Source organism: Ancylobacter radicis (assembly GCF_018449475.1).
Classification (GTDB): Bacteria; Pseudomonadota; Alphaproteobacteria; order Rhizobiales; family Xanthobacteraceae; genus Ancylobacter; species Ancylobacter radicis.
Genome location: NZ_JAHCQH010000012.1, coordinates 1 through 57328, shown reverse-complemented (window position 1 = coordinate 57328; position 57328 = coordinate 1). Strand labels below are relative to the sequence as shown.

Below are 57328 nucleotides of genomic sequence, written 5' to 3'. Positions count from 1 at the left end.
CTGACCGGCCCGCTGGACCGCGCGGCCTTCGCCGCCGCGCTGGCGCAGCTGGTCGAGGAGGCTGACGCGCTCTCCCTGCGTATGATCGACGACCCCGCAGGGCCGCGCCAGTGTCTCGATCCGGCGCACCGCCCGGCGCTGGAGCTGATCGACCTTGCCGATGCGCCCGATCCGCTGGCGGCGGCGCTGGCGGATATTGCCCGCGACATGGCGACCCCGCTCGACCCGACCCGCGACCCGCTCGCCGCGCAGCGGCTGTTCGTCCTTGGCCCCAGCAGGCACATCTGGCAGCAGCGCGTCCACCATCTCGCCATTGATGGTTATGGAATCATCCTGCTCACCCAGCGCGTGGCCGAACTGTACAACGCCGCCCGTACCGGGAACGCGCCCGGCAACCCTCTGCCCTCGGTGCGGGTCGCGCTCAATGAGGACGCCGCCTACCGCGCCTCGGAAAAGCGGGCGGCCGATGGCGCCTATTGGCAGGCCCTGTTCGCCGACCGGCCGGAAGTGGCGAGCCTCGCGGCGGGTAATCCGGCGAGCGCCTTCACCTTCCATCGCCGCGCGGTGGAGATCGATCGCGCCGCCTTCGCCCGGCTGCGCGCGCTGGGCGACCGCGTGAACGTGCCATGGCCGGATGTCGTCACCGCGCTCGCCGCCGCCTATGTCCAGCGCCATACGGCGACGCCCGAGGTGGTGGTCGGGGTGCCCTTCATGGCCCGCATGGGCAGCGCGGCGGCGCGCGTGCCGGCCATGCTGATGAATGTGCTGCCGCTGCGCGTCGCGGTGCCGGCCGGCGCGCCGCTGGCGGATTATCTGACGGGGGTCGCCAGGAGCCTCACCCGCGCCCGCCGCCATGGGCGCTACCGCAGCGAGCAGCTGCGCCGCGACCTCAAGCTGATCGGCGGCCAGCGGCGGCTGCACGGCCCGCTCATCAACCTGCTGCCCTTCGACGAGAAACCCCGCTTTGCCGGGCTGGAGAGCCGGCTGGAGGTGCTGAGCACCGGGCCGGTGGAGGACATCACCTTCACCTTCCGCCTGCACGGCACGGACGGGCTGCGGCTTGAGGTCGACGCCAACCCGGACCTCTATGATGCGGGGAGCGTCGAGGCCCATGCGGCGCGCCTCGCGCAGTTCATCGCTGCTGCGAGCGACGCGGATACGCTCGACACGGTGCCGACCGCGACGCCCGAGGAAGCCCATTGGGCGCTGGTGACGCTCAACGCCACCGATCACCCGGTGCCCGACACCACGCTCGCCGCCCTGATCGAGGCGCGGATGCGGGAGACGCCCGACGCTCCCGCCCTGCGCTTCGAGGGCCAGACGCTGGACTATGCGACGCTCGATGCCCGCTCGCGCGCGCTGGCCGAGGCGCTGGCCGAACGGGGCATCGGCCGTGAGGACATCGTCGTGGTGGCGCTGCCGCGCTCGCTGGAACTGGTGATCGCGCTTCTCGCCATCATCCGCGCGGGCGCCGCCTATCTGCCGGTCGATCTCGCCCAGCCGGATGCGCGGCTCGCCCGCATCCTCGCCTCCGCCTCCCCGAAGCTGGTTTTGGCGCGGGAGGGCGATGCGCCGCGCTTTGCCGGCGTTCCCGTGCTCTCGCCCGCCGCCTGGCCGCGCGATCCCACCGGCACCCCTCTGGCGGGCCCCAAGCCCGGTGACGCGGCCTATGTGATCTACACCTCCGGCTCGACCGGCGAGCCGAAGGGCGTCGTCATCGAGCACCGCGCCATCGTCAACCGGCTGGAATGGATGCGGGAGCATTACGCTTTCACGCCCGCCGACATCATCCTGCAGAAGACCCCGGCGACCTTCGACGTGTCGGTGTGGGAATTCTTCCTGCCCTTCCTCACCGGCTGCACGCTGGTCGTCGCCCCGCCGGAGGCGCATCGCGATCCCGTGGCGCTCGCCCGCCTCATCCGCGCCGAGGCCATCACGACAGCGCATTTCGTGCCCTCCATGCTCGCCGCCTTCCTCGCCGAGCCGAGTGCGCAGGGGCTGAGCCTTGCCCGCGTGTTCTGCTCCGGCGAGGAGCTGCCGGCGGATCTGCGCGACCGCTTCCACCGCACGCTCAAGGCCGAGCTGCACAATCTCTACGGGCCGACCGAGGCGGCGGTGGATGTGAGCTACTGGCCCGCCGCGCGCGACGACCGCTCGCTCTCCGTGCCGATCGGCTTTCCGGTGTGGAACACGCGGCTCTATGTGCTGGACGAGCAGGGCCGCCCGCAGCCGCCGAATGTGGCGGGTCATCTCTATCTCGGCGGGGTGCAGCTCGCGCGCTTCTATCTCGGCCGCCCGGACCTCACGGCCGAGCGTTTTGTCGCCGACCCGCACCAGCCGGGCGAACGCATCTACGCGACGGGCGATCTCGCGCTCATCCGCCCGGATGGCGCGGTGGTCTATCTCGGCCGCTCGGATCACCAGATCAAGATTCGCGGCCTGCGCATCGAGCTCGGCGAGATCGAGGCGGCGGTGATGGCCTCCGGCCTTGTGCGGCAGGCCGGCATTGTCGCGCGCGAGGATCGCGGCACCAAGCGCATCGTCGCCTATGTCGTGCCCGAGCCCGGCGCGGACCTCGCCATCCTCAAGGCGCGCGTGGCCGCCAAGGTGCCGGACTATATGGTGCCCGCCGCCTTCGTGGCCCTCGACGCGCTGCCGGTGAACGCCAATGGCAAGCTGGATCGTGGTGCGCTGCCCGCCCCAGATTTCGCGGGAACCGGCCAGCGCGTGCCGGAAACGCCGACCGAGCAGCGCCTCGCCGCTTTGTTCGCCGACCAGCTTCAGCTCGCCACGCCCATCGCGGCGGAAGATGATTTCTTCACGCTGGGCGGGGATTCGCTCGCTGCCGTCGCGCTGCTGCTCAGGGTGCGCGAGGCGTTCGGCCGCGATCCCGGCCTTGGCGCGCTGTTCGCCCAGCCGAGCGTCGAAGGCTTCGCCCGGCTGATCGATGCGGAAGGGCAGGGCGAGGATTCAGGTCTCGACCCGCTGATCACGCTGGTGGCGGGCGATCCCGCTCTGCCGCCGCTGTTCGCCATCCACCCGGCCGGCGGCATTTCCTGGTGCTATGGCCGGCTCGCCCGCGCCTTGGCGCCGCGCCGCACGGTCTACGGCCTTCAGGCGCCCGCTCTGGCGCCGGACGGGGCGGTGCCTTCGAGCCTTGAGGCGCTGGCCGCCGATTATGTCGCGCGCATCCGGGCCATCAGCCCGGAAGGCCCCTATCATCTGCTCGGCTGGTCGGTCGGCGGCATCATCGCGCAGGCCATGGCGGTGCGGCTGCGCGATCTCGGCTGTGAGGTCGGGCTCGTGGTGATGCTCGATTCCTACCCCTGCGACGTCTGGCGCGGCGAACCGGACCCCGGCGAGGACGGCGCGCTCAAGGCGCTGATCGCCATTGCCGGCCACGATCCCGACCGGCTGCCGGCGCTGGCGCTCACCCGCGCCTCCGTGCTCGCCTTCCTGCGCGCCTCTGACAGCCCGCTCGGGCGCCTGCCCGATGCCGCGCTCGACGGCGTGGTGCGGGTGGTCGCCGGCAATAACCGTCTGGTGCGCAGCCATCATCACCGCCGCTATGACGGCACGATCACCCATATCCGCGCCGGGCTCGACCATCAGGGCCGCCACCTCTCCCCCGACCAGTGGCGGGCCTATGCCCGTGAGGTCGCGGTGATCGAGGTGCCGGCGCTGCACGCCCATCTCACCGGGCCGGAGGCGACCGCGCACATCGCCCCCACGCTCGCCCGCCTGCTGGCGGCGGAAGATTTCAAGGAGCCGACATGCGCGACAGCGGTCTGAACGGCAAGCTCGCCCTCGTCACCGGCGCGGCCGGCGGCATCGGCGCGGCGGTGGTGCGCCTTCTCGTGGAGGAGGGCGCCCGCGTCGTCGCCACCGATAGTGACGAGGCGGGGGTGAAGGCGCTCGCCAGCGAGTTCGGCGACGCGGTGACGCCGTTCCGGCTGGATGTGGCCTCGTCAGTGGATGTCACTGCACTGATCGGCCTGATCGTCCACCACATCGGCCCCATCGACCTGCTCGCCAACGTTGCCGGCGTGCTCTCCAACACGGTGGTGACGGAGCTCACCGATGCCGAGTGGGAGCGGGTGCTAAGTATCAATGCAGGCGGGGTTTTTCGCGTCAGCCGGGAGGTCGCGAAGGTCATGCAGGCGAGGAAGCGCGGGGCCATCGTGACGGTATCATCGAACGCCGCCGGCATCCCCCGCCACGCCATGTCGGCCTACGCGGCCTCAAAAGCCGCCGCCACCATGTTCACCCGCTGCCTCGGGCTGGAGCTCGCAAGTCACGGAATTCGCTGCAATATTGTCGCTCCGGGCTCGACCCTGACGCCCATGCAGACCGGCATGTGGGGGGATGAGAACGGCGCCGCGCGGGTCATCGCCGGCACGCCGGAGACCTTCAAGGCCGGCATTCCGCTCGGCAAGCTGGCGACGCCCGAGGAGGTAGCGGAGTCGGTGGTGTTCCTGCTGTCCGACCGCGCCAGCCACATCACCATGACCGATCTCTATGTCGATGGCGGCGCCACGCTGCGCGGCTAAGTGTTTGATCCGACGACTAAAGCGCGCGGTCGACGATGACCTGGAGGAAGCCGCGCGAGCAGGCCTCGACCCGCGCCTCGACCTTGTAGACGCGCGCCAGCGTGGCCGGCGTGATCGCCTGTGCCGGACTACCGTCTGCGGCGATAGCGCCTTGTTCCAGAACGATAATCCGCTGCGCATAGCGCGCCGCCTGGGCGATGTCGTGGAGTACGATGATGACGATGATGCCGCGTTCGCGTGCGAGTTCTTCCACCAGCTGCATCACCCGCAACTGGTGGTGAATGTCGAGCGCACTCGTCGGCTCGTCCAGCAGCAGCACCGAAGGTTCGCGCACGATGGATTGGGCGAGGCTGGCCAACTGGCGCTGGCCGCCGGACAGTTCGTCGAGGCCGCGCATGGCGAGGTCGGAAATGTCAAGCCTTTCCAATGCGTTGAGAGCGCGCAGCCGTGCTTGCGCAGGCGATTTGCTGCCCTCCTCCCCGGACATGAGCGCACTCAGCGTGGCCTCAAGCACGGTCAGCGCCACGCGCTGCGGCAGGGCCTGCGGCATATAGGTGACGTGGCGGGCGTGACCGGCGACGGACAGTGAGGCCAACTCCACATCATCCAGACGGATCGATCCCTTGGCCGGCACCAGTCCGGCGAGGGCCCGCAGCAGCGTGGTCTTGCCGGCGGCGTTGGGGCCGATCAGGGCCGTCACGGAGCCGCCGGAAATCTCTTTTATATCAAGACCTTCGATAATAGGGCGGCGACCGTAGCCGACCGACAGGCCCGTCACATGCAGCGCCATCACAGCCGCTCCCGGCGCGTGAAGATGAGCGCCATGAAGAACGGCACGCCGATCAGCGCGGTGACGATGCCGACCGGGAGGAGGGCGCCGGGGACCAGGGTCTTGGACGCCACGGAGGCCAGCGACATGATGGACGCTCCCGCTAACATACTGGCAGGCAAGAAGAATCGGTGATCTTCGCCGACCAGGATGCGGGCGATGTGGGGGGCGACCAGGCCGATGAAGCCGATGGTCCCGACAAAGGCCACGCAGGTGCCGGCGAGCAGGCTCACCCGGAGCAGCGAGAAGAAGCGCAACCTCTTGACGGATATACCGAAAGACCGCGCGCGATCCTCCCCCAGCCGCAGCGCGGTCATGCGCCAGGAGGCGGCCAGCGAGTACGGTGAGGTGACCAGTGCGACCAGTGCGAGCACGCCGAGCTTGCCCCAGCTGGCGCGCGACAGGCTCCCCATGCTCCAGAACACCAGCTGCTGCAGCGCCTCCTGGCTGGCGACGAACTGGATCAGCGCCACCAGCGCGTTGAAGGTGAACACCAGCGCGATGCCGAACAGCACCAGCGTCTCCACCCCCGTGCCGCGCATCCCGGCGAGCACCTGCAGCAGCAGCACCGAGCCGAAGGCAAAGATGAAGGCGAACAGCGGCAGGTTCCACTCGGCCGGCAGGAGCGGCAGGCTCGCCCCCATCACCAGCGCCAGTGCCGCGCCGAAGGAGGCGGCCGAGGAGACGCCCAGCGTGAACGGGCTGGCCAGCGGGTTGTTGAGAATGGTCTGCATCTCCGCCCCGGCGAGCGCCAGCGCGGCGCCGACCAGTACCGCCATCAGCGCATAGGGCAGGCGGACCTGCCAGATGATGACGCGGGCGGGCCCGTCGAGCGAGGCGGGGTCGAGAATGCCGGCGATGACATCGCCGAGCGGCAGGCGGGAAGGACCGGTGGCGATGTCGAACAGCAGGGCGACGAGCATCAACGCGCCGAGCCCGACGACGATGAGGACGCGCCGGCGCACCAGCCGCGCATAGGCGGCAAGTTCGGTGGCGTGGGGCGAGATGTCGGTCATGCGGTCTCCGGCGCCCCCGCGCACATTCCGCGTCGGACATGAACGGTTCTGCATGAGCCTCCCCAAGGGGTCAAGCTCATGGCAGAGAAAGCAAATTCCTTGGAATCGTTTCAGTCTGGACGCCGCCGGCGGCGCCGCTGCGTCACGTCGGCGGCCGTTCTCCCGGCAGGCCCGCGCACCCCCTTGCGCGCGGCGCCGCATCGGCTAGAGCAGGGGTGCCCGCCGCTTATCCGGGCAGGGAGCCGCCATGCCCGCTTTGACCGTTCCCGATGCCGAGTGGTTCGATCTCGCTCCCGCGCGCGGGGGGGCGGCCTACCGCATTTTCCTCGCCCGCCCGCGCGGCGCGCCGCCGCCCGGCGGCTTTCCGCTGATGCTGATGCTCGACGCCAATGCCGCTTTCGCCACCTTTGTCGAGGTGATGCGGCGCGGCGCCGGCCGGCCGCAGGCGACTGGCATCGAGGACATCGTACTGGTCGGCATCGGCTATCCCGAGGATGAGGACAGGAGCGCGCGCCGCACCGTCGACTATACGGCCGGGCCGAGCGCCGAGATGCGCGCCGACCCTCCCGCCTCGCGCCGCACGACGGGCGGGCGCGATGCCTTTCTCGCCGTCATCAAGGAGGAGGTGCTGCCACGCATCGCCACGATGATTCCGGTCGATACGGCCCGGCGGACGCTGTTCGGCCATTCGCTTGGTGGCTGGTTCACGCTCGATGTGGCGCTGCGCGATCCCACCGCCTTCGCCGCCTATGTGGCGGTCAGCCCGTCCATCTGGTGGGATGAGCCACGGCTCATCGAGGGGCTGGCGCGGGCGCAGGGGCAGCCGCTGCGGCTGTCGCTGATGGTCGGCGAGTGGGAGGAGGCGATGGCGCCCTGGCAGCTTGGTGGGCCGTCGAGCGCGGACATGGCCGCCCGCCGCGCCGCGCGCGGCATGGTGAGCCGTGCGGAAGCCTTCGCGGCGCGCGCCGCCGCGCAACTCGGCCCCTTGGCGCAGGTGGAGTTCACCCTGCTCGCCGGGGAGGACCACGCTTCGGTGCTCCCCCCCGCCATGGCCCGCGCCCTGCGCTTCGCGCAGCGGTGAAGTCAGGGGCGTCAGGGGCGCGTGGCGCACCCTTCTTCTTCCCGGCAAGCCGTGGATGCGCCGCGCCAAAGACGTGGATCCCCGGGTCAAGCCCGGGGATGACGGTGTTCTTGGTGGCGCTCGCCGGACCCGATGTGCGCCCGACGCATTTTCGCCAATCGACGTCGTGGCCGGGCTTGACCCGGCCATCCACGCCTTGCCGCAGGAGCGCCGCGCCCAATCGTGACTTGCAACGGCAGGCGGGGTGGCTAGTTGTACCGCCATCGAACCACGGGATGCCCGCCAATGACTGCCGCCACTTCCGCTCCCGCCTCCTCCGCGTCGCGCTCCGTGCAGATCGCCGCCGGGCTCATCGTCGCGGTGGCGGCGGCCGGCACGCTGGCCGGCGCCTGGTATTTCCAGCTTGTCGTCGGGCTGGCCCCGTGCCCGCTCTGCCTGGAGCAGCGCATTCCCTATTATGTCGGCGTGCCGCTCGCCCTTGTGGCGGTGGCCCTCGCCGCCGCCGGCAAATCGTCCCATGCGCGCATGGCGCTGTCGCTGACCGGCATGCTGATGGCGCTGGCGGCGTGCCTGGCGATCTACCATGCCGGCGTCGAATGGGGGTTCTGGGCGGGGCCGGATGCGTGCTCGGGCAGCGGCCCGGCGCTGTCCACCGGCAACATGCTGGACAGCCTGCAGAGCGCACGGGTGGTGCGCTGCGACGAGGCGCCGTGGCGGCTGTTCGGGCTCTCGCTGGCCGGCTACAACGCCTTCATCGCCGTGGCGCTGACCCTGGTGGCGCTGCGCGGGGCCGTGACGCGCTGACGGCGCGCGTTCCGCCCGAGGATCGCCTCGGTATCTGCGGCCGGGGCTACGGATCGAGTTCGGTGTCCCAGTAGAGATAGTCCATCCAGCTATCGTGCAGATAGTTCGGCGGGAAGTGCCGGCCGTTCTGGTGCAGATCGAACACCGAGGGCTGGAAGGGGCGCTGGCGGGGAATCATGCTGGCTTCCGCCGGCATCCGGCTGCCCTTGCGCAGATTGCAGGGCGAGCAGGCCGCGACCACATTCTCCCAGGTCGTCTGACCGCCGCGCGAGCGGGGGATGACGTGATCGAAGGTCAGGTCGTCGCGCGCATTGCAGTACTGGCAGGTGAAGCGGTCGCGCAGGAAGACGTTGAACCGGGTGAAGGCCGGCTGGCGCACCGGGTGGATGAACGCCTTGAGCGAGACCACGCTCGGCAGGCGCATCTGGAAGGTCGCGCTGGAGACCTGGCGTTCGTAATATTCGACGATGTTGACCCGATCGAGGAACACCGCCTTGATCGCGTCCTGCCAGGACCAGACCGAGAGGGGGTAATAGCTCAGAGGCCGATAATCGGCGTTGAGCACGAGGGCAGGCCAGGCACCCGGAGACAATGTCGCCGTCAACACTCGCTCCCTGTAAAAGGGCGCCGGCTCGGCGACTCGAGCGCCGTCCGACGCACGGCGATAGTCTATATTTAGCGTGTCAATCTTGTGAAGCGGCGAATGCGGGTGCGCGACATCACGTCGTCGATCAGGGCCCGCAACAGCCGGCGCGGTGCTTCAGCCCCGGAGCACCTCGGCGAGGAAGTCGCCGGCAAGACGCAGGCCCACCGGATCAATGCCGTGGCCGAGGCCGGGCGAGAGATGCGAGCGCAGGCGGATGCCGCGCGCCGACAGGCTCTCCACCGCGCGCGGCAGATAGGACGGGGCGATGGTCTCGTCGCGGTCGCCATGGACCAGCAGCACCGGCGGGCGGCCGGTGATCTCCGTGTCGAAGGCGTCGAGCCCGCGCTCGGTCGGCAGCACATGGATGCCGGAGAAGCCGACAAGCCCGGCAGGGGCTTCCCGGCGGCGCAGGCCGGTATGCAGCGCCATCATGGCGCCCTGGCTGAAGCCGACCAGGGCGAGCCGGTTGCCGGGCAGGCCGAGCCGGGTCAGTTCCGTGTCGAGAAAGGCATCGAGCGTGCGGTGGGCGCTCTGCACCCCGGTCCAGCGTTCGGCATCGTTGCGCTCGACATAGCCGAACCATTGCCGGCCGATGGGAGCGATGGCGAGCGGCTCGGGCGCGTGCGGCGAGACGAAGGCGGCGTCGGGCAGGAGCTGTGACCAGATCTGGCCGAGGTCGATCAGGTCGCGCCCATCCGCGCCATAGCCATGCAGCAAGACGACGAGCGAGGTCGCCGGGCGGCCGGAGCGGGGGGCGAGATGGGGGCCGTCGAGAGGCGTTTCGGGCATGGCTCAGTTCGCATCGTCGAGCGTGCGGCCGGCGCCGGAGGCGACCTTGGGCAAGGCATTGTGGTTGAGCAGCGCGTCGAGGCGCTCGCGCTCATCCTCGAAATTGGCCAGCATCCGGCCGTCCAGCGCCCGCCCGCGCGGCAGGCGAATGCGCATCGGGTCGACGAAGCGCCCGTTCACCAGCACCTCATAATGCAGATGCGCGCCGGTGGAGAGGCCGGAGGAGCCGATATAGCCGATGAGCTGGCCCTGCCGCACGCGCAGCCCCTCGCGGATACCCTTGGCGAAGCCGGACTGGTGCGAATAGGTCGTCACATAGCCGTTGGAGTGCTGGATCTCGATGCGCCTTCCATAGCCGGAGGTCCAGGCGGCTTTCTTGATGACGCCGTTGCCGGCGGCGTAGATCGGCGTGCCGACCCGGTCGGACCAGTCGACGCCGGAATGAAGGCGGCTATAGCCGAGGATCGGGTGGCGGCGCATCCCGAAGCCCGAGCGCAAGATGCCGCCGGAAAGCGGCTTGCGGACGAGGAACTTCTTCGCGCTCTTGCCGGCATCGTCATAGAAGTCGATCAGCCCGTCATCGGGGGTCTGGTAGCGGTAATAGCGCCGCTCCTCGCCGCCGACGGTGAGGCCGGCATACATCACACCGCCGGCGCCGCCCGCCTCGTCCGGCTCGTAGAGCACCTCGAAGGCGTCGCCCGCGCGCACCCGGCGCTGGAAATCGACGTCGAAGGAATAGACCCGGATCATGCTCTCGATCACCGGGCGCGGCACCTCGTGGCGCAGCGCGGTCTCCCAGATGCTCTCATAGAGCGTGATGCCGCCGCGCCCGCCGCCATCGGCGTCGTCCGCGTCCTCCGGGCCGATATCGGCCACCTGCGTGTCGGTGGGGTCCTGCACGGCGAGGAAGCGGCCGGTGTCGGAATAGGCGATGGTGCCCTGGTGGCCATTGTCGTTGAACACCGCGACGCGCAGCGGCACGACCGTGTTATTGGCGCCGGCCTCCAGCAGGACCTTGAGGCGCATGCCTTCGGCGAGCGGGCCCTGCAGCTCGCGCGCGGTGAAGGCGGCGGCGGCGGCGCGGGCCGAGACCTCGGGCACGCCGAGGCCGACCAGGATGGAGACGACGGTGTCGCCCTTCTTGGCGACCACCGCGCGCTCGGTCCAGTCATTGCCGCCGGTGGCGTCGTCGCCGGATTTGTCGATGGAGGAGTAGTTGTCCATCTGGGCGAGGGCGTTCACGGGGTCCGCGGCGCCCGCCGGAGCAAAGCCGAGCGCGCCGCCGAAACTCGCCAGCGCCGGGGCGCGGCTGTCGGTCGGCAGGCTGAACTCGGCGCTCTCGCGCACCTTCATCAGCACGTCTTCCATCGGCAGCTCGGCCGCGAATTTGGTGCTGGGGGGCATGGAGGCGAGGTCGCGCACGACCAGGGTGACGTCGCCGGTCTGCTCGGTCTGCGGCGCTTCCCGGTCGTCGTCGGCGGTGGAATCGGCGATCAGCTTGGCCGGGTTGAAGCGCGGCACGTCGACCGAGGCGGAGGTGACCGACTGGGCGAGGTTCGACTCCACCTTGATGACCGGGCGGACCTTGATGACCTCGCGGTCGCCATCCTTGGTGGTGGTCGACAGGCGCAGCGTCTGCTTGGCGCTGAAGGTCTCGGACAGGATCGACATGCGGTCGCCCTTGCGGGCGACATTGGACGGGCGCTCGCCGGCCGCCAGCGCCCCGCGCAGGGCGGAACGCACGGTCTCGGGTTGCTGCGCGAAACGGTACTCGCCATCGAGCGCGGCATAGACCGCCCCGCCCATCAGCCCGGCGCCACAGATGCCGGTGAGCAGGGTGGCCATGAGCCAGCGTATGGAAATGCGACGGCGGTTGATCGGCTCCTCGGCGTCGCCATCGACACCGAGCGGCGGCTCATCACCCAGATCGAACGCCGCGCCACGCAGGTGGCGCATGCCGTTTGGTCCGCGACGAGTCTCCAACAGGCCAATCCCCCACTTCTGTCCGGCGCCTTGGTCATCACCACGGGGGCGATGTCCGGTGCCTTGTTCGCTCTGGATCATCCGGCGTCCGCCGGGGCGGGCGCATCGATTCGGCGGCTGGCCGGTACCCCGGTCGAGGGCGGCCGGGACGATGCCGTCCGCAGCCCGTGCCGTCAACCCGAGGCGGGAGCGGAACGCCGATTCGATGGCCTGTCCGCCAGGATGGCGATGTAAAGCCCGTGCTCACGGCAAAAGCATGGCGAGCCAAAGCCGGCTCGCTATTGCAGGCTGACCGAACGGGTGTTGGCGGGGCGCTGGCGCAGGGGCGAGGGCGGGGGAAGCGGGACCACGGCGAGCGTGACGGGTGCCGCCATCGTGCCGGCCGGGGCGATGCCCTGCCAAGCGGTGGCGAGCGAATCCGGGTTGTGCAGGATCGGGCGCGCGCCCGCCGTCATGCCGGATGCTGTTGCCGTGGCGGCGGGGGCGGGAGACACAAGCTGGGCGGGGGCGGGCGTGGTCGGGGCGAGCGCCAGTGCCCCGGTGGGAGCGGCCGACGTGACACGCGGGGCGGCGAGCGGGGCGGTGCGGGTCGCGTCCGCGCTGCCGGCGATCAGCAGGGGCTCGGCCGGCGGGCTTGCCGGAGGCAGCGTGAAACGCTGGAAGAAACTCCAGATTTCCTGCGGCGCGTCGAGCCCGCTGCGGCGGGGCCCGAGCAGAACCGCGGCCAGCGCGTCGGCGGCATCGGTCGATTGCGAGGGGGGCTGATGCCCGCCATCGATCTCGTAGAAGGCGACCGCCGCGCCCGGCGCGCAATTCTCCCAGCGCCGGATGCGGGCATGGGGGGCGCTGGTTTCCTGCGGCGCGCCGCAGCTATCGATCCGGGCGAACAGGGCGGCGCTCTCATCCGCGGACATCAGCCGGGCGCCGGGCGTGGGCCGCCCGTACATCGGCACGATGGGATCATAGGTGCCATTCATCAGGAGGATCGGCACCGGGCGCGAGGGGCGGCAGCTCTCATTATAGCCGACCGGCACCGTCATCATCATCGTGGCGAAGGCGGCGAAACGCTCGGCATGGCGGCAGGCCACGAAGGCGGTGAGGAAGCCGCCATTGGAGAAGCCCATGAGATAGGCGCGGCTGGGATCGACCAGGCCTTCCGCCTCAAGCGTGTCCAGCACGTCGACCACGAAACGCCCGTCATCGCGCGGATAGAGGATCGGCATGATGCCGGCGACGGTGGCGCGACCGTCATTCCACAACAGGTTCAGCCCTTTCGGGTAGGCGACGACAAAGCCTTCGCGGTCGGCGACCTTGTCGAGGTCGAGATAGCGCTGCATCACGCTGGCCGGCTGCCAGGCGCCATGCAGGGCGATGACCAGCGGCTTCGGCCCCGGCGGGGCATTCTTCGGCACGTACAGGATGAATTCGCGGGTGAGGCCGCCCGAGACGATGCGCCGCTCGCCGCTGACCGGGGACTGCTGTGCCGAGACCGGTGCCGGCACAAGCACGGACAGCGCCATCAACAATGCGCCAATCAGGAGGCAGGGTTTCGTGAAATGCATAGAAGGCGCGACCTCGACAGGGCGGTCTCTGCGTAGAAGGGATACAGACCGCGCATTTCCGTCAATTAGAAGGCAAAGATGGTTAACAGCCCGTCAGCACCGCGTTCCTGCCATTCTGGAACTGAAACTCCGCCGCCGGCGCGAAAGGGGATGTATGTCATTCCGGGCTTGCGCTAGGCTTCCCATGCTGCAACGCAGCGTGTGTGGCGGGATATTTCAACGATAGACGTCGCCTTTGGAATGATTGCGAATTGCAATCGTTTCAGCTACGCACACCTCACAGCGATCCTTTGGCACCCAAGGATATCGACATGCCAGGAGCGGCCGAGCGGCCCCTTTCTCCGCATCTCCAGATTTACCGCCCGATGCTCACGATGATGATGTCGATCGTGCATCGCGTCACGGGCGTTGCCCTCTATTTCGGTACGGCGCTGCTCGCCCTCTGGCTGGTGGCCGGGGCCACCTCGCCCGAGGCCTTCGATCTCGTGAACGGGATTTATGGCAGCTGGATCGGGTTGATCGTGATGATCGGCTATAGCTGGGCGCTGCTTCACCACGCGATTGGCGGCATCCGCCATTTCGTGTGGGACACGGGCGCCGGATTCGGGCCGGAATGGCGCGAACTGCTTGCGCGCCTCACCATTGGCGGCTCGATCTCCCTGACGGTCCTGCTCTGGATCGTCATCTGGCTGGTGAAAGGCTGAGCGATGAGTTCCTCATCCGGTTCTTCCATGCGCACGCCGCGCCGGCGCGTTGCCGGGCTCGGCTCCGCCCGCTCCGGCACCGGCCATTTCTGGCTGCAGCGCGTTACCGGCATTTCCAACCTGCTGCTGATCCTCATCTGCGTGCCGCTCGTAATCAGCGTGGCAGGTGAAGGTCATGGCGCGCTGGTCGAGCTGCTGCGCAATCCCTTCGCCGCCGTGGCGCTGTCGCTGGCGCTGTTTTCCATCGCCATGCACATGCGGATCGGGATGCAGGTGGTGATCGAGGATTACGTGCATTCCGAGGGGATGAAGGTGCTGGCGCTGATCGCCAACAGCTTCTTCACCATCGCGGTTGGCGGCGTCGGTGTCTTCGCCGTTCTGAAGATCAGTTTCGGAGGCTGAACCCATGGCCGGGACGAACTCCGCCAATGGCGCGGCGAATGGCGCCGCCCACAAGGTGCTCGGGGACTCCTATCCCATCACCGATCACACCTATGACGTGGTCGTGGTCGGCGCCGGCGGCGCGGGTCTGCGCGCGGTCGTCGGCTGCTCGCAGGCGGGGCTGCGCACGGCCTGCGTGACCAAGGTGTTCCCCACCCGCTCGCACACCGTGGCGGCGCAGGGCGGCATCGCCGCCTCGCTCGGCAATATGGGCACGGATGACTGGCGCTACCACATGTACGACACCGTCAAGGGGTCGGACTGGCTGGGCGATCAGGACGCCATCGAATATCTCGTGCGCCACGCGCCGGCCGCCGTCTATGAGCTTGAGCACTGGGGCGTGCCGTTCTCGCGCACGGAAGCGGGCCAGATCTACCAGCGCCCCTTCGGCGGCATGACCATCGACTATGGCAAGAGCCCGGCGCAGCGCACCTGCGCGGCGGCCGACCGGACCGGCCACGCCATCCTGCACACGCTCTACGGCGCGGCGCTGAAGCATTCCGCGGAATTCTTCATCGAGTATTTCGCGCTCGACCTGATCATGGACGATGACGGACGCTGCCGCGGCATGATCGCGCTGAAGATGGACGACGGCACGCTGCACCGCTTCCGCGCGCAGACCGTGATCCTCGCCACCGGCGGCTATGGCCGGGCCTATTTCTCCGCAACTAGCGCCCATACCTGCACCGGCGACGGCAACGCCATGGTGCTGCGCGCCGGCCTGCCTTTGCAGGACATGGAGTTCGTGCAGTTCCACCCGACCGGCATTTACGGCTCGGGCTGCCTGATCACCGAGGGCGCGCGCGGCGAGGGCGGCTATCTCACCAATTCCGAGGGCGAACGCTTCATGGAGCGTTACGCCCCCTCGGCCAAGGACCTGGCTTCGCGCGACGTCGTCTCCCGCTCCATGACCATGGAGATCCGCGAGGGACGCGGCGTCGGCAAGAACAAGGACCACATCTACCTGCACCTCGACCATCTCGACCCGGCGATCCTGCATGAGCGCCTGCCGGGCATTTCCGAGAGCGCGAAGATCTTCGCCGGCGTCGACGTGACCAAGGAGCCGATCCCGGTGCTGCCGACCGTGCATTACAACATGGGCGGCATCCCCACGAACTTCCACGGCGAGGTCGTCACCAAGAAGGACGGCAACCCCGACCATGTGGTGCCCGGCCTGATGGCGGTGGGCGAATGCGCCTGCGTGTCGATCCATGGCGCCAACCGCCTCGGCTCGAACTCGCTGACCGATCTCGTGGTGTTCGGCCGCGCGGCGGCGCTGCGCTGCGCCGATATCCTCACCGCCGGCGACAAGCAGCCCGAGCTGCCGTCGAATTCCGCCGAGCTGGCGCTCTCCCGCCTCGACCATTTCCGCAACGCGTCCGGCGGCACGCCGACCGCCGAGCTGCGGCTGTCGATGCAGAAGGTGATGCAGAACAATTGCGCCGTCTATCGCACCGGCGAGGTGCTGGAAGAGGGTCGCAAGCTGATCGCCGACGTGTTCGCCGGCACGGACGACATCGCCGTCACCGACCGTTCGCTGATCTGGAATTCCGATCTCATCGAGACGCTGGAATATGACAACCTGATCGCGCAGGCCTCGGTGACGATGGAAAGCGCGGCCGCCCGCACGGAGAGCCGCGGCGCCCATGCGCGCGAGGATTATCCCGAGCGCGACGACGCCACATGGATGAAGCACACGCTGGCCTTCGTCGATTTCGAGAAACGCTCCGTGCGCCTCGACGACCGGCCGGTCCACACCTACACGCTGTCGAACGACATCCAGTACATCGAGCCGCGCAAGCGCGTGTACTGAGCCGGGGACGATTTCGCGCCATGGTCCAGCTCACTCTACCGAAGAACTCTCAGCTTACCGAAGGCACGGTGTGGCCCAAGCCTACCGGGGCCAACCGGCTGGCCGAGTACAAGATCTATCGCTGGAACCCGGAAGACGGGAAAAATCCGCATGTCGACACCTATTATGTCGACCGCGACGATTGCGGGCCGATGGTGCTCGACGGGCTGATCTGGATCAAGACCAAGATCGACCCGACGCTGACCTTCCGCCGCTCCTGCCGCGAGGGCATCTGCGGCTCCTGCGCCATGAACATCGACGGCACCAACACGCTGGCCTGCCTCAAGAGCATGGACGACGTGACGGCGTCGGCGGTGAAGGTCTACCCGCTGCCGCACATGCCGGTGGTGAAGGATCTGGTGCCGGACCTCACCCAGTTCTACGCCCAGCACGCCTCGGTCGAGCCCTGGCTGCACACCGAGACGCCCGCGCCCGAGAAGGAATGGAAGCAGGCCCGCGGCGACCGCGAGAAGCTCGACGGGCTGTATGAGTGCATCCTGTGCGCCTGCTGCTCCACCTCCTGCCCGAGCTACTGGTGGAATGGCGACCGCTATCTCGGCCCGGCGGCGCTGCTGCAGGCCTATCGCTGGCTGATCGATTCGCGCGATGAGGCGACCGGCGACCGGCTCGATCACCTCGAGGACCCGTTCCGCCTGTATCGCTGCCACACCATCATGAACTGCGCCAAGGCCTGCCCGAAGGGGCTGAACCCGGCCAAGGCGATCGCCGAGATCAAGAAGATGATGGTGGCGCGCCAGTTCTGACGCGCTACACAGGCGGGCGATGAGCGATGCCCGCCCCGCCTTCCGCTTCGCCCCGAGCCCGAATGGCCTGCTCCATCTCGGCCATGCCCGCTCCGCTTTGCTGAACGACGCGCTGGCGCGCGCCAGCGGCGGGCGCTTCCTGCTGCGTATCGAGGATATCGACCCGACGCGCTGCCGCCCGGACTATGAGGCGGCGATCTATGAGGATCTCGCCTGGCTTGGCCTCGACTGGGAGCGGCCGGTGCGCCGCCAATCCCAGCATATGGAGGCCTACCGCGCCGCGCTGGCGCGGCTCGACGCGCTGGGTCTGGTCTATCCGAGCTTCGAGAGTCGGGCGGATATTCGCCGCGCGGTGGAGGCGCGTCCCGGCTGGCCGGTCGATCCCGATGGCGCGCCGCTGTTTCCCTTCCTCCGCGATGTCATGAGCGACGACGAACGGGAGCATCGCCTCGCCGCCGGCGAGCCCTATGCGCTGCGGCTCGACATGGCGCGGGCGGCCGCGCTGGCCGGCCCGCTGGCGTGGCGGGAGATCGAGGAAACGGCCGGGACGGCGGTGGATAGTCCCGCCGATCCGTGTGCCTGGGGCGATGTGGTGATCGCCCGCAAGGAGGTGCCGACCTCCTATCACCTCGCCGTGGTGGTGGATGACGCGTTGCAGGGCATCACCCATGTGGTGCGCGGGGCGGACCTGAAGGCCGCGACCTCGGTGCACCGCCTGCTTCAGCACCTGCTGGGGCTTCCGGCTCCCCTCTACACCCATCATGCGTTGCTGCTCGACGCGCAGGGGCGCAAGCTCTCCAAATCCATCGGCTCGCAGAGCCTGCGCGACTTGCGGGCCAGCGGCGTGACGCCCGCGCAGGTCCGTGATCTGGCCGGCTGTGCCTGACCGGTCGGCCCTGTCGTCAAACCCTTGTCACCGCCACGCCCTAACGAAAGGCAGCCTTTGGATGACTGGGAGCGACCCCGTGACCACCGCCACCGCCCTCCGCCGTTTCGCCGCCGCCTTGTGCGCCACTGCCTTGTTTGCCGTCGGCCTGACGTCTGTACCGGCCGCCGCCCAGAACCCCATCACCGATATCGAGATCGGCCCGCGTCCCTTCTATCTCGTCGGTGAGATGAAGGACGGCGCGCTCAAGGATCAGCTTGCCCAGTGCAAGGGACCGTTCACGGCGAAGAACTTCTCCATCGCCCATCGCGGCGCGCCGCTGCAATTTCCCGAGCATACCCGCGAGGGCTATATCGCCGCCGCCCGCATGGGTGCCGGCGTGATCGAATGCGACGTTGCCTTCACCAAGGACCGCGAACTGGTGTGCCGCCACGCCCAGTGCGACCTGCACACCACCACCGACATTCTCGCCCGCCCGGAGTTGGCCGCGAAATGCTCGCAGGGCTTCACCCCGGCCGATCCGGCGAGCGGGCGCAAGGCCAGCGCCAAATGCTGCACCAGCGACCTGACGCTGGCGGAGTTCCGCTCGCTGCGGCCGAAAATGGACGGCTCCAATCCGCGCGCCGCGACCGCCGAGGAATATATGGACGGAACGCCGAGCTGGCGCACCGACCTCTATGTCAACCGCGCCACGCTGGTCTCGCACAAGGACTACATCGCGCTGGTGAAGTCGCTCGGGTTGAAGTTCACTCCCGAGCTGAAGACGCCGGAAGTGGCGATGCCGTTTGAAGGCTCCTACACGCAGGAGCATTACGCCCAGCAGATGATCGACGAGTACAAGGCGGCGGGCGTCGATCCGCGCGACGTCTACGCGCAGTCCTTCCGGCTGGAGGATGTCCTCTACTGGCTCAAGGCCGAGCCGGCCTTCGGCGCGCAGGCTGTTTATCTCGACGGCCGGGACGAGAGCGGCGAAGGCTTCGACAATATGAAGCCCGAGACGTGGAAGCCCTCCATGCAGGAACTGGCCGACAAGGGCGTGAAGATCCTCGCCCCGCCGCTGTGGATGCTGGTCACCCATAAGGACGGCAAGATCGTGCCGTCGATCTATGCCGAAGAGGCGAAGAAGGCCAAGCTCGGCCTGATCAGCTGGTCGCTGGAACGCTCGGGCCCGCTCAATACCGGCGGCGGCTATTACTACCAGTCGGTCAAGCCGGTGATCGACCGCGATGGCGACATGCTGAGCCTGCTCGATGTGCTCGCCCGCGACATCGGCGTGATCGGCGTGTTCTCCGACTGGCCGGCGACGACCACTTTCTACGCCAATTGCATGAAGCTGAACTGAGTGGGGCCGATCCTTAGCCGACGCCGAGGATCAGGAACCAGATTGTCACCGTAAACAGGCTGAGCGCGGTCGAGAGCGAGACCGCGCTCGCCGAGGCGGTGACGCCGGCCTTGTAACGCTGGGCCAGCAGATAGGCGTTCACCCCGCTCGGCATGGCCGCGAACACCACCGCCACATCCGCCCAGACCGGCGGCATGGGCAGAAGGCGCGTCAGGCTGTAGACGATGGCCGGGTGCACCACGAGCTTGAGCGTGGTGATGACGATGGCCGGGCCGAGATCGCCCCGGATCGGGTAGCGGTGCAAGGCGAGGCCGAGCGAGACCAGCGCGCAGGGCACGGCGGAGGCGGCCAGCATGTCCAGCGTCTGCTTGAGCAGGCCGGCCGGTGCATAGCCGACGATCTTGGCGATGGCGCCGGCATAGATGCCGAGCAGGATCGGGTTGAAGGCCAGCATCCGCCCGAGCTTGGCCAGGCCCTTGAGCGAGAAGCCAACGCTCGCGCCCTCCGTCAGCACGGTCGCCACCACCATCATGATCGGCAGATGGATGGCGATCAGCAGAAAGAGCGGCACCGCCCCCTCCGGCCCGAAGGCCTGGAGAATGAGCGGCACGCCGACGAAGACGGTGTTGGCCTGGCCTGACGTGAAGCCGTGGATCACCGATTCGGTGTGGTCGCGCCCGAAGAGGCGCTTCGCCGCCAGCATGCCCAGCGCGAAGACGATGAACGCGCCGGTGAAATAGGCGACCCAATAGCCCCAGGGCTGGCCTTCCGCCGGCAGTTGCGCTTCCGCCAGCGTCTTGAAGATGAGCACGGGGACGGCGAGGCCGAAGACATATTCGGACAGCCCCTCGGCCGCCCGCTCGCGCAGATGGCCGGAGAGAGAGGCGACATAGCCGAGCCCGATCAGCCCGAAAACCGGCGCCACGATATAGGCGATGGCACCGAGTTGCACGAGCATGGGGGATCAGGCCGCCGCGACGATGGCGGCGCTCGACACCAGATGCGAGCTGCGCACCGGCACCATCACGTCGATGCGGGCCCAGAGGCGCTCCGCCACCTCGACCGGTGCGACAAAGGCGATTTCCGCGCGCATGTCGCCGAGATTGGCCGGATCGATCTGGCCGCTTTCCGGCGCGTCGAGCCGGATGCGGGTGGGCTGCACGTCGTGGATCGCGAAGGGCTCCAGCAGGCGGAGCATGAGATTGGGATGCGCATCCGCCTCGACGACGAGGCGATGGCGAAGAAGACCGGCGGTCATGGCAGATTCCGTGACGAAGAGGGTAGGGACAGGCGCGTCAGAACTCCCGGCCGATTTAATCGGCCGGGCGACGAATTCGCCGATCCGCGCGCTGGGGCGCCCTCTGGGTTGTCACCGTGAACATCGGGCGAAGCTATTCCGGTCTGGCCGCTCTCGTCAATGGGGCTGCTCAGTTGCCGCATGGCTGAGCCAGGCCGCCAAAGGCGCGATCTTTTCGAGCAGCCGGTAATTGGCCGGATCTTCCGGGCAGCCGCCCGTACCGCATTCCATCACCGTGGACAGTCCATTGACCAGAGTGAGGATGGAGATGACGAAAAGCGCGGTGAAGCCGAACGGGGAAAGACGGCGCCGGCCCCGCCGGACCTGCGGTCCCTGGCGGTCGAACAGCAGGAGGAAGGTGCAGCCGGCAATGATGATGCAGAAGAGGGTCAGCGCCCATGTGTAGAAGTGCATGTCCAGCGCCGGCTCGCCATAGACGCGGGTGGCGGGGGCGAGGTGCAGCAGGGCCTGACGGGCGGAAACGAATCCGCCGATCATCGCTGACAGGAGGGCAATGGCGTAATGGCTCGGGCGTGGGCCGAAGCGCAGATTGAGGCACAATCCCGTCGCCACGCCGATGAAGCCGACGCGCTGCATGATGCACAGCGTACAGGGAAAGTCGCCATGGCTGATCTGATCCACGAAGGCGAGAATGAGCACGAGGCTGACCGACATCACGCCCAGCGCGTTCAGCCCGCGCGACAGCGCAGGTGACAAGCCGAAATGTGCCGCGCGCGGCGGCAATTCGGATTCATCCATAGGCATCATGGGATTAGAGCAGCATCCGCAGGGTGTCGGCGACATGATCGCGGAGCAGCACCAGCAGCAATGCGAAGGAGAGGACCCAGAAGAAGATAGCGGAGCGGCGCCGGCCGCTGCCGATGAGGGCGAGCGAGGTGAACAGTCCAAAGAAGGGCAGACTCATCATTCCACGCGACCTGCTCACCACCTGTGTCCCGAGTGCCGGCACCAAAGCAGCCTTGCCGCACGGTGTCATGACACTTCTGAAGTTTTGGTTAGTCGGCTGAAACATTCCGCCGTGGCCGACCGTTTTCGTGAATTACGCAACGTCATCATGGGGATGTCGGGCGCACGCGGGAACCGGTGTCGCTAGAGAAAGCTCTGCGGGTCGATGTCGATCTCTACCCGAAGGCTCCCGGTGGCGCGCGGGGCGCCGGCCATCCAGGCGCGCACATAGGAGGACAGGTCGAAACCCCGCTCGGCGCGGGCCAGCAGGCGGAAGCGGTGGCGCCCGCGCACCAGCGCCAGCGGGGCCTCCGCCGGGCCGAGCACCCGCACCTCGTCGGTGAAGGGCGAGCAGGCGGCGAGGGCGCGGGCATGGGCATGCGCCGCCGGGGCCTCCGTGCCGGAGACGATCAGGGCGCAGAAGCGGGCGAAGGGCGGCAGATGCGCCTCCTCGCGAATGGCGATCTCGCGGTCATAAAAGGCGTCGCGGTCGCCGGCGACGAGCGCCTGCATCACCGGATGCTCGGGCATGTAGGTTTGCAGGAAGGCGCGGCCCTCCACATTGTGCCGGCCGGCGCGGCCGGCCACCTGGTGCAGGAGCTGGAAGGTGCGCTCCGCCGCGCGCGGGTCGCCATGGCCGAGGCCGACATCGGCGTCGATCACCCCGACCATGGCGAGGCCGGGAAAGTTGTGCCCCTTGGCCACCAGCTGCGTGCCGACGATGACGTCGACCTCGCCATCCTCGATCGCCTTCAGCTCGGCGCGCAGCCGCTCCACCCCGCCGGCGAGATCGGAGGAGAGCACCTGCGTGCGCGCCTGCGGCAGCAGCGCGGCGACTTCCTCATGCAGCCGCTCGACGCCGGGGCCGCAGGGAATGAGCGCGTTCGGCTCATGGCAGTTCGGGCAATCGCTCGGCACCGGCGTCGCATAGCCGCATTGGTGGCATTCGAGCCGGCGGCGGAAGCGGTGCTCGACCAGCCAGGACGAGCAGGAGGGGCAGCGGATGCGGTGGCCGCAGGCGCGGCAGAGCGTCAACGGGGCATAGCCGCGGCGGTTGAGGAACAGCAGCGCCTGCCCGCCCGCCTCGATGGTGCGCTCCATCTCCTGCGCGAGACGCGGCGCGATCCAGCGCCCGCGCGGCGGGCCTTCCTTGCGCAGGTCGATGGGTTCGAGGCGGGGCACCCGCGTGCCGGCGAAGCGTTCCGGCAGATGCAGCCGCGCATAGCGCCCGCGCCGGGCATTGACCTCGGTTTCCAGCGAGGGCGTGGCGGAGACGAGGATGATGGGCGCCGCCTCCAGCCGCGCCCGGACCACCGCCATGTCGCGGGCATGGTAATGGACGCCGTCTTCCTGCTTGTAGGCGCCGTCATGCTCCTCATCGACGATGATGAGGCCGAGATCGGTGAAGGGCAGGAACAGCGCCGAGCGCGCGCCAACCACCACGCTCACCTCGCCCGAGGCGACGCCCTTGAAGATGCGCCCGCGCCGCCTCGAACTCACTGCCGAGTGCCATTCCGCCGGACGCACGCCGAAGCGGCGGGCGAAGCGGTCGAGAAAGGCCTGGGTCAGCGCGATTTCCGGCATCAGGATCAGCGTCTGCCGCCCCTGCCGGATGGTCTCGGCCACCGCCTCGAAATAGGTCTCGGTCTTGCCCGAGCCGGTGACACCGTCGATCAGGTGAGGGGCGAAGGCGCGGGTCTTTACCGCTGCGACCAGCCGGTCCGCCGCTTCGCGCTGGGCGGGAAGCAGTTCCGGCGTGTCGTGATCGGGATCGGGCGTCTCGGCGGCCGGCTCGGGCGGCAGCACGACGGTTTCCAGCACGCCGTCGTCAATCAGCCCGTCGATCACCGAGGGGGAGACCGCCGCCTCGCGCGCCGCTTCCGCCTTGGCGCGGACAAAGCCGTCCGCCAGCGCTTCCAGCACCCGCCCGCGCGCCACGGTGGCGCGCTCCGGCCGCTTGTCGGTGAGGCGCACGCCCGTGCGCTCGCGGCCAAAGCCGGCGCTCTCGTCATGGCGCAGCGCGAGACGCAGCACCATGCCGGGCGGCGTCACCGTGTAGTCGGCGATCCAGCGGAGGAAGGCGATCATCTCCGGCCGGAGTGGGGGCACGTCGTAGCGCCGATGGATCAGCTTGAGCCTGGCGGGGTCGACGGCCGGGGCGTCTTCCCCGCGCGGCCAGACGCAGCCGAGAAGCCGCCGCGTGCCGAGCGGCACGACGACGATGTCGCCGGGCGCGACGTCCATGCCCTGCGGCACGGCATAGGAATAGGCCGAGCCGACCGCCACCGGCAGCAGCACGTCGACCACGCGCTCCTGCGCGGGGAAGAGGGAAGGGGAATCGGGGGCGGCCATGGTCGCCCTTCATAGCGCATCGGGGCGTGGGGAGGGAAAGCGTGCTGCGGGGCAGGCGCGTGTCCCGCCATGATGCTCCGTCATCGTCCGGCCCGGCCTTTCACGATCTGGCGCCACAAGAAGACGTGGATCCCCGGGCCAAGCCCGGGGATGACATTGTGTGGGGGGCATCGGCGGCGATAGCGGAAGCGGATGCCTTCCGTCGCCGCGTCGCCCGAACCGGAGCCGCGCTTGTCCAAGACACCGTCATGGCCGGGCTTGGCCCGGCCATCCACGACTTCCCTGCTGCCCGCGCGCCCGGTCGAGTCGTGGATCCCCGGGTCAAGCCCAGGGATGACGTTGTGTGGGCGCGTGGCCTAGGGGCTTTTGGGAGGGCTCTCGGTCCCTCACGTCGAATTTTAACCGCAGGGGCGCATCATCCTGTGAACGGACAAGCCGGGAATCGGACCATGGCAGCAAGCGACGCGCAGAAGGCCGAACGGGCGGAAAGGGCGCTGCTGGCCGGCGCCGGGCCGGATGTGGCGGCGGCGCTGTCCGGCTGGCTCGGCCGGCTGGCCCATGAACGCCGGCTCTCGCCGAAGACCCGCGAGGCCTATGCCCGTGATGTTGCGACCTTTCTCGGCCTGCTGGCGCAGCATCTTGGCCGCCGGCTGGACCTGCCCGCGCTCGCCGCGCTCGCCCCGCGCGATGTGCGCGCGGTGATCGCCGCCCGCCGCGCGGAGGGCATAGAGCCGCGCACGCAGATGCGCTTTCTGGCGGCTGCCCGCTCCTTCGGCCGGCACATGGAGCGCGAGGGGCTCGGCAAGGTCGGGGCGCTCACCGCCGTGCGCGCGCCGCGCATTCCCCGCACCCTGCCGCGCCCGCTCTCCACCGCCGACGCGCGGGCGGTGGCGGATCCGGCGACCCGTGCCGGCGAGGACCGCGAACCCTGGGTGCTGGAGCGTGACGCGGCGGTGCTGGCGCTGCTCTATGGCTCTGGCCTGCGCATTTCCGAGGCGCTCGGCCTGATGCGGCGCGACATGCCCGAGCCTGGACGGGGCGACCAGATCATCGTTCATGGCAAGGGCAACAAGACCCGCATGGTGCCGGTGCTGCGCCCGGTGCTGGAGATGGTCGACGCCTATGCCCGCGCCTGCCCCTATGAGCTGGAGCCGCAGAAGCATCTGTTTCGCGGCGCCAAGGGCGGACCGCTCTCGCCGCGCATCGTGCAACTGGCCATGGAGCGGATGCGCGGCGGGCTCGGCCTGCCGGACAGCGCGACGCCACACGCCCTGCGCCATTCCTTCGCCACGCATCTGCTGGGGCGCGGGGGCGATCTGCGTTCCATCCAGGAACTGCTCGGCCACGCCTCGCTCTCCACCACGCAGATCTATGCGGCGGTGGATTCGGCGGCGCTGATGGCAGCGTGGAAGGCGGCGCATCCCCGCGCGCGGTAGCGGGGGGCGTCAAAGCTGGATCGGTCAGCTACACGGCTGCGTGACATGACCGAAAATGACGCGGTTTGAGGCACCCGGTTGCCGGTGCCGCTCTTTTCAGCGGGACGCGCTTCGGCGACACTTTCCCCCATCGTGAACCACGACAGGAGAGTGTCTGATGAAGCGTTTCGCCACTGCCCTCTGCGCGCTGGCCTTCACCGCCGCCATTTCCGGCGCGGCGCTGGCCGACTGCCCGGCCCACGCCTCGACCACGACGCAGACCTCCACCCCGGTGAAGGGGTCCTGACCGCCTGAAGCCTTCCAGAAAGAAAAGGCCCGGAGGGAGACCTCCGGGCCTTTTTGTTGGGTCGCGCGATGGCGTCCGAAGAGCTCACATGTGGATGGAACGCTTCTCCACCGCCATCGCCGCTTCCTTCACCGCTTCCGAGCGGGTCGGGTGGGCGTGGCAGGTGCGGGCGAGATCTTCGGAGGAGCCGCCGAATTCCATCAGCACGGCCGCTTCATGGATGAGTTCGCCGGCCTCGGAGCCGATGATGTGGACGCCGAGCACGCGGTCGGTGGTCTCGTCCGCCAGCACCTTCACGAAGCCGTCGGTTTCGTCATTGGCCTTGGCGCGGCCATTGGCGAGGAAGGGGAACTTGCCGACCTTGTAGGCGATGCCGGCATCCTTCAGCTCCTCCTCGGTCTTGCCGACCGAGGCGACTTCCGGGAAGGTGTAGACCACGCCGGGAATGACGTCATAGTTCACATGGCCCGCTTGACCGGCCAGCAACTCGGCGATCGCGACGCCCTCATCCTCGGCCTTGTGCGCCAGCATCGGGCCGGTGATCACGTCGCCAATGGCGAACAGGCCGGGCACGTTGGTGCGGTAATAGTGATCGGTGACGATGCGGCCTCGCTTGTCGGTCTCGACGCCCAGCGCCTCAAGGCCGAGGCCCTGCGTGTAGGGTACGCGGCCGATGGCGACGAGCACCACGTCGGCCTCCAGCGTCTCGGCGGCGCCCCCAGTGGCGGGCTCGACCGACACCTTCAGCGTCGCGCCGGACGTATCGACGCCCGTCACCTTCGAGGAGAGCTTGAAGCCGAAGCCCTGCTTCTGGAGGATGCGCTGGAAGGACTTGGCGACATCCAGGTCCATGCCGGGCAGGATACGGTCGAGATACTCGACCACGGTCACCTCGGCGCCGAGACGGCGCCACACGCTGCCCAGCTCAAGGCCGATGACGCCGGCGCCGACCACGACCAGCTTGCCCGGCACCTTGTCGAGAGCGATGGCGCCGGTCGAGGAGACCACGCGCGTCTCGTCGATCTCGATGCCCGGGAGCCGGGCGACGTCCGAGCCGGTGGCGATGACGATGGCCTTGGTCTCCAGCGACTGCGCCGAACCGTCAGCCATCGCGATGTCCACCTTGCCGGCCGCCGGAATGCTGGCCGTGCCGTGATAGGTGTCGATCTTGTTCTTCTTCATCAGGAAGGCGACACCCTTGGTGTTGCCCTCGACCGCCTGATCCTTGAAGCCGAGCAGGGCGGCGTGATCAAGCTCCGGCGTGCCGACCTTGATGCCCATCTTGGCGAAGCTGTGCGCGGCTTCCTCGAAGCGGTGCGAGGCATGCAGCAGCGCCTTGGAGGGGATGCAGCCAATGTTGAGGCAGGTGCCGCCGAAGGTGGCGCGCTTCTCGACCACCGCGACCTTCAGCCCAAGCTGGGCGGCGCGGATGGCGCACACATAGCCGCCGGGGCCGGTGCCGATGACGACGAGATCGTAGGACATGGACGCAGCTTCCCTGAATTCGAAGGTGGTCAGCCTGCCTTCTGGACGGCGAGGCGAAGGCCGAGCAGCACGAAGGTCGCGCCGGTCACCCGGTTGAACCAGCGGCCGCCGGCCGCGAAGCGTGCCCGCACGGCGGGATTGGTGAAGAACAAGGTGACGCCGGCAAACCAGGCGATGAGCGCGCTCGCCATGCCGATGCCATAGAGGAAGATCACCGGCACCGGTGTCTGCGGGCTCACCATCGCCGAGAACAGCGACAGGAAGAACAGCACCGGCTTGGGGTTGAGCGCATTGGTGAGGAAGCCCATGCCGAAGCAGGCGGGCAGCGAGACGCGCCCCGCCGTGCCCGCATCGGCCGCGAGCGCGCGCTCGTCGAAATTCATCGGCTTCTCGAAGAAGGAGCGGATGCCGAGATAGACGAGATAGGCGACCCCCAGCCACTTGATCAGCGCGAACAGCGCCAGCGACTGGGAGACGATAAGCCCGATGCCAAGGATGGTGTAGGAGATGTGGAACAGCAGCGAGGCGCCGATGCCGAAGCTGGTGACCAGCGCGACCTTGCGGCCATGCACGACGCTCTGGCGCACGACGAGGGCGAAATCCGCCCCCGGCGCGACGATCACCACCGCGAACACGGCCATCAGGGTCGCGAATTCGCTGAAGTAGCTCATTCTCCCCTCCGCCGGAGCCCGGTCCGGATCACAGATCCAGCACGAGGCGGGTCGGATCCTCCAGCGCTTCCTTGACGCGCACGAGGAAGGTGACGGCGCCCTTGCCGTCGACGATGCGGTGATCGTAGCTCAGCGCCAGATACATCATCGGGCGGGCGACGATCTGGCCCTTCACCACGACCGGACGCTCCTCGATGCGGTGCATGCCGAGAATGCCCGACTGCGGCGCGTTGAGGATCGGGGTCGACATCAGCGAGCCATAGATGCCGCCATTGGTGATGGTGAAGGTGCCGCCCTGCATGTCCTCGATGCCGAGCTTGCCATCACGCGCCTTGCGGCCGAGACCGGCAATGGCCTTCTCGATGCCGGCGATGGACAGTTCGTCGGCATTGCGCACCACCGGCACGACGAGGCCCTTATCGGTGCCGACGGCGATGCCGACATGGTAATAGTTCTTGTAGACCAGATCGGTGCCGTCGATCTCGGCATTGACCTCGGGCACGTCCTTGAGGGCCTGGATCACCGCCTTGGTGAAGAAGCCCATGAAGCCCAGCTTCACGCCGTGCTTCTTCTCGAACACGTCCTTGTACTGGGCGCGCAGGCTCATCACCGCCGACATGTCGACATCGTTGAAGGTGGTGAGCATCGCCGCCGTGCTCTGCGCATCCTTCAGCCGCTTGGCGATGGTCTGGCGCAGCTTGGTCATCTTCACGCGCTCTTCGCGCGAGGCGTCGTCCGGCGCGGAGGGCGCACGCACGCTCACCGGCGCGGCCGCGGGGGCCGGCGCTGTGGCGATGGCGCTGATCATGTCGCCCTTGGTCACGCGGCCATCCTTGCCGGAACCGGCGAGCATGGCGGGGTTGAGGCCGCTCTCGGCCGCCAGCTTGGCGACGGCCGGGCCGTTCGAGCCCGCGGGCACGGCGACGGGCGCCGGAGCCGGAGCAACCGCCTTGGGCGCCTCGGCCTTGGGCGCTTCAGCCTTGGCCGGGGCGGGGGCCGAAGCGGGCGCGGCCTTGGCGGTGGCGCCGCCCTCGCCGATGGAGCCGAGCAGGGCGCCGACACCGACGGTCTCGCCATCCTTGGCGACGATCTCGGACAGCACGCCGGCCGCCGGGGCGGGAACCTCGATGGTGACCTTGTCGGTCTCCAACTCGACGATCGGCTCGTCAGCCGCGACCGCCTCTCCCGCCTTCTTGAACCACTTGCCAATGGTCGCCTCGGTGACCGATTCGCCCAGCGTCGGAACGCGGATTTCGGTGGCCATACTCGTTCTTCCTCACCCTTTGCCAGCCTCTGGACCGGCACTCCCTCAGTTCAGTCGGAAAGTCAGCCCAGCGCGTCCGCAAGGAACGCCTTGAGCTGCGCGAGATGCTTGGACATCAGGCCGGTCGCCGTTGCCGCGGACGCCGGACGACCGGTGTAACGCGGACGCGACGAGACCGAGCCAGCCTGCTCCAGCACCCACTCCAGATAAGGCTGCACGAAGGCCCAGGCACCCTGGTTCTTCGGCTCTTCCTGGCACCAGACGATCTCCGCCTGCTTGAAGCGGGAAATCTCCTGCGCCAGCGTCTTCAGCGGAAACGGGAACAGCTGCTCGACGCGCATCAGATAGACGTCGTCAATGCCGCGCCGTTCGCGCTCCTCATAGAGATCGTAATAGACCTTGCCGGTGCACAGCACGACGCGGCGGATCTCGCCATCGGCCTTCAGCTTGACGGCTTCGGCCGGCAGGCCGGTGTGCGAGCGGTCGGCATCGTCCCACAGAACGCGGTGGAAGCTGGTGCCGGCGCCGAACTCGGCGAGCGTGGAGACGGCGCGCTTGTGGCGCAGCAGGCTCTTGGGGGTCATCAGGATCAGCGGCTTGCGGAAGTCGCGCTTCAGCTGACGGCGCAGGATGTGGAAATAGTTGGCCGGCGTCGTGCAGTTGGCGACCTGCATGTTGTCTTCGGCGCACATCTGCAGAAAACGCTCCAGACGCGCGGAGGAGTGCTCCGGTCCCTGACCCTCATAGCCATGCGGCAGCAGGCAGACGAGGCCGGACATGCGCAGCCACTTGCGCTCGCCGGAGGAGAGGAACTGGTCGAAGATGACCTGCGCGCCATTGGCGAAGTCGCCGAACTGGGCTTCCCACATGGTCAGCGCATTGGGCTCGGAGAGCGAGTAGCCATATTCGAAGCCGAGCACGGCCTCTTCCGAGAGCATCGAGTTGATGACCTCGTAGCGCGCCTGATCCTCGCGCAGATGGTTGAACGGCGTGTGGCGCTCCTCGGTCTCCTGGTCGATCAGCACCGAGTGGCGCTGCGAGAAGGTGCCGCGCTCGCAATCCTGGCCGGAGAGGCGCACCGGGTGGCCATCGAGCTGGAGCGAGGTGAAGGCCAGCGCCTCGGCGGTGGACCAGTCGATGCCCGCGCCGTCCTCGAGGATCGCCTTGCGGCGGGCGTCGAGGAAACGCTGGATGGTGCGGTGGAGGTGGAAGCCCTCCGGCACGGTGGTGATCTTATCGCCGATTTCCTTGAGGACATCGAGCGCCACGCCGGTGTTGCCACGGCGCGGATCGTCCTCGGCGGCGGCGGCCTTGAGGCCGGCCCAGCGGCCGTCCAGCCAGTCCGCCTTGTTCGGCTTGTAGGCCTGGCCCGCCTCGTATTCGGTGTCGAGACGCGAGCGCCACTCGGCCTTCATCTTGTCGAACTCGCCGGCCTCGATCACGCCCTCGGCCTCAAGCTTGCGGGCATAGAGCTCAAGCGTGCTCGGGTGCTGCTTGATCGCCTTGTACATCAGCGGCTGGGTGAAGGCGGGCTCGTCGCCTTCATTGTGGCCGAAGCGGCGGTAGCAGAACATGTCGACCACGACCGGCTTGCGGAACCGCTGGCGGAACTCGGTGGCGATCTTGGCCGCGAAGGTGACGGCTTCCGGGTCGTCGCCATTCACATGGAAGATCGGCGCCTCGATCGTCTTCGCCACATCCGACGGATAGGGCGAGGAGCGCGAGAAGCGCGGATAGGTGGTGAAGCCGATCTGGTTGTTGATGATGAAGTGGATCGAACCGCCGGTGCGGTGTCCCTTCAGGCCCGACAGGCCGAGGCATTCGGCGACCACGCCCTGGCCGGCGAAGGCGGCATCGCCATGCAGCAGCAGCGGCATCACCTGGGTGCGTTCGGCGTCGCCCAGCAGGTCCTGCTTGGCGCGGCACTTGCCGAGCACCACCGGGTCGACGATTTCGAGATGCGACGGGTTGGCGGTCAGCGACAGATGCACCTGATTGCCGTCGAACTCACGGTCCGACGAGGCGCCCAGATGGTACTTCACGTCGCCGGAGCCCTCGACCTCGTCGGGAGCCCAGGAGCCGCCCTTGAATTCGTGGAACAGCGCGCGGTGCGGCTTGCCCATCACCTGGGTCAGCACGTTGAGGCGGCCGCGATGGGCCATGCCCAGCACGATTTCCTTCACGCCCAGATTGCCGCCGCGCTTGATGATCTGCTCCAGCGCGGGGATCAGGCTTTCGCTGCCGTCGAGGCCGAAACGCTTGGTGCCGGTGTAGCGGACATCCAGGAACTTCTCGAAGCCCTCGGCCTCGACCAGCTTGTTGAGGATGGCGCGCTTGCCCTCGCGGGTGAAGGTGATCTCCTTGTCGGGACCCTCGATGCGCTCCTGGATCCACGCCTTCTCCTCGGGCGAGGAGATGTGCATGAACTCGACGCCGAGCGTCTCGCAATAGGTGCGCTGGAGGATGGCCACCATCTGGCGGACGGTGGCGAATTCCATGCCGAGAACGTGGTCGATGAAGATCGGCCGGTCGAGATCGGCTTCCTGGAAGCCGTAGGAGGCCGGGTCGAGCTCGGGAGCGGAACGCTCCGGCTCAAGACCCAGCGGGTCCAGCTTGGCGTGGAGATGGCCGCGCATCCGGTAGGCGCGGATCATCATCAGCGCCTTCACGGAATCGCGGGTGGCCTGCTGCACATCGGCGGAGGACAGCTCGACCCCGGCCTTCTGGGCCTTCTCGGCGACCTTGGCCTCGACCTTCTTGCCGACCGCCTTCTCGATCTCGATCCAGTTGCCGTCCATGGCGGAGACAAGCTCGCCATTGGCATGGATCGGCCAGCCCTGCTTCTTCCAGGAGGCGCCACGGGCGCTCTTCTCGACATCGGCCGGGACGTCCCTGAGGCTGGCGAAGAAGGCCTGCCACTGCTCGTCCACGGAAGCGGGGTCCGCCTCGTAACGGGCATACAGGTCCTCGATCCAGGCCGCATTGGCGCCGTAGAGGAAGGAGGTATTCAGGAAAGCTTCGTTCAAGTCCGCGCGCGACATCGTCGGCTCCTGGGGGACCGCTGCGGTCCGGTGGAGGCGCTTTGCTGCCGGAATTGCCGGCCTTCTGGCCAGTCTCACGTCCGGTGCCCCGATGGACCGGGGCGGAAAGCTCTGTTCAGCGTGTATATAGGTCTCGTGTTGACTTCATGAATGCCGCAGCATTGCGGCACCGTCGGTCAAATTTGCAAGCCGGCACGTCGAAGTCATCGGGATCGGGTACTTCCGGCCGTTCGCGGGTCCCCTTTGTCCGCGAAGGACCGTCATTTCCTTCATCCGTCACGTGTGGCGCCGACCGGGAGGCCCGGGCGGCGCGGTTCGCAGGTCGCGGGCTCAGGCGCCGAGCGAGGGAACGATCTTCTTGCACTCGGCGACGAGTTCCTGGACCGAGGCAATGGACTTGTCGAGCATGGCTTGCTCGGAGCTGTCCAACTCGATCTCGACGATCCGCTCCACACCCTTGGCGCCGATGATCACCGGCACACCGAGGTAAAGCCCGTCGATCCCGTACTGGCCGGTCAGGAAGGCGGCGCAGGGCAGCAGGCGCTTCTTGTCGCGCAGATAGGAGGTCGCCATCTCGATGGCCGAGGCGGCCGGGGCGTAGAAGGCCGAGCCGGTCTTCAGCAGGTTGACGATCTCGCCGCCGCCCTTGCGGGTGCGCTCGACGATCGAATCGACCTTCTCCTGGGTGGTCCAGCCCATCTTCACGAGGTCCGGCAGCGGGATGCCGGCGACGCCCGAATAGCGCACCAGCGGAACCATGTCGTCGCCATGGCCGCCGAGCACGAAGGCGGTGACGTCCTCGACCGAGACGTTGAATTCGTCAGCGAGGAAGTAGCGGAAGCGGGCCGAGTCCAGCACGCCGGCCATGCCGACCACCTTCTCGACCGGCAGACCGCAGGCCTTCTGCAGCGCCCACACCATGGCGTCGAGCGGGTTGGTGATGCAGATCACGAAGGCGTTGGGGGCATACTGCTTGATGCCGGCGCCGACCTGACCCATCACCTTCAGGTTGATGTCGAGGAGATCCGAGCGGCTCATGCCCGGCTTGCGCGGCACGCCGGCGGTGACAATCACCACGTCGGCGCCTTCGATGGCCTCATAGCCGTTGGTGCCCACCAGCTTGGCATCGAAGCCGAGCACCGGGGAGGCTTCCGCAATGTCGAGGCCCTTGCCCTGAGGGATACCCTCCGCCACGTCGAACAGGACGACGTCGCCAAGTTCCTTGAGGCCCGCGAGGAGGGCGAGAGTACCGCCGATCTGACCGGCCCCGATCAGTGCAATCTTTGCTCGAGCCATGAGATTTCCTGACTTTCCGAGGGAAGGTGCGGCGCTCCGCCGCGCGCGTTTCCGATAGCCCGTCTCGCCGTCCGGTTCAAGCGACGAGGCCCGTCCTTCCCTCTGGCGAGACTACAACTTTGCTCTCATCTACAGTGTATACGGAATACGAAATGCCTAACGGCGACGTTCCGCCAAGTCTTCCATGAGTTCGATCTGGATCGACTGTATTTCGGTCAGCCGCTCCCATTGTCGGGTGAGCATGTGGTCCATCTTCTCGTGCAGATGGCGTATTTCGAGTTCCGCCTTCAGGTTCACCCGGTAGTCATTCTCCGAGCGGCGGCGGTCTTTTTCCTCCTGCCGCTTCTGGCTCATCATGATGACGGGCGCCTGCAGCGCGGCCACGCAGGAGAGCACGAGATTGAGCAGAATGAACGGGTAGGGGTCGAAGGCGCCCAGCAGCCCGGCGACGTTCAGCGCCATCCAGAAGCCGATGAACACCATGAAGGCGATGATGAAGGTCCAGCTCCCGCCGAAGGTGGCGATGGCGTCGGCCGCCCGCTCGCCGAAGGTGCGGTCGCGGTCGATCTCCGCCTCGACATTCTCCGTCAATATGTCGTTCTGCGTCAGGCTCTCGATGACATCATGGTCGAGCTGGGAGAGGTCGCCGCGCTCGGCCTGGAGTGTCGCCGTGATGTAGGCCGCCCTCTCGCGGGCCATGGCGGCGCGCGAGATGTACGCGTCTGGCGCAATGCCGGGATGCGCTGAGCGAATATGTGCGGCAAGCGAGGGGCGGACCAGATCGAGCCGGATGCCGTCATGATCGGTGATGATCCGCCCGGTCAGGGCGCATTCATGATGGGGAGGTTTGGACTTGGGCTGACTGCGGCTGGTCATGGATGCGCGTCTTGAGTCTCTGACACCGATTGTGGACCTGCCGCGCTGCCGATCAAGAGCGAATGCGCGTCAGGTCTCGACCAGGCCGGTCGTGTCGCCGCTGGCCTGCGAATCGCCGCGCCCGTGCGGGCGGGCGATATAGTCGGACGAGCGCATCTCATGCAGGCGCGAGACGGTGCGGGCCCATTCGAAGGCTTCCGCTCCTTCCGTGCCGAGATAAAGCTCCTCCGGCTCGGCGGCGGCGGAGGCCACGACCTTCACGCCCTTCTCGTAGAACTCGTCGATCAGCGTGATGAAACGCTTGGCCTCGTTGCGGCGGTCCTGGTCGAGCGTCGGAATATGGTCGATCAGCACGGTGTGGAAGCTGCGGGCGAGGCGCAGATAATCGCTGGCGCCGAGCGGCACGCCGCACAGCTCATGGAAGTCGAAGCGCGCCGCGCCGCCACCCGCGCGCGGCACCGGGATGGTTCGCCCGCCGGAGACGATGCTGGTCGGGGCGCCGCCATCGACGCCGGCGACGCGGTGCCAGACCTTTTCCATCTCGCGATCGATGTCGGCCATGGTCTGGTCGGGGCGCGGCACATACCAGGTGCGCACGCCGCCGAGCTTCTCCATCCGGTAATCGGTCGGCGATTCGATCCGCACCACATCCATGTGCTGCTGGATCATGCCGATGAAGGGCAGGAACAGCGCGCGGTTGAGGCCGCCTTCATAGAGGTTCTCGGGCGCCACGTTGGAGGTGGCGACGATGACCACGCCGAGATCGAACAGCTTCTCGAACAGCCGCCCGAGGATCATGGCGTCGGTGATGTCGGTGACGTGGAACTCGTCGAAGCAGAGCAGCCAGGCTTCCTCATAGAGGGCGGCGGCGACCAGGGCGATGGGGTCGGACTCCTTGATCCGGCCCGCTTTCATATCGGCGCGGATCTGGAAGATCCGGGCATGCACATCGGCCATGAATTCGTGAAAATGGGCGCGGCGCTTGCGCTTGCGCACGGCGACGCACTCATAGAACAGGTCGACCAGCATGGTCTTGCCGCGGCCGACGGCGCCATGGATGTAGAGGCCGCGCACCTTCGGGATGGCGTCCTCGCGCCGGGCGAACAGCCAGCCGAGGGCGGAGGATTTGCGGGCGAGGCGCCGCGCGGCGATGCGCTGCTCAAGCTGCGCGAGGGCGGCGACGACCTTGGCCTGGCCGGGATCGGGTGCGATGTCGCCCGAGGCCATGCGCGCGACATAGCGCGCCGCCAACACCGAGCCGCCCGCTTCCGCGGCAATTGTCATGTCGGCCGACCTGTCCGCCATCTTCGGACCACTCCCATCTCGCACTGCACGCCTTAGCTGCCACATGGGGCTGCCGCAAGCATGTGGGGGGCTTTCTGCGACGAAGAGGTAAGACGGACGGGGCCGCCTTGAACCGGTCATCTTCCTGCGTCGAAATGGTTCCATCACGAAAGGGGGAGCCAATGGGGGCCAGCCGAGCGATCCGCTCTCGCGCCGCTACAGCCTTGATGGTGCTGGCGATTGCCGCGCCGCAGGCGGCGCCGGCGCGCGAGCTGCCCTCCTCGGCGGTGATGATCGACGGCGACGACCGGCTGTCGCCGGCAGCGTTCGCCGAGAAAAACGGGCTTTCCCGGCAACAACTGGCATCCCGCTTCGGCGCGACGGGTCTGGTGCGGTGCGGCGGCGCGGTGGGGACCGGGCAACTCGTCGGCGCGGGCAATGTCATCGTGACGGCGGCGCACATGCTCTTTGCGCCCGATGGGCTCTCCCGCGACCGGAAGGCTCTGTGCACCTTCGAGATCGAGACCTCCGGGGGGCGGCAGGTCGTGCCCATCCGGCTGGCCGACACGCTGTGCGGCTCGCGCGAGCCCTATGCCGATCCCGCCATGCGTGACTGGGCGGTGGTTCCCCTGGAGCGCACCGTGCCCGGCGTGCGTCCCTATCCGCTCGGTTCCGCGTTGAAAGTGCCGGGCCGGCTGGTGCTTGTGGCCGCGGCCCGCACCGGCGGCGTCGAGGCCCATTCGCTGCAGCATTGCCGCGCCCGGGTGCAGACCGCCCGCGCGCCGGACGGGCTGCGCGAAGTCGCGATCGACTGCGACGCGGAGGGCGGCACCTCCGGCGCGGCGCTGCTGGACGAGGAGGGGAGCTTTCAGGGCGTCTATGTCGGGTTCCGCTCCGCCCATCCGGGCCAGCCGGGGCCGTTCTCCATGAGCCATTACAATTTCGGCGTCACGGCCGAAGGCGGGTTGCGGCGGGCGATCATGGATGTGGTCAGCCGGCATCAGCCGCTCAGCGCGGCGGCCGACTAGCGTAGCCTTACGCATTGCCGACGCGCGCCTAGTGGCGCAAGCTTGCGTCAGGATGGAATGTGGCTCGTCCAGCGTGCATGAGAGCCATGCAGCGACGCGAGTTGTCTTCTTGTGCAGTGCGCATATGTCTGCTGCGCCGCAATATGACCGAGCGGTCGTCGAGACCCAGACCATGCCCGTGACCGAACTGACCGATCCGCGCTCCGATGCCACGGCCGTCTCTGCCGAGAACGGTGCTGTGCCGGGCCGATTTGCCCGCGCCGTTGAGCTGGACGGCCAGGTCCGCAAGCTGTTGCCTGCCGAGCGTCATCTTCTTGTCGAGCATCTGCTCCGGCTTGATCCGCTCAGCCGCTTCATGCGCTTCGGTGGCGTCGTCTCGGATGCGGCGATCGTGCGCCATGCCAATCGGGTGATCAGCGGCGATGCCTGCGCGCTCGGCTATTTCGTCGAGGGGGAGCTGCGCGCCGTCGCCGAGCTTCACCCGATGCCGCGCGTGAAGGGCAAGCCGTCTTCCGCCGAGGCCGCCTTCAGCGTCGAACGTCCCTGGCAGGGCAAGGGTATCGGTTCCGCGCTGATGCGCCAGCTGGTGCTGTTGGCCCAGAATCGCGACATCGAGGAATTGCAGGTCGTGTTCCTCCCCAATAACGGCCGGATGAAACATCTCGCCGTCAATCATGCGGCCGATTTCTCCGTCGATGATGAAGAAGTCGTCGGTCGCGTAAGGGCTCCGCACCCCACCTTCTTCTCGCGCCTGCGCGAATTCGTCGGCGATGTCGCCGCGGTGTGGTCGGCGGCTTTTGATCTGCAGGAGCGCAGCCTGCCGCCTTCGATGCGTGGAAGCTGACGGCGCGGGATCGTCGAGGCGCCGGTCGCCTTGACTTGGCCCATATCGGGCATGACAGAGTGCTCTCCGGCTCCAATACGCCCGAGATCATGATTCAGCACACAGACGCATTTCTCCGCGCGAGAGCGGTACCATCGGCCCGCTCCGCGCGCTTCGGCTTTGCGCTGCGCGCTTTCACGCGGCGGGCACGGTCAGCTCTCTGCGTCGCCTTGTGCGGACTTCTTCTCACAGCGGGCACGGTGCTTGTGCTGGCGCCGTCTCCCGCTGCGGCACAGACGCAGGCGCTTCCCGAGCAGACGGCGCTTCAGGAGAAGCTGAGCGGTTTTCGCGCCGTCGTGGACGGCGTGGAGGGGGCACTCAGCCGCGAGAGCCTGCGATCGATCGACCTTGATGATCTGCGCAACCGGCTCGATCCGGTACGGACGGACCTGGCCGCCGGAATCGCCCTTCTCGAGCCGCTGTTGGCCGACCTCAACCGGCGCGTCCAGGAGATCGGCCCGAAGCCTGCCGCCGATGCGCCGCCGGAAGATCCGGCCATTGCCAGCGAGCGCGAGACGCTCACGGTGCGCGCGAGCGAACTCGATGCGGTGCTCAAACAGGCCAAGCTACTGAAGGTGCGGGCGGACCAACTTTCCGACCGGATCATCAGCCGGCGGCGGGCCATGTTCACGGACCAGCTTTTCGCCCGCTCCTATTCCGCCCTCGATCCGACGTTATGGCTTTCGGCCGCTGCCGCCATCCCGCAGGAATTGCGTGGCGTGCGCTACCTGCTGGGCGACTGGCAGGCTTATGCCGACGCACGCATGCCCCTCATCGGCCAGATGCTGGTGATGGCGGCCGTCTTTGCCATTATCGGCCTCACCTTCTTCCTGCGAAAAATGTTCGCGCGGCCGCTGCGCCGGCTTGATCTCGGCGCCAGTGGCGAGCACTTGCCGCGTCTCAAAGCCTGCCTCCTCTCCGCGCTGGTCGCGCTGATCAGCACCGTTGCGGCGCCGGCGGCAACCATTGCCGTCATGTCGCTGCTGGGGGCTTTCGACTTGCTGCCCGAACGGGTGGCAGAGGTGGCTCAGGGGGTCATCCTGGCGGTGAGCATCATCGCCATCGGCCATGGCCTGCTGCTTGGCGCGCTCGCGCCAACCGAACCGCGCCGCCGCGTGTTGCCGATTTCCGACGAGATGGCGCGGCTCATCTATACGAACGCCACTCTCGGGCTGTGGATCCTCGGTGTGGCGGCGGCGCTGAACGCGTTTCACCGGGCTCTCGTGGCCCCGGTGCCGCTCACCGTGGCGACCAGCGCCACCATGGCCATCGCTCTGGTTCTTGTGTCCTTGCGCACCATGCGCGGGCTGGTGGATGGCGCGGATGACGAGGCGGCCGCCGAGGGCGGGGCCGGTGCCAAAGCCGGCGAGGCCAATGATGGCGGCACGGCCTCGCCCAACTCGAACGCGCTCCAGTGGATCCGGCTTCCTTTCTGGGTGCTCACCGCGATCATCGTTGCCGCCCTGGTGGGCGGCTATGTGAGCTTCGCCACCTTCCTTGCCTCGCGGGCGCTGGTTGCGGTGGTCATGGCCGGCACCGCCTATCTGATCATCGCCCTGATCAACGCTGTGTTCGTTGACGGCATCGCCTCCGGGCCGCGAGCCCGGCACTTCGCCAAGGCGCTTGGCGTGCGGCCGGCGAGCGTGGAACTGCTCTCGGTCCTCGTCGCGGGCGTGCTGAAGCTGGTGGCGATCATCGTCATTCTCGTGGTGGTGATCGGTACCTTCGGCACCTCGACCGCGGACATTCAGGACCTGCTGAGCCGCGCCACCTTCGGCTTCAGCATCGGCAATTCCACGATCACGATCGGCGACGTGCTGAGCGCGCTGCTTTTCCTTGCCATGGGTATCGTCGTGGCGCGGGCGGTGCAGCGTTGGTTCTCGGTGGCGATCCTGCCAAAGACATCGTTCGATCCGGGATTGCAGAACTCCATTGCCACCATCATCGGCTATGTCGGCTCGATCACCGTCATCGCCATTGCCATGGGGCAACTCGGGCTGAACCTGGAAAACGTGGCGCTGGTCGCCGGTGCGCTTTCCGTCGGTATCGGCTTCGGTCTCCAGTCGATCGTCTCCAACTTTGTCTCCGGGTTGATCCTGCTCGCCGAGCGGCCGATCCGGGTTGGCGACACCATCTCGGTGAAGGGCGAGGAAGGCTATGTGCGGCGCATCAGCGTGCGCGCGACGGAAATCGAAACCTTTGACCGCGCCTCGGTGCTGATCCCCAATTCCGACCTCATTACCGGGCTGGTGAAGAACTTCACCCATGCCAACACGACCGGGCGGGTCATCGTGGGGGTGAATGTCGCCTATGACGCGGATGCCGACGAGGTTCGTGACCTGCTGGTCGGCTGTGCCTGCGATCATCCGCAGGTGCTGCGCAGCCCGCCGCCGCGCGTCTATCTGATCAAGTTTGCCGACAGCTATCTGCAGTTCGAACTGCGCTGCGTGGTGGCGAATGTGGACTATGCGCTTACCGTCAAGAGCGACCTGCACTTTGCCATTCTGGAGCGGATGAAGGCGGCCAAGATCGGCATCCCCTATACGCCCTGGAACATCTATCGCGGCGGCATTCTCGGCTCTCCCGATGCGTCGAGCACCGACTAAAAATAGCGACGGACATCGCGCCCGCCACCTTTTCGTTCTTCCCAGCCCCGAGCCTCCAGCCCCGAGCCTCCATGACCTTCCCCTCGTCGAAGCGCCTCGCCGTCGCCCTGTTCGCCAGCCTGTTGCTGGCGGGCTGCGCGGCCGATCCCACCGCTGTTCCGGTCAATGACACCTTCTATGCCAACATCGCCAAGGGCGGGGCGCTCGATCCGCAAGCGGCGGCCTCGCTGATCAGCGACTATCGCCAGGCGCGTGGCCTGCCGGCGGTCACGATCGACCCGACGCTGATGGCGGTGGCCGAGCGTCAGGCGCGCTCCATGGCGGCGGCCGACCAGCTCTCGCACAATATTGGTGGGCGGGGGCTCACCACCCGGCTGAAGGCGGCGGGCTTCACCGGGCTGAAGGCGGCGGAAAATGTCGGGGCCGGCTATCACACGCTGGCCGAGGCGTTTTCCGGCTGGCGGGATTCGCCCTCGCACAACAAGAACATGCTTCTGGCGGGTGCGACGCGGCTCGGCATCGCCGCCGTGCGGGCGCCGCGTTCCAAATACAGCGTCTATTGGGCGATGGTGATCGCGGTGCCGGACCCGCGGGCCGAGGCTATCCAGGCTCCGGCTGCCCCGGCTCCCGCGCCCTCGTCGGCGCCCGCCGTGGGTTCGACCCAGATCAACCTCAACGGGGCGCCGCTTCCCGCCCAGTAGGGTGGCGTCAGCGCCGCAGCGTGGCCGGCGCCAGCGGGTTGTCGGTCAACGCCTTGCCGTCTGGCTGACCCAGCGCCGGCAACCCCATGAAGGCGTCGAACAGCCGGCGGATGACCGCCGGCTCGACATCGCGCACGATCATGACGAGACGGGTGCGCCGGTCCTCGTCCGGCCAGGCCGGGAGCTGGCTCGGCGGATGCAGCACATGCTGCACGCCGTGGAGCACGAGAGGTCGCTCGGGGTCTTCGGCGAGTTTCACGATGCCCTTGAGGCGTAGCAGCTTCGGGCCGTGCGTGCCGCGCACCAGTTCCAGGAACATGTCGATCGCCGCCGCCGAGACCGGCGCCTCGGTGGCTACGGTGAAGGCGCGGATGCGGTCGTCATGCCGGTTGTGATCGTGCGCATGAGCGCGTCGTTCCGCTTCGGCGGCGGTGATCGCTTCATCGGCCAGCCAGCGGGAAACATCGGGTATCTTGCTGGCGGGGTCATAAAGCCCGGCATCGAGCAGATTGGCAGCGGTCGCCTCGCCGCGCGCGGCATCCAGCACCGGTGCGCCGGGCGCGAGCTGGCGCAGCCGGTCGCGCAACGTGCCGGCCGCCGCCTCGCGCTCGGGCGTGTCGAGCAGATCCGTCTTGGTGAGCACGATCCGGTCGGAAATGGCCGCCTGCCGTACGGATTCGGGGTGTTCGTCCAGCGTCGCCGCGCCGTTCACCGCATCGACGACCGTCACCACCCCGTCGAGGCGAAAGCGCATCACCAGATAGGGATGCATCATCAGCACATGCAGGATGGGTGCGGGATCGGCAAGGCCGGTGGTCTCGATGACCACACGGCGGAACGGCGGGATGGCGCCATTGTCCATCCGGCGCAGGAGCTGTTCCAGCCCCTCCACCAGATCGCCGCGCACGGTGCAGCACAGGCAGCCGGAGGCGAGCAGCACGGTCGCATCGTCGAAATGCTGGACCAGCAGGTGATCGAGCCCGATTTCGCCGAACTCGTTGATGAGCACCGCCGTGTCCGCAAGGTCGGGATCCTGCAGCAAGCGGCTGAGCAGCGTGGTCTTGCCGGCCCCCAGGAAGCCGGTGAGCAGAGTGACCGGGATCGGTTCCGGCGGCTGGCGCGGCGGTTCGCTCATCGGTTCTTCCTTGCCGGGCTGCGCCGTCCGGCAACCCGGAAGGTCTGCGGCCGGCTATTGCGGCGGGGGAACGATCGGGTAGGTAGGCGCCGGGGCGGGATTCGGCAATGGCTTGGCCGCGGGGGCGGCCGCCGGCTTTGCGGCTGAAGGTTTCGCGGCCGCCGGTTTGGCCGGCGCGGGCTTCGCGGCGACTGGCTTGGCCGCGGGCTTCGGTGCGGGAAGCGGGGCGGTGTCGATCACGGCAGTGGTGGGGCCGGACTTCTTCTTGGCCGTGGGCTTGGCGGCCGGCTTTTTCTTTTCCGGCGGCGGGGGATAGGCCGCGGCGAGCGCCTCGGCGCTCGGGAAGGGACCGACGAACACCTCGACCGGCGACATCGAGGGCGGCAGTTTCTGCAGCAGGCTGGCGCCTGTCACATTGTCGCCGAGACTGCCCATGCCGGCGGCGACGAAGCTGGTGGGGGCCGGCCCGCTGTCGTCATCGGCTTCCGAGGCGGTGTTCTTGCGCTTGCCGCCGCATACCTGCGCGCGCATGTCGGTCGGCGGGCCGCCCTCATTGCGCAGCGAGTCCACGGTCGGGGAGACCGCGCCGAAGATCTTCCAGGAGTGCTGGAAGCCCTTTTCCAGCAACAGGGCGGCCTGTTCGGTGCGCTCCTTGCCGGAATTGGTGCCGAGCACCACGGCGATCAGCCGCTTGTCGCCGCGATGGGCGGTGGCGATGAGATTGAAGCCGGAGGCGCAGATGAAGCCGGTCTTCATGCCATCGGCGCCGGGATAGCGGTCGATCAGCTTGTTGTAGCTGCGGATCACCGCATTGCCGAGCTTGATCGCGGGAATGCGGAACAGGTCGGATTGCTCGGGGAACTCGGTGAGGATGGCGCGGGTGAGGATGGCGAGGTCGCGCGCCGTCGTTACCTGGTTCGGGTCGGGCAGGCCGTTCGGGTTGGCGTAATGAGTGCCGTCCATGCCGAGTTCGCGGGCGCTGGCGTTCATCTCGGCGATGAAGGCGGCGTAATTGCCGCCCACGCCTTCCGCCAGAACGACCGCCATGTCGTTGGCGGACTTCACCAGCATCATCTTCAGCGCGTTATCGACCGTGACCTGCGTGCCAACCTTGAAGCCCATCTTCGAGGGCTGCTGCGCGGACGCTGTTTCGGTAACGGAAATGAGTGTTTGCGGGGTAATGCGGCCGGCGCGGATCGCCTTGAAGGTCACATAGGCGGTCATCAGCTTGGTGACGGAGGCCGGATACCACGGCTTGGTGGCGTCCTCGGCCATCAGCACCTTGCCGCTATCCACCTCCACCACCAGCGACGGGGTGGCCTGTGCGGCGGGGGCGAGCGCGGCCGTCAGGACCAGCGCCAGGGTCGCGGCAAGGCAGCCGGGCAAAGAGGGGCGGGCGCGCAGGAAGGAGAGTTTCGTCACGCGTCTAGGTTCCGTTTCCAGCGTTGGACCGGCGGATGAAGGACCGCTCGCGGCATGTCCTGCATAAACCGTTTGGTGCGGCGGATCAAAAGGGGGCCGGTATTTCTGCGATCAGAACGGCGCGAGGCAACACGTCCGCCGGAGTCCGCAGCAAAAATTCAGCAGCAACAACGATGCCATGCTTTGCATGCGGTTGTGGCGACACGACGGCTTCATGGATGGCGTAGTACGCTGAATCCATGAGTGATTCGATTCGCCGCCTGCATGATGCCGTGGTTGCCACGCGCCGGGGACGCAACGCCTCGCCGCGCACCGCCCGGCTGTTCGCGAAGGGGCGGACCTTCATCGCCAAAAAGGTCGCGGAAGAGGCGGTGGAAGTCTCGCTCGATGCGGTGCAGGGCGATACGTCCGGCACGATCCGCGAGAGCGCGGACCTCATCTACAATCTCGTCGTGCTCTGGGTCGAGCTGGGCATCGATCCCGACGATGTCTGGGCGGAGATGGAGCGGCGCGAGCAACTGCTTGGCATGGCTGAGAAAATGCCTAAGCGGGGAGCTGCCAAGCCGGCCCTGCCGGTTGATCTTCTGGCTCTTGGCCTGCATGAAGCGCCCGACATGGGCGGGGCGCCCACGCTCGGGCGGCGCGGCAATACTCGCCGCTGACGGCGGTAAGCCCATCCTTCCCTTCAGGAGCCACCATGCTGCGCCGCCTCTACCAATGGGTGATCAAGCTTGCCGAGCGGCCGTCCGCGCCCTGGGCCCTGGCGGGCGTATCCTTTTCTGAAAGCTCGTTTTTTCCGGTTCCGCCGGATGTCATGCTGGTGCCGATGTGCCTGGCGCGGCCCAAGCTCGCCTGGTTCTATGCCAGCATCTGCACCCTGGCCTCGGTCATTGGCGGGCTGGTCGGCTATGCCATCGGCTCGCTGCTTTATGACTCGGTCGGCCTGTTCCTGATCCAGCTTTACGGCTATGGCGACAAGGTCGATGCCTTCTCGCAGGCGTATCAGCGTTACGGGCACTGGATCATCCTGATCAAGGGACTGACGCCGATCCCCTATAAGGTGGTCACGATCACCTCGGGATTTGCCCATTACAGCCTGTTCTGGTTCTTTGTCCTGTCCGTCATCACGCGCGGTCTGCGCTTCTTCATGGTGGCGGGGCTGCTTTACTGGGTGGGGCCGACCGCCCGTACCTTCATCGAGGAGCGGCTGGGCCTTGTCACCGCCGCGCTGGCGCTGGCCATTGTCGGCGGTTTTCTGGTCTCGCTCTATCTGCTGTGAGCGCCCCGGCGGAGGGTGATTTCCGCCGGAGCGTCGGTGCAGTGAGGTGGACGATCAGGCCGATGAGGCCAATGGGATCGGCTATTTCGCGTAGATCTGGTCGAACACCCCGCCATCGGCGAAATGCGTCTTCTGCGCCTGCCGCCAGCCGCCGAAAATCGGGTCGTCGATGGTCACCAGTTCGGCCTTGGGAAACTGGTCGGCGAAGGCGCGGGCGACCTCCGGGTCGCGCGGCCGGTAGAAATTCTCCGCGGCCAGGGTCTGGCCCTCCTTCGAATAGAGCAGCTTGAGATAGGCGTCGGCGGCGGCGCGGGTGCCGCGGCGATCGACATTCCGGTCGACCACGGCGACCGGGGGCTCGGCGAGGATGGAGAGGGAGGGGACGACGATGTCGAACTTGTCCGCGCCGACCTCCTTCAGGGCGAGGAAGGCCTCGTTCTCCCAGGCCAGCAGCACATCGCCGACGCCGCGATGGGTGAAGGTGACGGTGGCCCCGCGCGCGCCAGTGTCGAGCACGGCGACATGGCTGAACAATTCGCCGATGAACGCCTTGGCCTTTTCCGGCGAGCCATAGGCCTTGAGCGCGAAGGCCCAGGCGGCGAGGTAGTTCCAGCGCGCGCCGCCGGAGGTCTTCGGGTTGGGGGTGATGATCTCGACGCCCGGCTTCACCAGATCCGGCCAGTCCCTGATGGCCTTCGGGTTGCCCTTGCGTACCAGGAAGACGATGGTCGAGGTGTAGGGCGAGGCATTGTCGGGCAGGCGCTTCTGCCAGTCGGCGGCGATCAGGCCCTTATCGGCGATGACGTCGATGTCATAGGCGAGCGCCAGGGTGACGACATCGGCCTCCAGCCCCTCGATCACCGAGCGGGCCTGCTTGCCCGAGCCGCCATGCGAGGCGTTGACGGCGACGTCCTTGCCGGTCTCGGCCTGATATCGCTCAGAGAACAGCTTGTTGAACCGGGCGTAGAATTCGCGCGTCGGGTCATAGGAGACGTTGAGCAGGGTGGCGTCCGCCGCGTGGGCGGTCTGCGGCGCGGCGAGCGGCGCCGCGAGGGCGACGACCAGGGTGGCGATGGCCACGGTTTTCAGACGGAACGACATGGTGAACTCCCCGGCGCGACGCGCCCGCAATGGCATGAGGGAAGGATTTCACGCTAAAATAAAGTGGTCAAACAGATTCTACATAAGAACTGTAATTATGTTCATATATAGACTATTTTGTACTGTAAAATAGGTGGATGCGGTTTCGGCATCTGTCCGCCACGGCACGCCGTCACCCGTCATCCCCGGGCTTGACCCATGGATCCACGACTTCGGCCGGGCGCCCGGGACGGGAAGACATGGATGGCCGGGTTGATCCCCGGATCAAGTCCGGGGACGGCCATGACGGTGTGGGGGGTGGAGGGGGCATTGGGCATATCGGCTCAGGCAACGGCCCCGAAAGAACACCGTCATCCCCGGGCTTGACCCGGGGATCCACGACTTCGCTTCCGCTGGCTCGACGCCTGCAAGCCGTGGATGGCCGGGTCAAGCCCGGCCATGACGGTGTGGGGGATGGGCGGCGCGCCCCAGTCGGGGGGCGTACCGTCATCCCCGTCTTCGGCTCGGTGCACGTGTTCAAGGGGTGAATGACCGGGTCACACCCTCACCCCGTCACCCCCGTCTTCGAGTCGGTCCGCGTGCGGCAAGGTGTGGATGGCCGGGTCACACCCTCGCCCCGTCATCCCCGGGCTTGACCCGGGGATCCACGCTTTCGGCCGGGCGCTCGGAAAGGGAAGACGTGGATGGCCGGGCTGATCCCCGGATCAAGTCCGGGGACGGCCATGACGGTGTGGGGGATGGGTGGCGTGCTGGTTGGAGTCGCGCCGTGATGGCCGGACGTGATCTGGGGCCGCCGGCTGGTTCGGTGCACGTGCGGGAAGGTGTGGATGGCCGGGTCACGCCCTCGCCTCCGTCATCCCCGGGCTTGACCCGGGGATCCACGCTTTCGGCCGGCGCATGGCGCGAAGCAAGACGTGGATGGCCGGGCTGATCCCCGGATCTAGTCCGGGGACGGCCATGACGGTGTGTGGGGCGGGGGCGTCGCAGGTCTGGGCTGCGGCCCGCGATCCGGCCGGGGAGGGCGGCTCAGTTTTCGATCGTGTTCAGCAGGGTGTGGATGCCGCATTCGGTCTTGGCGCGGCCGGCCCAGCGGCCGGCGCGGCCTTCCTCCGCGCTCGCCCGGCTGGTGCAGGGCATGCAGCCGACCGAGGCGAAGCCCTTGGCGACCAGCGGGTGGGCCGGCAGGTTGAAGCGCGCATGGGCGGCGTCCACATCGGCGCGGTCGAGATTGGCCAGCGGGTTGAACTTCAGCCGGGTGCCGTCGCGTTCCACCACGGGGATGGAAGCGCGCAGGCCGCCCTGATAGCGCTTGCGCCCGTTCAGCCAGCCGTCGAACCCCTTGAGGGCGCGGGCGAGCGGCTCGACCTTGCGGATACGGCAGCAGGCATCCGGGTCGGAGAACCAGAGATCGCGCTCGGCATCCATTTCCGCCAGCCGCGCCGCATCCGGCAGCAGGGTGCGCACATCCCTGAGGCCGAGCTGGCGGGTGAGCGTGTCGCGATAGGCCAGCGTTTCCTCGAACAGCCAGCCGGTGTCGAGGAACACCACCGGAATGGACGGGTCGACCTCGGCCATGAAGGCCAGCAGCACCGCCGATTCCGTGCCGAAGGAGGAGACGAGGGCGAGCTTGCCCGGCCCGACCGTGCGCGCGGCCTCACCGATGATCTCGGCCGGGGTGGCGGCTTCCAGCGCGTGATTGAGCGCCGTCAGCCCGGCGTCGGAGACAGGGGCCTCGGACGGCAGGCTGACGAAGAGGCTGTCATCGCTGCGCTGGGCGAGGCTCATTTCGGCACTCCCGCAGGGACGCCGGACACGGTTCGGCCGAGGCGCTGGCGCAGAAGGCTGGGGCGCTCGTCGGGGGTCGCGGGCTGGTAGAACACGGTGTAGCGGTGTACCGCCTCGTCAAAGGCGTCGGCGTCAGCGGCCTTCACCGCATCGACCTGGTCGAAGCCGGAACGTTCCATCAGCAGGAACTGGTCGCGCAGCACATTGCCGATGGCGCGCAGCGGCCCCGTCCAGCCGAGCCGCTCGCGCAGCAGCCGGGCCTGGCTGTAGGCCCGCCCGTCGCGGAAGCTCGGGAAGTTGAGCGCGATCAGCGAGAGCTGGTCGAGATAGGGCGCGATCTCGGCGATCGGCCGGTTGTTCGGCCAGATGATGCCGACAGGCGCCTGCCGGCCCTTCAGCGCGGCTGCCTCCTTCAGGAAGCGGTCGGTGCCGATGAGCACGGGCACGCCCTCGGGCAGCGCGTCCTCGTCGGTCACGCGCACGAAGCGATCCTCGATGATCTGTCCATTCTCAATGAGCGGCATAGACGCGCTCCTTGAAGGGCTCGACACCGAGGCGGGCGACGGTGTCGATGAAAAGCTCCTGCGGTCCCGCCCGCAGCTCCATGTAGGTGTCCACCACGTCCTCGATAAGGTCGGGCACCTGCTCATAGGACACGGCAGGTCCGAGCAGGGTGCCGAGCTGGGCCTTCTCGTCGGCGCGCCCGCCGAGCGTGATCTGGTAGAATTCCTGGCCGTTCTTCTCGACCCCGAGAATGCCGATATGGCCGACATGGTGGTGGCCGCAGGCATTGATGCAGCCGGAAATGTTGACATGCAGCCGGCCGATGCCGCGCGAGCGGTCAAGATCGGCGAAACGCTTGGCGATTTCCTGTGCCACCGGAATGGCCCGGGCATTGGCCAGCGCGCAATAATCGAGGCCCGGGCAGGCGATGATGTCGCTGATATGGTTGACGTTGGGCGTGGCGAGGCCGGCCGCGTCGAGCGCCGCCCACAGCGCCGGCAGATCCTTTTGCGCGACATTGGGCAGGCAGAGATTCTGCTCGTGGCCGACGCGGATCTCGCGGAAGCCGTAGCGGTCGGCGAGGTCGGCGACGACCTCCATCTGGTCGGCCGTGGCATCGCCCGGAGGGGCGCCGACGGGCTTCAGCGAGATGGTGACGATGGCGTGGCCCGGCACCTTGTGGGTGTGCACCGAATTGGCGTGCCAGGTGACGAAACGCTCATCCTTCAGCGCCTCGACCAGTTCCGGCGGGTTGTCGGTAAGCGCGGCGAAATCCGGGTAGAGGAAGCGGCCGCGGATTTCCGCGATCATCTCGTCGGTCATCTTGAGGGCGCCCTCGCGGATCGCCTCCCATTCGGCCTCGACAGCCCTCGAGAACTCTTCCGCGCCGATCTCGTGGACGAGGATCTTGATGCGCGCCTTGTAGATGTTGTCGCGGCGTCCGTACTGATTGTACACGCGCATGATGGCTTCGATGTAGCTGAGCAGGTCGCGCGCCGGCAGGAAGGGGCGCACCAGCTTGCCGACAAACGGCGTGCGGCCGAGACCGCCGCCGACCAGCACCTCGAAGCCGAGCTCGCCCGCCTCGTTGCGGTGCAGCCGCAGGCCGACATCGTGCACCTTGATGGCGGCGCGGTCCTGCGGGGCGGCGGTGATGGCGATCTTGAACTTGCGCGGCAGATAGGTGAATTCGGGGTGCAGCGTCGAGTACTGGCGCAGGATCTCCGCCCAGATGCGCGGATCGTCATATTCGCCGGGCGTGGCGCCGGCCCACTGGTCGGTGGTAACATTGCGAATGCAATTGCCGGAAGTCTGGATGCCGTGGACGCCGACCTCAGCCAGCGCGGCCATCGCCTCGGGCAGTTCGTCCAGCTTGATCCAGTTGAACTGGATGTTCTGCCGGGTGGTGAAATGGCCATAGCCGCGATCATAGCGGCGGGCGACATAGGCCATGCGGCGAAGTTGGTCGGAATTGAGCGTGCCATAGGGAATGGCGATGCGCAGCATATAGGCGTGCAGCTGGAGATAGACGCCGTTCATCAGCCGCAGCGGCTTGAACTCGTCCTCGCTCAGCGCGCCGGACAGCCGCCGGCCCACCTGATCGCGGAATTCCGCGACACGTTCGGCCAGGAAGGCGCGGTCGAATTCGTCATAGACATACATGGTCGGCTTCGCCTTATGCGTCGTGATCGTCAATCAGTGCGGCAGCTCGAAAGTGGGACCGGCGACGCGGATGCGCTCGCGCAGATTGCCCGGCGCCACCGCGCCGTCCGCGCCAAGCAGGACCGGGGCCACATAGGCGCCGACCGCGTCGATGTCGCGCTGCTGGGCGCCGGCGAGCAGGGCGATGGCGGCCTCCGCGCTGGTCACCACCGCCGCGTCGGCCAATTCCGCCGACCAGCCGCCGGCCGCCGTGCGCCACACCACAGCGCCGTCCGTCAGCCGGTTCGCCGTCACCACGACGGGACCGTTGACCTTCAGTTTCTGCTGTTGCGGGGCGGCCATGGGCTTCTAATTTCCTGTTGACGGATGGGTTGGCTCTGCATAACACCAATTTAGAACGTGCAAAAGGTTTAAATGCACGATTTTCACGTGTAATTAGCTCCCGCCCCAGCGGGCAGCGACAATCGGGTTCTCGCCATGTCCACCGCCGACGACCGGCTCGACGAGCTTGAGGCTCAGAGCATCTACATCTTCCGGGAGGCCTTCGCGCGGATGAAGCGCATGGCGCTGCTCTGGTCGCTCGGCAAGGATTCCAACGTGATGATCTGGCTGGCGCGCAAGGCCTTTCTCGGCCATGTGCCGTTTCCGGTGATGCATGTCGACACCGGCAAGAAGTTCCGGGAAATGTACGATTTCCGCGACCATTATGCCGGGGCGTGGGGTCTCGACCTGCGCGTCGAGCCGTGCCCGCCGCTGGAACAGATGGACCCGACTTTGCCGCCCGCCACCCGCTCGGCCGCCCGCAAGACCGAAGGGCTGAAGATGGCGCTGGAGAAGTTCGGCTTCGACGCCGTGGTCGCCGGCATTCGCCGCGACGAGGAGGCGACCCGCGCCAAGGAGCGCGTGTTCTCCCCGCGCGGGCTGGAGGGCGACTGGAACGTGCGCGAGCAGCCCCCCGAGTTCTGGGATCATTTCAACGCCACTCTGCCGGCCGGCGCGCATCTGCGCGTGCACCCGATCCTGCACTGGACCGAGCTGGACATCTGGGCCTACACGCAGCGCGAGAAAATTCCCGTGATCCCGCTGTATTTCTCCAAGGCCGGCAAGCGTTACCGCTCGCTGGGCGACCAGGACATCACCTTCCCGGTGGCGTCGGAGGCGGCGACGATCGAGGACATTCTGATCGAGCTGGCCACCACCAAGGTGCCGGAGCGTTCGGGCCGCGCCATGGACCATGAATCCGAGGATTCCTTCGAGCGACTGCGCGTCGCCGGCTATCTGTGAGGCGGCAACCATGTCAGCAACTGTCACTTCGGCCAATTTCGCCAGCCTCGCCGCCCCCGTCGCCGCCGCCGACCGGCAGCTCGTGCGCATCGTCATCGTCGGCCATGTCGATCACGGCAAGTCGACGCTGATCGGCCGCCTGCTGCACGAGACCGGCGGCATCACCAGCCAGAAGCTGGAGCAGCTCAAGGAAATTTCCGCCCGGCGCGGCATGCCGTTCGAATGGTCGTTCCTGCTCGACAGCCTGCAGGCCGAGCGCGACCAGGGCATCACCATCGACACCAGCCAGATCCGCTTCCAGACGCCTTCGCGCGACATCATCCTGATCGACGCGCCCGGCCATGCGGAATTCCTGCGCAACATGATCACCGGCGCGGCGCAGGCCGATGCCGCCTTCCTGCTGATCGACGCCGCCGAGGGCGTGCGCGACCAGACAAGGCGGCATGGCTATTTGCTGCATCTGCTCGGCGTGAAGCAGGTCGCCGTGGTCGTGAACAAGATGGACCGGGTCGGCTTCGAGGAGGCGACTTTCCGCGCCATCGAGACCGAGATCAGCGCCTATCTCGCCGGACTCGGCGTGCGGGCGAGCGCGGTGATCCCGATTTCCGCCCGCGAGGGCGACGGCGTCTCCGCCCATGGCACCCGCACACCCTGGTATGACGGGCCGACCGTGCTGGAGGCGCTCGACCGCTTCGAGCCGGCCCGCGCGGCCGGCGACCTCGCTTTGCGCATGCCGGTGCAGGCGGTCTACAAATTCGACGACCGGCGCATCGTCGCCGGCCGCATCGAGACCGGCAGCCTCAAGGTCGGCGACGAGGTGGTGTTCCAGCCCTCCGGCAAGAGCGCGGTGGTGAAGACCATCGAAAGCTGGCCGGTGCCGCCCGCCGGGCAGGAACTGACGGCACTCGACGCGGGCGCGGCCGCCGGGCTCACCCTCGACCGCGAGATCTTTGTCGAGCGCGGCGAAATCCTCTCCACCCCGGCCGCGCGCCCGCACGCCACGCGGCGCCTGCGCGTGCGTCTGTTCTGGCTGGCCGAGGAGGCGCTGGAGGTCGGCACGTCGCTGATCGTGCGCCTCGCCACCTCGGAATCACGCGCCACCGTCGCCGTGGTGCATGAGGTGGTCGATCCCGGCCATCTCTCGACCTTCGAATCCCGGCGCATCGGCCGCAACCAGGTGGGCGAGGTGGAGCTGCTGCTCTCGCGCCCCATCGCCGCCGATCCGCACGGGCTCAACCCGCGCACCGGCCGCGTGGCGCTGGAACTCGGCGGACGCATTGCCGGCGGCGGCCTCGTCATCTCCGTGCTCGACGCCGAGGCGGTGCCCGCCACCCCAGCCGCGCGCCACATCACGCCGGTGGCCTCCGCCGTCACCTTCGAGGAACGGGTCGGCCGCTTCGGCCATGATGGCGCGGTGGTGTGGCTCACCGGCCTGTCGGGCTCGGGCAAGTCAACCATCGCCCGGGCGCTGGAGCGCCGCCTGTTCAACCGGGGCGGGCTGGTCACCCTGCTCGACGGCGACACGCTGCGCGCCGGGCTGAACAGCGATCTCGGTTTTTCCGACGCCGACCGGGCCGAGAACAACCGGCGCCTCGCCGAGGTGGCCAGCCTGCTCAGGGGGCTCGGCCATGTGGTGCTGGTGGCGGCGGTCTCGCCGGCGGCGGCGGCGCGGGCGCGGGTGCGCACCATTGTCGGAGAGAGCTTCTTCGAGGTGCACGTCTCCGCCCCGCTCGAACTGTGCGAGGCGCGCGACCCGAAGGGGCTCTACGCCAAGGCACGGGCCGGCGAAATCCGCGGCTTCACCGGCATCGACGCGCCCTATGAGGCGCCGACCGCGCCGGAACTGGTGATCGAGACCGACAAGCTCGACCAGAGCGCGGCGGTCGACCGCATCGAGGCGATGCTGGCCGGGGCGGGCGTGTTCCACCAGCCGGGCGAGCCGGTGGCGGACGACGCGGGGATATAAGGCGCGGGGGAGCGGCCGCCCTCGTCGCAATTCGTTCTGCTCCCACGTCCCCGCTCACACACCGTCATGGCCGGACTTGATCCGGCCATCCACGTCTTCCCTTTCCGAGCGCCTGGCCGAAAGCGTGGATCCCCGGGTCAAGCCCGGGGATGACGTTGTAAATGGGGGGGACGTGCGACTGGGCATGACGGTGCGACTCCGACCGGAGACCCTCTTCCATCCCACACATCGTCATGGCCGGACTTGATCCGGCCATCTACGTCTTCCGTTCCGCCGTGCTCCCGCCCAAGTCGTGGATCCCCGGATCAAGTCCGGGGATGACGTTGTAAATGGGGGAGTCGTGCGACTGGGGACAACGTCCGGTTGGGCACGGGGCGTCCCCTGACAGTACTGCTTCTTCCGCGCGCCTTCCGCCCACACATCGTCATGGCCGGACTTGATCCGGCCATCCACGCCTTCCCGTCCCGAGCGCCCGGCCGAAAGCGTGGATCCCCGGATCAAGTCCGGGGATGACGGCGTGAGGGGTGGCAGGCGCCGTGCGATAAGGCTGCGCGGCATCCTCTACGCGTGTCGGCCCTCTACGCCCAGATCGCTATCGGCAGTCCCAGCGCGTCGCGCTCGGGCGGGGTGGGGAAGCTGGTGGCCGCGCCGCGCGCCAGCCGGCCGGCGGTCCAGGCGGCGGCTGCGGCGTCGATCAGATCATCGGCGCCGACCTTCAGCGCGCGGGCCGTGGCGGCCGACAGGATGGCGGGGGCAAAGCCGGCCGCCTCCAGCAGGGCACGGCGCAGGGCGAGGCCCGGTGCGTGCGGGGCGTTCTTCACCTTTTTGGCGACGTCGAGCGGGACCTGCCCGTTGAGCGCCCAGAAGCTCACTTCCGGGTGGCATTCGAACAGCCGCGCCTGAAGTGCCGGTCGGGCGCGCAGCAGCGTGTCGATCTCGATGATCTTCGGGAAGATGTGAAAGGCCTGCTTGGCGACCGCGCGCGGCGGCGTCGAGGTCGCCCGCGCCACAGCGCAGGCATGGCGGTAGCGCGCTTCCTCCGGGACCGCCGGGTCGACGCTGGCATAGACCGCCGCGCGCGAGGGCATGGAGAAGACGCTGGACTGCCGCCCGCCGAGCAGCGGGCGCACCAGCCGCTCCGGCGCCCGGCCCTTCGCCTCGACCGTCTCCGGCAGGCCGATCGGCATGTCGATGGCCACAAGATCCGGGGCGATCATCTCGGGCGGGGAGGGCGCGTCGAACAGTTCGGCCAATGAGCCGAGGCGGCGGGCACTCGTCGTCCCGTCCGGCGCGACGATCACCGCCACCCAGCCGCCCTTGCAGCCATCCACCCCCGCGACGCGCATCAGCGCCCCCTTTAGATGATGTTCAGTTCCGCATGGGGGCGCCCGGTGGCGATGCGCTCATAGCCGAACACGTCGAGATCGAGAGAGACGGAGCGGCCATGGACGAGCCATTCGGCGATCGCCCGCCCGGCGGCGGGGGCCTGTTGCAGGCCGTGGCCGGAGAAGCCGTTCATGAAGTAGAAGTTGCCGACCTGCGGGTGCGGGCCGATGACGGCGTTGTGGTCGAGCAGGTTCATCTCGTAATGACCGGCCCAGGCGCGCACCAGCTTCAGTTCTTCCATCGCCGGGATGCGGTGGGCGAGCGCGGGCCAGATGCTCTCCTCGAACACCGACCAGTCGACCTCGAAATCATCGCCGGCATCGGGATCCTCGGCCGGCGGGGCGCCGCAGATCTGGAAGCTGCCTTCCGGGCGGATATAGAAGCCTGAGGGATCGACCAGCAGCGGCAGCTTCGGCAGCTCGGTCTTGCAATGGACGACGAAGACGCACCGCTTCTTGCCGATCACCGGCAGCACGATGCCCGCCATGGCGGCGAGCCGCCCGCCCCACGGCCCGGCGGCGTTGACCAGCGCGCCGCAGCCGAGGCGCCGCCCATCGGTCAGCGTCACCCCGGCGATGCGGTCGCCGGCGCGTTCGATGGCGGCGACCTCGGCGGTGATGAAATGCGCGCCCTGCGCCTTGGCGGCTGTGCGCAGGCAGGCGAGCAGCGCATGGGCATCGAACCAGCCCTCGCCGGAGCGGCCATAGGCGCCGGCCGCGAGGTCCTCGACATGGAGCCAGGGGAAGGTGGCATTGAGCGCGGCGGGGTCCAGCAGCGCGATGTCGGCGCCCTCGGCCTGCTGCACCCGGTGGTTGGCTTCCAGAATGGGCCTTCCCGCCTCGCTGGCGAGGATGAGATAGCCGCCCTCATGCCAGGCGAGATCGGTGTCCGGCCCGAAGCGTTCCTTTGCCGTGCGCAGGAAGTCCAGCCCAAACAGCGACATGCGGATATTCTCGGGGATGGAGAATTGCTGGCGCAGCGAGGCCGCCGACAGGGTGGTGGAGGCGCGCGCGAAGCTGGGGTCGCGCTCGATCACCGCCACGCGCCCGGTGAAGGCGGGGTCGAGGGTGAGGAAATAGGCCGCCGCCGCCCCCATGATGGCGCCGCCCGCGATGATGACATCGAAGCTCTCGTCCATGATCCGCCGTTTTTCGATCCGCCGTTTTCCGCTACGTAGTGGTCCGGGCGCGCGAGACCATTGGCAGCGCCCCATGGAGCCGGATAGGCTCGATTTGCCCGATTGCCAATGAGCCGAGCGAATCATGTTTGCGCCGATCCGCCCCCGCCGCAGTGTTCTCTATATGCCCGGCTCCAATGCCCGCGCTCTGGAGAAGGCGCGCGACCTGCCCGCCGACGGGTTCATCATCGATCTTGAGGACGCCGTCGCGCCCGAAGCCAAGCGCGAGGCGCGCGATCAGGTGGTGCAGAGCCTGACCGCCGGCGGCTTCGGCCGGCGCGAGGTGGTGGTGCGGGTCAACGGCACCAACACGCCCTGGTTCGACGCGGACCTTGCCGCCATCGCCCGCGCCGCCGCCGCCGGGGTGGGGATCCATGCCGTGCTGATCCCCAAGGTCGCCGATGCCGAGACGCTGCTGGTGGTCGGCCGCCAGATGGAGGCGCTCGGCGCGCCCTCAGGGCTGCGGCTCTGGGCGATGATCGAGACCCCGCTGGCCGTGCTGCGCGCGCTCGACATCGCGCTCGCCGCCCGCAACCCGGCGACGCGGCTCGCCGTCATGGTGCTGGGCACCAATGATCTCGCCAAGGAGACCGGCGCGCAGCTCCGGCCCGGACGCGCCTCCATGGCGTCCTGGCTGTCGCATTGCGTGCTGGCGGCGCGGGCCGGCGGGGTGGAGGTGCTCGACGGGGTGTGGAACGATTTTACCGACCTGAACGGCTTCGCCCGCGAATGCGCGGAGGCCGCCATCATGGGGTTTGACGGCAAGACGCTGATCCATCCCGGCCAGATCGAGACCTGCAACGCCGCCTTCAGCCCGCCGGACGACGAACTCGCGCAGGCGCGCGCGCTGATCGCCATGTTCGACCGGCCGGAGAATGCCGGCCGGGGCGTGCTGCAGGTCGGCGGGCGGATGTATGAGCGCATGCATGCCGACATCGCCCGCAAGCGCGTGGCGCTGGCCGACGCCATTGCCGCGCGGGGCTGACGCGGGCGGGCGGCGCTCTCCTATTCTGATCACGGCGGCATCAATGGCCGCATCGACCCTTTGAGGACCCTATGAAGCTCTATCGCTACCTCACCGGACCGGACGACGCGGCCTTCTGCAAGCGTGTCAGCGCCGCCCTCAACAAGGGCTGGCAGCTCCATGGCAGCCCGGCCCTGACCTTCGACGCGGTGAAGGGCCGGGTGATCTGCGGCCAGGCCATCGTCAAGGAGGTGGAGGGCGAGTGGTCCGAGGAAGTGGTGCTGTCCGAGCACTAAGTGCCGGCGGGGACGGCGTTGGCGGCGCCCGGCGCGGGAGACGGGCGGGAAACCCCGGCAAATGCCCGTTTGGCAGGCAGTCGATCCGACGCCCTGCACCGATTGGGGCAGGTTTTGACCCCCAAAGCGGGGTTTGCGGGCTCTCCCGGCGGACGAACCGGCTTTTCAGGGGCGCCCGTGCGGGGCGCGGCTTTTCGAGGCTTTTCGAGCGATTTTGATAAGCCTCTGAAAGGTCAGCATTTTTTCCCTTTCTCTGGGCCGCTTATCAACAGTGTCGTGAGCCTGTCATTTTTCTTGGCAGGAGCCGTTGACAGCTTCGGGCAAGCCAGCCTATAAACCGCGCCATCGACGGGGCGCCGCCGACCACCGGCTCCGGCCGCTGCAGCGAGGCGCTCCTGACCTTCCCTTCATCGACGGGGTCGAAAGACCGGCGTCCGCCGGAGGGAAAGGCGTCGACACTTCTAAGGGTGTGAGCCCTTAGGTTGAGGGCTTCGGTTCTCTGCTGGCTTTGAGCTGGCGCGCTGTTTGACAAGTTAAGATGAAGAAAGAGAAACGTGGACGGCGGGGTCCTTGCGGATGTCCGATCCTTCGGGGTTGGATGTCGGATGAGACTTCGGCGGTCTTACGTTCTCGGAACCGCGTTACC

Annotated in this window: 49 protein-coding genes (1 of these 49 cut by a window edge); 22 read left to right on the top strand and 27 right to left on the bottom strand. The window is 67.9% G+C overall.

The window, feature by feature from the left end:
• Both KIP89_RS02235 and KIP89_RS02230 read left to right on the top strand, forming a co-directional pair.
• Positions 1-3792 carry the 3' portion of a non-ribosomal peptide synthetase gene (locus tag KIP89_RS02235; protein WP_213753784.1) on the top strand. 117 nt of this gene lie to the left of the window's left edge, so only the last 3792 of its 3909 coding nucleotides appear in the window; its start codon lies beyond the left edge, outside the window; the stop codon is at positions 3790-3792.
• Positions 3774-4550 carry a 2,3-dihydro-2,3-dihydroxybenzoate dehydrogenase gene (locus KIP89_RS02230; RefSeq protein ID WP_213753783.1) on the top strand — a complete coding sequence of 259 codons (777 nt, stop codon included), beginning with the start codon at positions 3774-3776 and terminating at the stop codon, positions 4548-4550. Before KIP89_RS02235 ends, KIP89_RS02230 begins: the two co-directional genes overlap by 19 nt.
• Before the next feature lie 16 nt (positions 4551-4566).
• On the opposite strand, the gene KIP89_RS02225 is transcribed toward KIP89_RS02230, so the two are convergent.
• Positions 4567-5340, bottom strand: a complete 774-nt coding sequence (locus tag KIP89_RS02225) for an ABC transporter ATP-binding protein (RefSeq protein ID WP_213753782.1) — start codon at positions 5338-5340, stop codon at positions 4567-4569.
• The gene (locus KIP89_RS02220) at positions 5340-6395 is read right to left on the bottom strand and encodes a FecCD family ABC transporter permease (RefSeq protein ID WP_213753781.1); all 1056 of its coding nucleotides are present in this window, start codon (positions 6393-6395) and stop codon (positions 5340-5342) included. The genes KIP89_RS02225 and KIP89_RS02220 overlap by 1 nt, the downstream gene beginning before the upstream one ends.
• 247 nt (positions 6396-6642) lie before the next feature.
• Between KIP89_RS02220 and KIP89_RS02215 the strand changes: the two genes are divergently transcribed.
• Together KIP89_RS02215 and KIP89_RS02210 are read left to right on the top strand one after the other, a co-directional pair.
• Positions 6643-7476: an alpha/beta hydrolase gene (locus KIP89_RS02215; protein ID WP_213753780.1), complete on the top strand. Its 834-nt coding sequence runs from the start codon at positions 6643-6645 to the stop codon at positions 7474-7476.
• A 285-nt stretch (positions 7477-7761) separates the two neighbouring features.
• Positions 7762-8280, top strand: coding sequence for a disulfide bond formation protein B (locus tag KIP89_RS02210; protein ID WP_213753779.1), 519 nt, complete (start codon positions 7762-7764; stop codon positions 8278-8280).
• A 46-nt stretch (positions 8281-8326) separates the two neighbouring features.
• Here KIP89_RS02210 and KIP89_RS02205 read toward each other — a convergent pair whose 3' ends face one another.
• The 4 genes from KIP89_RS02205 to KIP89_RS02190 all read right to left on the bottom strand — a co-directional run bounded on the left by KIP89_RS02205 (position 8327) and on the right by KIP89_RS02190 (position 13218).
• The gene (locus tag KIP89_RS02205; RefSeq protein WP_213753778.1) at positions 8327-8884 is read right to left on the bottom strand and encodes an HNH endonuclease; all 558 of its coding nucleotides are present in this window, start codon (positions 8882-8884) and stop codon (positions 8327-8329) included.
• Between the two features lie 156 nt (positions 8885-9040).
• Positions 9041-9715, bottom strand: a complete 675-nt coding sequence (locus tag KIP89_RS02200) for an alpha/beta hydrolase (RefSeq protein WP_213753777.1) — start codon at positions 9713-9715, stop codon at positions 9041-9043.
• Positions 9716-9718: 3 nt separating this feature from the next.
• Positions 9719-11671: a M23 family metallopeptidase gene (locus KIP89_RS02195; RefSeq protein WP_213753776.1), complete on the bottom strand. Its 1953-nt coding sequence runs from the start codon at positions 11669-11671 to the stop codon at positions 9719-9721.
• A gap of 305 nt (positions 11672-11976) precedes the next feature.
• Complete coding sequence (locus tag KIP89_RS02190) at positions 11977-13218, bottom strand: CE1 family esterase (RefSeq protein WP_250152147.1); 1242 nt, start codon at positions 13216-13218, stop codon at positions 11977-11979.
• A gap of 353 nt (positions 13219-13571) precedes the next feature.
• Between KIP89_RS02190 and sdhC the strand changes: the two genes are divergently transcribed.
• From sdhC to KIP89_RS02160, 6 genes are all read left to right on the top strand, one after another.
• Positions 13572-13964 carry a succinate dehydrogenase, cytochrome b556 subunit gene (gene sdhC, locus KIP89_RS02185; protein WP_213753774.1) on the top strand — a complete coding sequence of 131 codons (393 nt, stop codon included), beginning with the start codon at positions 13572-13574 and terminating at the stop codon, positions 13962-13964.
• Positions 13965-13967: 3 nt separating this feature from the next.
• Entirely contained in the window at positions 13968-14366 is a 399-nt protein-coding gene (gene sdhD, locus KIP89_RS02180; RefSeq protein WP_213753773.1) for a succinate dehydrogenase, hydrophobic membrane anchor protein, read from the top strand.
• Between the two features lie 4 nt (positions 14367-14370).
• Complete coding sequence (gene sdhA, locus KIP89_RS02175) at positions 14371-16218, top strand: succinate dehydrogenase flavoprotein subunit (protein WP_250152146.1); 1848 nt, start codon at positions 14371-14373, stop codon at positions 16216-16218.
• Between the two features lie 20 nt (positions 16219-16238).
• Entirely contained in the window at positions 16239-17021 is a 783-nt protein-coding gene (locus KIP89_RS02170) for a succinate dehydrogenase iron-sulfur subunit (RefSeq protein ID WP_213753772.1), read from the top strand.
• A gap of 19 nt (positions 17022-17040) precedes the next feature.
• The gene (gluQRS, locus tag KIP89_RS02165) at positions 17041-17907 is read left to right on the top strand and encodes a tRNA glutamyl-Q(34) synthetase GluQRS (protein ID WP_213753771.1); all 867 of its coding nucleotides are present in this window, start codon (positions 17041-17043) and stop codon (positions 17905-17907) included.
• A gap of 133 nt (positions 17908-18040) precedes the next feature.
• Complete coding sequence (locus KIP89_RS02160; RefSeq protein WP_369807034.1) at positions 18041-19249, top strand: glycerophosphodiester phosphodiesterase family protein; 1209 nt, start codon at positions 18041-18043, stop codon at positions 19247-19249.
• A gap of 13 nt (positions 19250-19262) precedes the next feature.
• On the opposite strand, the gene KIP89_RS02155 is transcribed toward KIP89_RS02160, so the two are convergent.
• From KIP89_RS02155 to KIP89_RS02135, 5 genes are all read right to left on the bottom strand, one after another.
• On the bottom strand, positions 19263-20207 hold the full coding sequence (locus tag KIP89_RS02155) for an AEC family transporter (RefSeq protein ID WP_213753769.1): 945 nt from the start codon (positions 20205-20207) through the stop codon (positions 19263-19265).
• Positions 20208-20213: 6 nt separating this feature from the next.
• The gene (locus KIP89_RS02150; RefSeq protein WP_213753768.1) at positions 20214-20507 is read right to left on the bottom strand and encodes a hypothetical protein; all 294 of its coding nucleotides are present in this window, start codon (positions 20505-20507) and stop codon (positions 20214-20216) included.
• Between the two features lie 156 nt (positions 20508-20663).
• Positions 20664-21314, bottom strand: coding sequence for a disulfide bond formation protein B (locus KIP89_RS02145; protein ID WP_250152145.1), 651 nt, complete (start codon positions 21312-21314; stop codon positions 20664-20666).
• A 4-nt stretch (positions 21315-21318) separates the two neighbouring features.
• Entirely contained in the window at positions 21319-21474 is a 156-nt protein-coding gene (locus tag KIP89_RS02140; RefSeq protein WP_213753767.1) for a DUF5993 family protein, read from the bottom strand.
• Positions 21475-21656: 182 nt separating this feature from the next.
• Positions 21657-23864 carry a primosomal protein N' gene (locus KIP89_RS02135; RefSeq protein WP_213753766.1) on the bottom strand — a complete coding sequence of 736 codons (2208 nt, stop codon included), beginning with the start codon at positions 23862-23864 and terminating at the stop codon, positions 21657-21659.
• A 449-nt stretch (positions 23865-24313) separates the two neighbouring features.
• On the opposite strand from KIP89_RS02135, the gene KIP89_RS02130 reads away from it, so the two are divergent.
• Positions 24314-25300, top strand: coding sequence for a tyrosine recombinase XerC (locus KIP89_RS02130; protein ID WP_213753765.1), 987 nt, complete (start codon positions 24314-24316; stop codon positions 25298-25300).
• Between the two features lie 157 nt (positions 25301-25457).
• Positions 25458-25586, top strand: a complete 129-nt coding sequence (locus KIP89_RS19955) for a hypothetical protein (protein WP_256441412.1) — start codon at positions 25458-25460, stop codon at positions 25584-25586.
• 84 nt (positions 25587-25670) lie between these two features.
• On the opposite strand, the gene lpdA is transcribed toward KIP89_RS19955, so the two are convergent.
• The 7 genes from lpdA to zapE all read right to left on the bottom strand — a co-directional run bounded on the left by lpdA (position 25671) and on the right by zapE (position 35503).
• Entirely contained in the window at positions 25671-27071 is a 1401-nt protein-coding gene (gene lpdA / locus KIP89_RS02125) for a dihydrolipoyl dehydrogenase (RefSeq protein WP_213753764.1), read from the bottom strand.
• 29 nt (positions 27072-27100) lie between these two features.
• The gene (locus tag KIP89_RS02120; RefSeq protein ID WP_213753763.1) at positions 27101-27742 is read right to left on the bottom strand and encodes a LysE family transporter; all 642 of its coding nucleotides are present in this window, start codon (positions 27740-27742) and stop codon (positions 27101-27103) included.
• 28 nt (positions 27743-27770) lie between these two features.
• On the bottom strand, positions 27771-29006 hold the full coding sequence (odhB, locus tag KIP89_RS02115; protein WP_213753762.1) for a 2-oxoglutarate dehydrogenase complex dihydrolipoyllysine-residue succinyltransferase: 1236 nt from the start codon (positions 29004-29006) through the stop codon (positions 27771-27773).
• A 62-nt stretch (positions 29007-29068) separates the two neighbouring features.
• Positions 29069-32047, bottom strand: a complete 2979-nt coding sequence (locus KIP89_RS02110; RefSeq protein WP_213753761.1) for a 2-oxoglutarate dehydrogenase E1 component — start codon at positions 32045-32047, stop codon at positions 29069-29071.
• A 330-nt stretch (positions 32048-32377) separates the two neighbouring features.
• Positions 32378-33343: a malate dehydrogenase gene (gene mdh, locus KIP89_RS02105; protein WP_213753760.1), complete on the bottom strand. Its 966-nt coding sequence runs from the start codon at positions 33341-33343 to the stop codon at positions 32378-32380.
• Between the two features lie 156 nt (positions 33344-33499).
• Positions 33500-34219: a DUF1003 domain-containing protein gene (locus KIP89_RS02100; protein WP_213753759.1), complete on the bottom strand. Its 720-nt coding sequence runs from the start codon at positions 34217-34219 to the stop codon at positions 33500-33502.
• Positions 34220-34288: 69 nt separating this feature from the next.
• Positions 34289-35503 carry a cell division protein ZapE gene (gene zapE, locus KIP89_RS02095; protein WP_213753933.1) on the bottom strand — a complete coding sequence of 405 codons (1215 nt, stop codon included), beginning with the start codon at positions 35501-35503 and terminating at the stop codon, positions 34289-34291.
• Positions 35504-35685: 182 nt separating this feature from the next.
• On the opposite strand from zapE, the gene KIP89_RS02090 reads away from it, so the two are divergent.
• The 4 genes from KIP89_RS02090 to KIP89_RS02075 all read left to right on the top strand — a co-directional run bounded on the left by KIP89_RS02090 (position 35686) and on the right by KIP89_RS02075 (position 40721).
• Entirely contained in the window at positions 35686-36531 is an 846-nt protein-coding gene (locus KIP89_RS02090) for a S1 family peptidase (protein WP_250152144.1), read from the top strand.
• Positions 36532-36709: 178 nt separating this feature from the next.
• Entirely contained in the window at positions 36710-37375 is a 666-nt protein-coding gene (locus tag KIP89_RS02085) for a GNAT family N-acetyltransferase (protein ID WP_369807027.1), read from the top strand.
• A 209-nt stretch (positions 37376-37584) separates the two neighbouring features.
• Positions 37585-40020, top strand: a complete 2436-nt coding sequence (locus KIP89_RS02080) for a DUF3772 domain-containing protein (protein ID WP_250152143.1) — start codon at positions 37585-37587, stop codon at positions 40018-40020.
• Positions 40021-40091: 71 nt separating this feature from the next.
• Positions 40092-40721: a CAP domain-containing protein gene (locus KIP89_RS02075; protein ID WP_213753756.1), complete on the top strand. Its 630-nt coding sequence runs from the start codon at positions 40092-40094 to the stop codon at positions 40719-40721.
• Between the two features lie 7 nt (positions 40722-40728).
• Here the strand turns inward: KIP89_RS02075 and KIP89_RS02070 are convergent, their stop codons facing one another.
• Both KIP89_RS02070 and KIP89_RS20050 read right to left on the bottom strand, forming a co-directional pair.
• Positions 40729-41856, bottom strand: a complete 1128-nt coding sequence (locus KIP89_RS02070) for a CobW family GTP-binding protein (protein WP_213753755.1) — start codon at positions 41854-41856, stop codon at positions 40729-40731.
• Positions 41857-41910: 54 nt separating this feature from the next.
• The gene (locus KIP89_RS20050) at positions 41911-43278 is read right to left on the bottom strand and encodes a D-alanyl-D-alanine carboxypeptidase family protein (RefSeq protein WP_369807026.1); all 1368 of its coding nucleotides are present in this window, start codon (positions 43276-43278) and stop codon (positions 41911-41913) included.
• Positions 43279-43517: 239 nt separating this feature from the next.
• On the opposite strand from KIP89_RS20050, the gene hisE reads away from it, so the two are divergent.
• Entirely contained in the window at positions 43518-43940 is a 423-nt protein-coding gene (hisE, locus tag KIP89_RS02060; protein ID WP_213753754.1) for a phosphoribosyl-ATP diphosphatase, read from the top strand.
• Between the two features lie 35 nt (positions 43941-43975).
• On the top strand, positions 43976-44557 hold the full coding sequence (locus KIP89_RS02055; protein WP_213753753.1) for a YqaA family protein: 582 nt from the start codon (positions 43976-43978) through the stop codon (positions 44555-44557).
• An 81-nt stretch (positions 44558-44638) separates the two neighbouring features.
• Here KIP89_RS02055 and KIP89_RS02050 read toward each other — a convergent pair whose 3' ends face one another.
• The 5 genes from KIP89_RS02050 to KIP89_RS02030 form a co-directional block, all read right to left on the bottom strand.
• Positions 44639-45658, bottom strand: a complete 1020-nt coding sequence (locus KIP89_RS02050) for a sulfate ABC transporter substrate-binding protein (RefSeq protein ID WP_213753752.1) — start codon at positions 45656-45658, stop codon at positions 44639-44641.
• Positions 45659-46684: 1026 nt separating this feature from the next.
• Complete coding sequence (locus KIP89_RS02045) at positions 46685-47443, bottom strand: phosphoadenylyl-sulfate reductase (RefSeq protein WP_213753751.1); 759 nt, start codon at positions 47441-47443, stop codon at positions 46685-46687.
• Positions 47440-47967: a DUF934 domain-containing protein gene (locus KIP89_RS02040; protein ID WP_213753750.1), complete on the bottom strand. Its 528-nt coding sequence runs from the start codon at positions 47965-47967 to the stop codon at positions 47440-47442. Before KIP89_RS02040 ends, KIP89_RS02045 begins: the two co-directional genes overlap by 4 nt.
• The gene (locus KIP89_RS02035) at positions 47954-49609 is read right to left on the bottom strand and encodes a nitrite/sulfite reductase (RefSeq protein ID WP_213753930.1); all 1656 of its coding nucleotides are present in this window, start codon (positions 49607-49609) and stop codon (positions 47954-47956) included. The genes KIP89_RS02040 and KIP89_RS02035 overlap by 14 nt, the downstream gene beginning before the upstream one ends.
• Before the next feature lie 33 nt (positions 49610-49642).
• Positions 49643-49951 carry a DUF2849 domain-containing protein gene (locus KIP89_RS02030; protein WP_213753749.1) on the bottom strand — a complete coding sequence of 103 codons (309 nt, stop codon included), beginning with the start codon at positions 49949-49951 and terminating at the stop codon, positions 49643-49645.
• Between the two features lie 135 nt (positions 49952-50086).
• Here KIP89_RS02030 and cysD point away from each other — a divergent pair, with 135 nt between their 5' ends.
• Both cysD and cysC read left to right on the top strand, forming a co-directional pair.
• Positions 50087-50893: a sulfate adenylyltransferase subunit CysD gene (gene cysD, locus KIP89_RS02025; protein WP_213753748.1), complete on the top strand. Its 807-nt coding sequence runs from the start codon at positions 50087-50089 to the stop codon at positions 50891-50893.
• Between the two features lie 10 nt (positions 50894-50903).
• Positions 50904-52859, top strand: a complete 1956-nt coding sequence (gene cysC, locus KIP89_RS02020; protein ID WP_213753747.1) for an adenylyl-sulfate kinase — start codon at positions 50904-50906, stop codon at positions 52857-52859.
• A 578-nt stretch (positions 52860-53437) separates the two neighbouring features.
• On the opposite strand, the gene KIP89_RS02015 is transcribed toward cysC, so the two are convergent.
• Together KIP89_RS02015 and KIP89_RS02010 are read right to left on the bottom strand one after the other, a co-directional pair.
• On the bottom strand, positions 53438-54205 hold the full coding sequence (locus KIP89_RS02015; RefSeq protein ID WP_213753746.1) for a DUF429 domain-containing protein: 768 nt from the start codon (positions 54203-54205) through the stop codon (positions 53438-53440).
• 11 nt (positions 54206-54216) lie between these two features.
• Complete coding sequence (locus tag KIP89_RS02010; RefSeq protein WP_213753745.1) at positions 54217-55383, bottom strand: NAD(P)/FAD-dependent oxidoreductase; 1167 nt, start codon at positions 55381-55383, stop codon at positions 54217-54219.
• Positions 55384-55507: 124 nt separating this feature from the next.
• On the opposite strand from KIP89_RS02010, the gene KIP89_RS02005 reads away from it, so the two are divergent.
• Together KIP89_RS02005 and KIP89_RS02000 are read left to right on the top strand one after the other, a co-directional pair.
• Entirely contained in the window at positions 55508-56407 is a 900-nt protein-coding gene (locus tag KIP89_RS02005; protein WP_213753744.1) for an HpcH/HpaI aldolase/citrate lyase family protein, read from the top strand.
• A gap of 71 nt (positions 56408-56478) precedes the next feature.
• On the top strand, positions 56479-56682 hold the full coding sequence (locus KIP89_RS02000) for a DUF1737 domain-containing protein (RefSeq protein ID WP_213753743.1): 204 nt from the start codon (positions 56479-56481) through the stop codon (positions 56680-56682).
• Positions 56683-57328 lie beyond the last annotated feature (646 nt).

Excerpts from the sequence above, each read along its gene's own strand:
- sdhA (WP_250152146.1), top strand. The coding sequence starts at position 14,371 with ATGGCCGGGACGAACTCCGCCAATGGCGCGGCGAATGGCGCCGCCCAC.
- KIP89_RS02225 (WP_213753782.1), bottom strand. The coding sequence starts at position 5,340 with ATGGCGCTGCATGTGACGGGCCTGTCGGTCGGCTACGGTCGCCGCCCT.
- KIP89_RS02090 (WP_250152144.1), top strand. The coding sequence starts at position 35,686 with ATGGGGGCCAGCCGAGCGATCCGCTCTCGCGCCGCTACAGCCTTGATG.
- KIP89_RS02150 (WP_213753768.1), bottom strand. The coding sequence starts at position 20,507 with ATGACCGCCGGTCTTCTTCGCCATCGCCTCGTCGTCGAGGCGGATGCG.
- KIP89_RS02100 (WP_213753759.1), bottom strand. The coding sequence starts at position 34,219 with ATGACCAGCCGCAGTCAGCCCAAGTCCAAACCTCCCCATCATGAATGC.
- KIP89_RS02130 (WP_213753765.1), top strand. The coding sequence starts at position 24,314 with ATGGCAGCAAGCGACGCGCAGAAGGCCGAACGGGCGGAAAGGGCGCTG.
- KIP89_RS02220 (WP_213753781.1), bottom strand. The coding sequence starts at position 6,395 with ATGACCGACATCTCGCCCCACGCCACCGAACTTGCCGCCTATGCGCGG.
- lpdA (WP_213753764.1), bottom strand. The coding sequence starts at position 27,071 with ATGTCCTACGATCTCGTCGTCATCGGCACCGGCCCCGGCGGCTATGTG.
- KIP89_RS02035 (WP_213753930.1), bottom strand. The coding sequence starts at position 49,609 with ATGTATGTCTATGACGAATTCGACCGCGCCTTCCTGGCCGAACGTGTC.
- KIP89_RS02015 (WP_213753746.1), bottom strand. The coding sequence starts at position 54,205 with ATGCGCGTCGCGGGGGTGGATGGCTGCAAGGGCGGCTGGGTGGCGGTG.
- KIP89_RS02070 (WP_213753755.1), bottom strand. The coding sequence starts at position 41,856 with ATGAGCGAACCGCCGCGCCAGCCGCCGGAACCGATCCCGGTCACTCTG.
- KIP89_RS02005 (WP_213753744.1), top strand. The coding sequence starts at position 55,508 with ATGTTTGCGCCGATCCGCCCCCGCCGCAGTGTTCTCTATATGCCCGGC.
- KIP89_RS02055 (WP_213753753.1), top strand. The coding sequence starts at position 43,976 with ATGCTGCGCCGCCTCTACCAATGGGTGATCAAGCTTGCCGAGCGGCCG.
- KIP89_RS02045 (WP_213753751.1), bottom strand. The coding sequence starts at position 47,443 with ATGAGCCTCGCCCAGCGCAGCGATGACAGCCTCTTCGTCAGCCTGCCG.
- KIP89_RS02110 (WP_213753761.1), bottom strand. The coding sequence starts at position 32,047 with ATGTCGCGCGCGGACTTGAACGAAGCTTTCCTGAATACCTCCTTCCTC.
- sdhC (WP_213753774.1), top strand. The coding sequence starts at position 13,572 with ATGCCAGGAGCGGCCGAGCGGCCCCTTTCTCCGCATCTCCAGATTTAC.
- cysD (WP_213753748.1), top strand. The coding sequence starts at position 50,087 with ATGTCCACCGCCGACGACCGGCTCGACGAGCTTGAGGCTCAGAGCATC.
- cysC (WP_213753747.1), top strand. The coding sequence starts at position 50,904 with ATGTCAGCAACTGTCACTTCGGCCAATTTCGCCAGCCTCGCCGCCCCC.
- KIP89_RS02040 (WP_213753750.1), bottom strand. The coding sequence starts at position 47,967 with ATGCCGCTCATTGAGAATGGACAGATCATCGAGGATCGCTTCGTGCGC.
- KIP89_RS02155 (WP_213753769.1), bottom strand. The coding sequence starts at position 20,207 with ATGCTCGTGCAACTCGGTGCCATCGCCTATATCGTGGCGCCGGTTTTC.
- KIP89_RS02135 (WP_213753766.1), bottom strand. The coding sequence starts at position 23,864 with ATGGCCGCCCCCGATTCCCCTTCCCTCTTCCCCGCGCAGGAGCGCGTG.
- KIP89_RS19955 (WP_256441412.1), top strand. The coding sequence starts at position 25,458 with ATGAAGCGTTTCGCCACTGCCCTCTGCGCGCTGGCCTTCACCGCCGCC.
- KIP89_RS02075 (WP_213753756.1), top strand. The coding sequence starts at position 40,092 with ATGACCTTCCCCTCGTCGAAGCGCCTCGCCGTCGCCCTGTTCGCCAGC.
- KIP89_RS02120 (WP_213753763.1), bottom strand. The coding sequence starts at position 27,742 with ATGAGCTACTTCAGCGAATTCGCGACCCTGATGGCCGTGTTCGCGGTG.
- mdh (WP_213753760.1), bottom strand. The coding sequence starts at position 33,343 with ATGGCTCGAGCAAAGATTGCACTGATCGGGGCCGGTCAGATCGGCGGT.
- KIP89_RS02050 (WP_213753752.1), bottom strand. The coding sequence starts at position 45,658 with ATGTCGTTCCGTCTGAAAACCGTGGCCATCGCCACCCTGGTCGTCGCC.
- KIP89_RS02215 (WP_213753780.1), top strand. The coding sequence starts at position 6,643 with ATGCCCGCTTTGACCGTTCCCGATGCCGAGTGGTTCGATCTCGCTCCC.
- KIP89_RS02210 (WP_213753779.1), top strand. The coding sequence starts at position 7,762 with ATGACTGCCGCCACTTCCGCTCCCGCCTCCTCCGCGTCGCGCTCCGTG.
- gluQRS (WP_213753771.1), top strand. The coding sequence starts at position 17,041 with ATGAGCGATGCCCGCCCCGCCTTCCGCTTCGCCCCGAGCCCGAATGGC.
- hisE (WP_213753754.1), top strand. The coding sequence starts at position 43,518 with ATGAGTGATTCGATTCGCCGCCTGCATGATGCCGTGGTTGCCACGCGC.
- KIP89_RS02195 (WP_213753776.1), bottom strand. The coding sequence starts at position 11,671 with ATGCGCCACCTGCGTGGCGCGGCGTTCGATCTGGGTGATGAGCCGCCG.
- sdhD (WP_213753773.1), top strand. The coding sequence starts at position 13,968 with ATGAGTTCCTCATCCGGTTCTTCCATGCGCACGCCGCGCCGGCGCGTT.
- KIP89_RS02030 (WP_213753749.1), bottom strand. The coding sequence starts at position 49,951 with ATGGCCGCCCCGCAACAGCAGAAACTGAAGGTCAACGGTCCCGTCGTG.
- KIP89_RS02230 (WP_213753783.1), top strand. The coding sequence starts at position 3,774 with ATGCGCGACAGCGGTCTGAACGGCAAGCTCGCCCTCGTCACCGGCGCG.
- odhB (WP_213753762.1), bottom strand. The coding sequence starts at position 29,006 with ATGGCCACCGAAATCCGCGTTCCGACGCTGGGCGAATCGGTCACCGAG.
- KIP89_RS02170 (WP_213753772.1), top strand. The coding sequence starts at position 16,239 with ATGGTCCAGCTCACTCTACCGAAGAACTCTCAGCTTACCGAAGGCACG.
- KIP89_RS02200 (WP_213753777.1), bottom strand. The coding sequence starts at position 9,715 with ATGCCCGAAACGCCTCTCGACGGCCCCCATCTCGCCCCCCGCTCCGGC.
- KIP89_RS02000 (WP_213753743.1), top strand. The coding sequence starts at position 56,479 with ATGAAGCTCTATCGCTACCTCACCGGACCGGACGACGCGGCCTTCTGC.
- KIP89_RS02140 (WP_213753767.1), bottom strand. The coding sequence starts at position 21,474 with ATGATGAGTCTGCCCTTCTTTGGACTGTTCACCTCGCTCGCCCTCATC.
- zapE (WP_213753933.1), bottom strand. The coding sequence starts at position 35,503 with ATGACAATTGCCGCGGAAGCGGGCGGCTCGGTGTTGGCGGCGCGCTAT.
- KIP89_RS02010 (WP_213753745.1), bottom strand. The coding sequence starts at position 55,383 with ATGGACGAGAGCTTCGATGTCATCATCGCGGGCGGCGCCATCATGGGG.
- KIP89_RS02145 (WP_250152145.1), bottom strand. The coding sequence starts at position 21,314 with ATGATGCCTATGGATGAATCCGAATTGCCGCCGCGCGCGGCACATTTC.
- KIP89_RS02190 (WP_250152147.1), bottom strand. The coding sequence starts at position 13,218 with ATGGCGCTGTCCGTGCTTGTGCCGGCACCGGTCTCGGCACAGCAGTCC.